Annotated in this window: 42 protein-coding genes, 1 tRNA gene and 1 pseudogene (1 of these 44 running past the window's edge); 23 read left to right on the top strand and 21 right to left on the bottom strand. The window is 43.1% G+C overall.

Features of this window, described 5'->3' with window-relative positions:
• A protein-coding gene (locus N5O98_RS21070; protein ID WP_004310215.1) for an AraC family transcriptional regulator crosses the window boundary here: on the bottom strand, positions 1-593 show its 5' portion. 289 nt of this gene lie to the left of the window's left edge; the window shows 593 of its 882 coding nt (coding positions 1-593); it begins with the start codon at positions 591-593; its stop codon lies off the left edge, out of view.
• 120 nt (positions 594-713) lie between these two features.
• Between N5O98_RS21070 and N5O98_RS21065 the strand changes: the two genes are divergently transcribed.
• From N5O98_RS21065 to N5O98_RS21055, 3 genes are all read left to right on the top strand, one after another.
• Entirely contained in the window at positions 714-1,529 is an 816-nt protein-coding gene (locus N5O98_RS21065; protein ID WP_004310214.1) for an SDR family oxidoreductase, read from the top strand.
• 29 nt (positions 1,530-1,558) lie between these two features.
• Entirely contained in the window at positions 1,559-2,746 is a 1,188-nt protein-coding gene (gene uxuA, locus N5O98_RS21060; RefSeq protein WP_085931479.1) for a mannonate dehydratase, read from the top strand.
• 77 nt (positions 2,747-2,823) lie between these two features.
• Complete coding sequence (locus tag N5O98_RS21055) at positions 2,824-3,669, top strand: pilus assembly protein N-terminal domain-containing protein (RefSeq protein WP_004310212.1); 846 nt, start codon at positions 2,824-2,826, stop codon at positions 3,667-3,669.
• Between the two features lie 84 nt (positions 3,670-3,753).
• On the opposite strand, the gene N5O98_RS21050 is transcribed toward N5O98_RS21055, so the two are convergent.
• The 17 genes and pseudogenes from N5O98_RS21050 to N5O98_RS20965 form a co-directional block, all read right to left on the bottom strand.
• Positions 3,754-5,160, bottom strand: coding sequence for a glycosyl hydrolase family 28 protein (locus N5O98_RS21050; protein ID WP_004310211.1), 1,407 nt, complete (start codon positions 5,158-5,160; stop codon positions 3,754-3,756).
• A gap of 115 nt (positions 5,161-5,275) precedes the next feature.
• Positions 5,276-6,574 carry an alginate lyase family protein gene (locus N5O98_RS21045; protein WP_118161536.1) on the bottom strand — a complete coding sequence of 433 codons (1,299 nt, stop codon included), beginning with the start codon at positions 6,572-6,574 and terminating at the stop codon, positions 5,276-5,278.
• A 58-nt stretch (positions 6,575-6,632) separates the two neighbouring features.
• Positions 6,633-8,672 (bottom strand): IPT/TIG domain-containing protein, encoded by a 2,040-nt coding sequence (locus N5O98_RS21040; protein WP_074707757.1) that lies wholly within the window; start codon positions 8,670-8,672, stop codon positions 6,633-6,635.
• Between the two features lie 49 nt (positions 8,673-8,721).
• Complete coding sequence (locus N5O98_RS21035) at positions 8,722-9,915, bottom strand: DUF5013 domain-containing protein (RefSeq protein ID WP_004302353.1); 1,194 nt, start codon at positions 9,913-9,915, stop codon at positions 8,722-8,724.
• Positions 9,916-9,951: 36 nt separating this feature from the next.
• Positions 9,952-11,748: a RagB/SusD family nutrient uptake outer membrane protein gene (locus tag N5O98_RS21030; RefSeq protein ID WP_004305870.1), complete on the bottom strand. Its 1,797-nt coding sequence runs from the start codon at positions 11,746-11,748 to the stop codon at positions 9,952-9,954.
• Positions 11,749-11,781: 33 nt separating this feature from the next.
• Positions 11,782-15,030 carry a SusC/RagA family TonB-linked outer membrane protein gene (locus N5O98_RS21025; protein WP_074707760.1) on the bottom strand — a complete coding sequence of 1,083 codons (3,249 nt, stop codon included), beginning with the start codon at positions 15,028-15,030 and terminating at the stop codon, positions 11,782-11,784.
• Positions 15,031-15,079: 49 nt separating this feature from the next.
• On the bottom strand, positions 15,080-15,610 hold the full coding sequence (locus tag N5O98_RS21020; protein ID WP_074707762.1) for a sigma-70 family RNA polymerase sigma factor: 531 nt from the start codon (positions 15,608-15,610) through the stop codon (positions 15,080-15,082).
• 237 nt (positions 15,611-15,847) lie between these two features.
• Positions 15,848-16,222, bottom strand: coding sequence for a hypothetical protein (locus N5O98_RS21015; RefSeq protein WP_008770872.1), 375 nt, complete (start codon positions 16,220-16,222; stop codon positions 15,848-15,850).
• Between the two features lie 114 nt (positions 16,223-16,336).
• A complete protein-coding gene (locus N5O98_RS21010) occupies positions 16,337-20,413 on the bottom strand; it encodes a hybrid sensor histidine kinase/response regulator transcription factor (protein WP_004310204.1) in 4,077 nt (1,358 codons plus the stop codon).
• A gap of 59 nt (positions 20,414-20,472) precedes the next feature.
• Positions 20,473-22,385: pseudogene (locus tag N5O98_RS21005) on the bottom strand (alginate lyase family protein).
• 447 nt (positions 22,386-22,832) lie between these two features.
• Positions 22,833-24,245: a glycosyl hydrolase family 28 protein gene (locus N5O98_RS20995; protein WP_004325484.1), complete on the bottom strand. Its 1,413-nt coding sequence runs from the start codon at positions 24,243-24,245 to the stop codon at positions 22,833-22,835.
• Positions 24,246-24,581: 336 nt separating this feature from the next.
• Complete coding sequence (locus tag N5O98_RS20990; RefSeq protein ID WP_004302334.1) at positions 24,582-25,727, bottom strand: OprO/OprP family phosphate-selective porin; 1,146 nt, start codon at positions 25,725-25,727, stop codon at positions 24,582-24,584.
• Between the two features lie 13 nt (positions 25,728-25,740).
• On the bottom strand, positions 25,741-27,111 hold the full coding sequence (locus tag N5O98_RS20985) for a DUF5690 family protein (RefSeq protein WP_004316051.1): 1,371 nt from the start codon (positions 27,109-27,111) through the stop codon (positions 25,741-25,743).
• Between the two features lie 219 nt (positions 27,112-27,330).
• Entirely contained in the window at positions 27,331-29,697 is a 2,367-nt protein-coding gene (locus N5O98_RS20980; RefSeq protein WP_269496016.1) for a hypothetical protein, read from the bottom strand.
• Between the two features lie 24 nt (positions 29,698-29,721).
• Positions 29,722-31,755, bottom strand: a complete 2,034-nt coding sequence (locus N5O98_RS20975) for a tetratricopeptide repeat protein (RefSeq protein WP_004310198.1) — start codon at positions 31,753-31,755, stop codon at positions 29,722-29,724.
• A gap of 26 nt (positions 31,756-31,781) precedes the next feature.
• Complete coding sequence (locus N5O98_RS20970) at positions 31,782-32,327, bottom strand: DUF3575 domain-containing protein (RefSeq protein ID WP_004305849.1); 546 nt, start codon at positions 32,325-32,327, stop codon at positions 31,782-31,784.
• Positions 32,328-32,567: 240 nt separating this feature from the next.
• Entirely contained in the window at positions 32,568-35,321 is a 2,754-nt protein-coding gene (locus N5O98_RS20965) for a heparinase II/III family protein (RefSeq protein WP_022199778.1), read from the bottom strand.
• A 163-nt stretch (positions 35,322-35,484) separates the two neighbouring features.
• Between N5O98_RS20965 and nuoF the strand changes: the two genes are divergently transcribed.
• Genes nuoF through nuoE form a run of 3 tightly spaced genes read left to right on the top strand, consistent with a single transcriptional unit; the run spans position 35,485 to position 39,668 of the window.
• Positions 35,485-37,392, top strand: coding sequence for an NADH-quinone oxidoreductase subunit NuoF (gene nuoF, locus N5O98_RS20960; protein WP_022199779.1), 1,908 nt, complete (start codon positions 35,485-35,487; stop codon positions 37,390-37,392).
• A gap of 13 nt (positions 37,393-37,405) precedes the next feature.
• Entirely contained in the window at positions 37,406-39,172 is a 1,767-nt protein-coding gene (locus N5O98_RS20955) for an NADH-dependent [FeFe] hydrogenase, group A6 (RefSeq protein WP_004305843.1), read from the top strand.
• Positions 39,173-39,191: 19 nt separating this feature from the next.
• Positions 39,192-39,668: an NADH-quinone oxidoreductase subunit NuoE gene (gene nuoE / locus N5O98_RS20950; protein WP_004305841.1), complete on the top strand. Its 477-nt coding sequence runs from the start codon at positions 39,192-39,194 to the stop codon at positions 39,666-39,668.
• A gap of 88 nt (positions 39,669-39,756) precedes the next feature.
• Here nuoE and N5O98_RS20945 read toward each other — a convergent pair.
• Positions 39,757-39,844: transfer RNA gene (locus N5O98_RS20945), tRNA-Ser, on the bottom strand.
• 397 nt (positions 39,845-40,241) lie between these two features.
• Between N5O98_RS20945 and N5O98_RS20940 the strand changes: the two genes are divergently transcribed.
• From N5O98_RS20940 to N5O98_RS20860, 17 genes are all read left to right on the top strand, one after another.
• A complete protein-coding gene (locus N5O98_RS20940) occupies positions 40,242-40,856 on the top strand; it encodes a TetR/AcrR family transcriptional regulator (protein ID WP_269496014.1) in 615 nt (204 codons plus the stop codon).
• A 95-nt stretch (positions 40,857-40,951) separates the two neighbouring features.
• A complete protein-coding gene (locus N5O98_RS20935; protein ID WP_332108458.1) occupies positions 40,952-42,058 on the top strand; it encodes a tyrosine-type recombinase/integrase in 1,107 nt (368 codons plus the stop codon).
• A 65-nt stretch (positions 42,059-42,123) separates the two neighbouring features.
• Positions 42,124-42,888: a hypothetical protein gene (locus N5O98_RS20930; RefSeq protein ID WP_260503250.1), complete on the top strand. Its 765-nt coding sequence runs from the start codon at positions 42,124-42,126 to the stop codon at positions 42,886-42,888.
• A gap of 74 nt (positions 42,889-42,962) precedes the next feature.
• On the top strand, positions 42,963-43,658 hold the full coding sequence (locus tag N5O98_RS20925) for an Imm43 family immunity protein (RefSeq protein WP_117674124.1): 696 nt from the start codon (positions 42,963-42,965) through the stop codon (positions 43,656-43,658).
• Positions 43,659-43,733: 75 nt separating this feature from the next.
• Positions 43,734-44,186 (top strand): DMP19 family protein, encoded by a 453-nt coding sequence (locus N5O98_RS20920; protein ID WP_115485216.1) that lies wholly within the window; start codon positions 43,734-43,736, stop codon positions 44,184-44,186.
• A gap of 485 nt (positions 44,187-44,671) precedes the next feature.
• The gene (locus tag N5O98_RS20915; protein WP_005643591.1) at positions 44,672-45,373 is read left to right on the top strand and encodes a PoNe immunity protein domain-containing protein; all 702 of its coding nucleotides are present in this window, start codon (positions 44,672-44,674) and stop codon (positions 45,371-45,373) included.
• A gap of 9 nt (positions 45,374-45,382) precedes the next feature.
• The gene (locus N5O98_RS20910; protein ID WP_117588480.1) at positions 45,383-45,904 is read left to right on the top strand and encodes a DUF7691 family protein; all 522 of its coding nucleotides are present in this window, start codon (positions 45,383-45,385) and stop codon (positions 45,902-45,904) included.
• A 103-nt stretch (positions 45,905-46,007) separates the two neighbouring features.
• On the top strand, positions 46,008-46,562 hold the full coding sequence (locus N5O98_RS20905; protein WP_117542726.1) for an imm11 family protein: 555 nt from the start codon (positions 46,008-46,010) through the stop codon (positions 46,560-46,562).
• Positions 46,563-46,642: 80 nt separating this feature from the next.
• Entirely contained in the window at positions 46,643-47,194 is a 552-nt protein-coding gene (locus N5O98_RS20900) for a hypothetical protein (protein ID WP_117588479.1), read from the top strand.
• Between the two features lie 77 nt (positions 47,195-47,271).
• On the top strand, positions 47,272-47,955 hold the full coding sequence (locus N5O98_RS20895; RefSeq protein ID WP_117588478.1) for a hypothetical protein: 684 nt from the start codon (positions 47,272-47,274) through the stop codon (positions 47,953-47,955).
• A gap of 51 nt (positions 47,956-48,006) precedes the next feature.
• Entirely contained in the window at positions 48,007-48,204 is a 198-nt protein-coding gene (locus N5O98_RS20890) for a hypothetical protein (protein WP_055295418.1), read from the top strand.
• A gap of 10 nt (positions 48,205-48,214) precedes the next feature.
• Entirely contained in the window at positions 48,215-48,766 is a 552-nt protein-coding gene (locus N5O98_RS20885) for a hypothetical protein (protein WP_117700620.1), read from the top strand.
• Positions 48,767-48,796: 30 nt separating this feature from the next.
• Entirely contained in the window at positions 48,797-49,639 is an 843-nt protein-coding gene (locus tag N5O98_RS20880; protein ID WP_007845708.1) for a helix-turn-helix domain-containing protein, read from the top strand.
• A gap of 31 nt (positions 49,640-49,670) precedes the next feature.
• Positions 49,671-50,573, top strand: a complete 903-nt coding sequence (locus tag N5O98_RS20875) for an RteC domain-containing protein (RefSeq protein WP_004326095.1) — start codon at positions 49,671-49,673, stop codon at positions 50,571-50,573.
• A gap of 35 nt (positions 50,574-50,608) precedes the next feature.
• On the top strand, positions 50,609-51,037 hold the full coding sequence (locus N5O98_RS20870) for a helix-turn-helix domain-containing protein (protein ID WP_008648468.1): 429 nt from the start codon (positions 50,609-50,611) through the stop codon (positions 51,035-51,037).
• Positions 51,000-53,072: a bifunctional DNA primase/helicase gene (locus N5O98_RS20865; RefSeq protein ID WP_117978430.1), complete on the top strand. Its 2,073-nt coding sequence runs from the start codon at positions 51,000-51,002 to the stop codon at positions 53,070-53,072. The genes N5O98_RS20870 and N5O98_RS20865 overlap by 38 nt, the downstream gene beginning before the upstream one ends.
• 408 nt (positions 53,073-53,480) lie before the next feature.
• Complete coding sequence (locus tag N5O98_RS20860; RefSeq protein ID WP_005924160.1) at positions 53,481-53,999, top strand: dihydrofolate reductase family protein; 519 nt, start codon at positions 53,481-53,483, stop codon at positions 53,997-53,999.
• Between the two features lie 97 nt (positions 54,000-54,096).
• On the opposite strand, the gene topB is transcribed toward N5O98_RS20860, so the two are convergent.
• Together topB and N5O98_RS20850 are read right to left on the bottom strand one after the other, a co-directional pair.
• Entirely contained in the window at positions 54,097-56,184 is a 2,088-nt protein-coding gene (topB, locus tag N5O98_RS20855) for a type IA DNA topoisomerase (protein WP_117978429.1), read from the bottom strand.
• 26 nt (positions 56,185-56,210) lie between these two features.
• Positions 56,211-57,533 carry a DUF4099 domain-containing protein gene (locus N5O98_RS20850; protein ID WP_269496005.1) on the bottom strand — a complete coding sequence of 441 codons (1,323 nt, stop codon included), beginning with the start codon at positions 57,531-57,533 and terminating at the stop codon, positions 56,211-56,213.
• Between the last annotated feature and the right edge of the window lie 138 nt (positions 57,534-57,671).

Genomic DNA, 57,671 nt, shown 5'->3' with positions numbered 1-57,671 from the left:
TAGGCAATCACTTTTTCCATTCTTTCATTACGCATAATCGAAGGAGACGGAGTATAATGAGAAGTAGTCAGATACTTCCTGTGATTACTGGTAGCCATCATTTGTAGGAGTGAAAGCAACAGGATAATTTGATCTACTCCTTTGGCAGAAGGTATTTGTTTTAATAGCTTAATGATTTTCCCCGAACGGGTAATTGTGAATTTAATTCCTCTGCAAGCATCCTCCAATAAATTCCTGATAGGAATAAACTGGGAGTATTGAGATATAGAATAATGCATGAAGTCTTTTTCAAACTGAATATTGACTCCTCTTACTTTCAGTTCGGATTTTTCTTCGTTATCAGATTCTTCCCCGCCGTCCGGTGGACTTTGCATACTATGAGGCAGTTCGGAACCGAAAAGAATCAAATCACCTTTTGAATAGGAGATAATGCTGTCACCCACCAGACAATCCCCCTCTCCCTTCTCCACATAAATAATTTCATACTCACTATGAAAATGCCACGGATACGTGAAACGTGGATATTCATAAAAGCGGGCACGGACGGGATTAGAAGTCGTAATAGTCAACTTCTCATTCATTATCTTCTTCATAAATCTCCTTTCTAAACTGCTTTTGCAAAGATAGGTAAATATCTTGCAAAAATACGCATCATAGCATGTATAAAAACCCGCTATTTTTGCATCCATTCATAAAAACATTTGATAGAAAACATGAACGAATTATTTAGTATTGCCGGTAAAGTTGCTGTTATTACCGGAGCAGGTGGTGTACTGGGCGGAAATATTGCCCAACACTTTGTACAGCAGGGAGCAAAAGTTGTAGCTATTGACATTCGTCAGGAGCAACTGGACAACCGCGTAGCTGAACTTAAGCAATATGGTAACGATGTAATCGGCATCATTGGTAATGTACTTGACATCGCCAGCCTGGAGAAAGTAGCCGAAGAAGTTGTAGCCAAATGGGGAAAGATCGATATTCTATTGAACATTGCCGGTGGCAATATGCCGGGAGCCACTCTCGAACCGGATCAGCACTTCTATGATATGGACATCTCTTGCTGGGAAAAAGTGACTAACCTGAATATGAATGGGACAGTCTATCCGTCTATGATATTCGGTAAGGTAATGGCAAAACAGAAGAAAGGATGCATCATCAATGTATCTTCTATGGCTGCTTATAGTGCTATCACCCGTGTACCGGGTTACTCGGCCGCTAAAACTGCAGTAGCCAACTTCACCCAATGGCTGGCAAGCGAAATGGCACTGAAATACGGTGATGGTATCCGTGTTAATGCTATCGCTCCGGGATTCTTTATCGGTGACCAAAACCGTCGTGTACTTATCAACCCGGATGGTTCATTGACCGACAGAAGTAAAAAGGTGTTAGCCAAAACTCCGATGAATCGTTTCGGCGACATCAAAGAATTGAATGGTGCTGTACAATTCCTGTGTAGTGAAGCCGCTAGTTTCGTAACGGGAGCTATGTTGCCTATCGATGGTGGTTTCAGTGCATTCAGCGGCGTTTAATATTTAATCTTTTAATTTATTCAAACGCTATGATGGAAAAAACATGGAGATGGTTCGGCAAGAAAGATAAAATCACCTTGCCGATGCTCCGTCAGATAGGTGTTGAAGGAATCGTCACTGCATTACACGAGGTACCGAACGGAGAGATTTGGACAGTAGAAGCCATCAACGATTTAAAATCGTATATTGAATCGTATGGGTTGCGCTGGTCGGTCGTGGAAAGCCTTCCGGTTTGTGAGGCAATCAAGTATGCGGGTACGGAACGTGAACAGTTGATTGAAAATTATAAAGTAAGTCTTGCCAACCTGGGTAAATGCGGAGTGAAAACAGTCTGTTACAACTTCATGCCGGTAATCGACTGGATACGTACGGATTTACAGTACCCTTGGCCGGACGGTACCAGTTCGCTTTACTACGACCGTATTCGTTTCGCTTACTTCGACATCAAAATACTAGAACGTGAAGGAGCTGAAAAAGACTATACAGAAGAAGAACTGCATAAAGTTGCCGAACTGGACAAAGTGATTACAGAGACCGAAAAGGATGATTTGATTGATACTATTATCGTCAAGACACAAGGATTTGTGAACGGTAATATCAAAGAAGGAGATAAAAACCCGGTTGCTATATTCAAACGTCTGTTAGGTTTATATAAAGACATAGACCGGGACGCTTTACGAGAGAATATGTGTTACTTCCTTTCTGCAATTATGCCTGTATGCGATGAATATGGTATCAACATGTGCGTACACCCGGATGATCCTCCATTCCAGGTTCTCGGCCTACCCCGTATTGTCACCAATGAAGAAGATATAGCCTGGTTCCTGAATGCCGTAGACAATCCGCATAATGGGCTGACTTTCTGTGCAGGTTCTCTTAGCGCAGGCGCACATAATGATACTCGTGAATTGGCAAAGAAGTTTGCAGGAAGAACCCATTTCGTTCATCTACGCAGTACAGAGGCCATGCCGGGTGGAAACTTCATCGAAAGTTCTCATCTATCAGGAAGAGGACATCTGATTGATCTCATCCGCATTTTCGAGAAAGAGAATCCAGGACTTCCCATGCGCGTAGATCATGGACGAATGATGCTCGGAGATGAGGATAAAGGCTACAATGCCGGTTATTCTTTCCACGGACGTATGCTGGCTTTAGCACAGGTAGAAGGAATGATGGCTGTGGTGGATGATGAGAAACAACATAAGATAGAGTTTTAATCTTATTTTTCATCAATATACTTTGAAATACAGGAAAGGAGCTTTACTTTTGTGAAGAAATAAAAAAGAAGAATATTATGAAAGCAAAAATGGCGAAGCTCTGTCTACTATTTATTCTATTATGCTCCCTTCCTGTATTTTATTCATGCAGCGACGAAGCTGATGCTTTTTACCTATATGAATATTGGGAAGTGATGTTCGACCCGGAACCTCCTATCAGTGAAACCAGTTTGTCAATCACGGGAGGAACAAAGTTGGGAATTAAAGGTGGCGTAGCTCCTTATACAGCAGAAATAGCCGATGGGCAAATTGCTACAGCTTATGTGGACGAAAACAATGATATTCAGATCAGCTCTATAAAACTGGGCAGCACGTCATTGATGGTAAAAGACGCTGATGGAAGAATCATAAAAATAGGGCTAAAGGTCGTCAACGGCAAACAATCTTTTTCAGTGAATTCCGTGGAAGCAAGAATCACAGGAATAGATGAAAGTCTGTTGGATGAACAACAAAAAGAAAAACTAGAAGCGGTCAAAAAAAAGATAAAGGATGAAGCGGGTATACAAGCTACAGGAGGAATAGCTTTCTCTTATGACCAAAAAAGTAGTGGTAAAGTGACAATTGTTACTAGTAAAGATAATGCTCCGAAAATAGAAGGAAGCTTCTCCCGCTCCACATCAGAGTCAGGCACTACATTCCAAATTACAATCAATGGTAAAGAGTATGACTGCAAATTTAAACTTCCCGAACGTTCCGATACTTCAAAGAGTATCACCACACGAGACCTTGGCCCGATTCCTTATTGGTTAGTGGAAGATGTGACTGAAGATTATAAATCAGATGTGACCGACCTATTCGGAATAAATGCCACCTCCCTGAAAATAGAACGCATTTATATAGGTTCATTCACTCCTTTACGATAAGTTTATTCCTCTTTCTATAAAATAGATGCGGCAAAAAGCACGAAAAACTGTTTTTTGTCGCATCTTTCATCTTTTAGTTATTAGCTACTTTATCCGTATCTTCTCTACAAAATCTTTTTTATCTATATTCAATTCTTCCAAAGAAGTGATCCGCCTACCGTTCAACACAATGTTTTCGAACAAAATATTCTCAATCTTCCTATTTTTATCATAACCTTCTATTAAAGAAGAATTGATATATTTCCCGGTACATGAAATATTACGGAATGTTATGTTCTTGACACCTCTGCCGGGACCTGTATTGTATTTTTGGTTATACATCACCCGAAGATGAAATAACTGTCCTTCCTGAATATGTTCCACACGAATGTCCTCAAAAGTAATGTTTTGTGCTAGGTTGTGATCCCCTACATTGATAGTCATACAGCCTTGGTAATCACGATCATCCTCATCATGCTCCAATATATCAATATTCCTGAATACTATATCTTCCAAAACTTCATCTCCCGTTTCCGTATTTCCATGTGTACCGATATTGATAGGATGCGCAATATCTGCCCATAGAGTAGAATTAAGTACATGAATATTGCGACAGTCGCCATAATAATTCCAACGATGCGTATAAAGAGCTATACAATCATCCGAATTACGAAGAAACACATCATCAATCATCACATCCGAGCAGGACATAAAATCCAGCCCATCACTCCAACCCTGATAGCTGAATGATTTCAGATTTTTGATAGTAATTCCGGTAGATTGTCCCCCAGAGACAGTATAATGCCGTGGATTTACCACCGTAACTCCATCAATCAGTACATTCCGGGAGTAGGTAACCGAAATTCCCTGTTGCGGTTCAAGCAACATGCCATGTCCCAATATTTTCACATTCTCTACACTGTCGCAAGTGAGACAACCTTTCAAAACGGCACCACCTTCTAAATAAACCGTCGTATTACTGGGAATACGGAAGCATTTTCCAGCCGTATCAGTCGGTTCATGTATTCCAGCTTCAAAATAAATCACGTTCGGATCATTCTTATCCGGCACATTTTTGATGATAGGATTGGCAAATACATGCAAATTATTCAGGCGATCTCCATTAAACTCGACCGACAACTTTTGTGGTTTATCTATCGTAAACAATAAAAAGTTACCATCAATCTCCGGTTGGATACCTTTGGATAAAGGACGCACCACTGCCGAACGGATCTCCCCATTGTTCTTTTGTACCAATACTTCCACTTTCCCTGAAAAGTCGAACTGAACCATCGTGGCATCGGACTTCGTATCCATATCCACCTTTACGTTATACTCATAAAGGTCTACCCAGTCTTTTTCTCCCACTTGCCGTACTTTTACCGTATAGTCATCATTGTGACGGGCATAATAGATGCCTTGAGGTACCGGATAGATGACTATTTCTGCTTGTATGACTCCTGTGGTCATTACAAGTAAAAATGTGAGCGCTATTCTTATTAGTTTATTCATTTCAAGTTTTTACTAATACCGTTAATGTCCTGGAATTCACCACAGATTGAAACAAATAATCCATCCACACTGGCATATCCGAATCTGTGGCGAAGTCTAACACATTTTATTCATTTTATCTTGCATACATCAGCGTACCGAGCCCAAGTACGTCATAGCCACCGGAGTTAGCGTCATAATACCCACCTCCTCCTTCTATTCCTACATATTCGGTAGCAATCTTAGTATATTTGAGATTATCATCCGAGATGTTTTTTATCCCTTTGTAATGATAGTAAGGCAACGCCCATATCGCACGTTTGATCCATTTACCGCCACCAAGTGTTGTTTGTTCTTCCGGAATCGGATATCCCCATTGACTCTGTTTTTGCCATATATAAGTAGTATATGGTACAGTCTCATTGGTATAATTACAGCAAGCGGCATATTCGCAGGCCCGTAGGAAGAGATTATCATCATAAGCAAAGAAATCGTCTCCCTGGCTCCATGCCAACTGACAAATAATTCCCATCAATCCGACACACATCAACGTGTGTCCTTGGTCACGTCCACTTTCCTGCCATTGAGCAAAGTTATAGTCCGGTGCATAATCGTGATAGATAGCACGACGTAAACGTCCGTTTGTATCACCTGTCTGCAAATGGGCGATACCTTCATTATAAATATCACGACGATCGGTTACAATGCCGATAGCCATTTTAGCCGCTATATTACAAAGACACCAGTTAGCCCAATAATGTAACGCATTCGTATCGTGATGACGTTTCAGAAAATCATCATTAGCAGGATAGAACACTTTAAGCAACCAATTCTGGAACGCTGCGAAGTCCGCACGATCCCATCCTCCATAATCCCTCAATAATTCACCGGCAATAGCAAATTCATAACCATAAAGTCCTGCAGCAAGCGATAAATTCGTATTACCTGTTACACCTACACAAGTCTGTACCCACTTATTCAGATTCTCCACCGCTTTTGCCGCATATTCATCATCTTGTTCAATTTTCCAACGAAGCGCTTGCTGATATACAATAGTGGCCCCTCTGGCTGCATTCATGTAATTTTCATCTCCTGAAATACCTCGTTTAATCCATTCTGTAGGATAAGTATCTGCCGTCTTCTGCGAAAACTGGCTTTCTACTAATAATTGATAAGCACTTACCCAAGGCTCTTCTCCGGCAGCTTTTTTATCCCGGATACGCTGGAAGTCTTCCTCTGTATGCAACCCTTCATGCAGCATAGGTTCCGTTGACGGTTTAAGTTCAACCTGTTCCAAATTTACGTTATTATCAGGAAGAGGAATTTTATTCAAATCAGTTTCCACATTGACACCCGGAAGGTCAATGCCGTCCCCACATCCTACCAAAAACAGGGTAGCAAATACTGCGGTTATATAATATATCTTTTTCATCATATTTTTGGTTTAATGGTACACCATATCTACCATTGATTACGGTGCACCCAATTATAGTTTATTGCTCTACTAACTCTAATTTGAAATTATCTATCTTAGCCCGTCCTTGTTTTACTGTAATCGTACATACAAAACCAATGACAACATCGGTAGGCTCTTCAACAAGAATATCAACTACTACATCACCCGTACCCGAAATAGAAGCGTTTGCCAGACTCTTACTTGGTATATCACTCGTATTTGCCATCTCATTACCTTTACAAACCGCAACATAACCGGTAAAACCTCTGCCGTCATATTCATAAACATGTGCCGTCAACTTATATTTTCCTTTTTGAAGATGAGAAGTCTGATATACCTTACCATCATTTTTAGGATTGTCAAATCCCCAATCTGTTTGTAAAGCCAAACCTGCATCACTTCCATCACCATATTTCGTTTTAAATGCCAAATCAACAGCAGCACCTCCTTCACCAGCAGTCAAGTTAGAGTTCTGAACTATCCAATAAGCAGCTTTTGCCCACTCTCCTTTTTTATGGAATCCTTTATCTCCACCTTCTTTTACATATTCAAAAGGCTGTTTATAGTTCATGAGTACATATTGAGAAATATCTCCATCCGTCGGCAGAGGTCGCAATATATCACTCTCTACGGGTTGTGCAATACCTTCAAACACCATTGTTACTTTTCCACCATTGAAACCTTGCGGAACCGTTACAGTAATAGAAGTCGTAGTAATCTCTTTAACCGTAACGGGTACGGATATTCCCTCAAAAGTAACTGTAACAGAATTCTTATCCGTTCCAAAACCTTTTCCTGTAAATGTTATTTCCTGTCCGGCTTTTACTAATGTGCCATTAGGATAAATATACGGTGTTTCAACAGAAGTGATTTCCGGAGTTTCCCAAACCTCAAATGTGCCCGATTCGCCCATCTCTATTTCCTTACCCTGAATTATCAGTTTAATCTTCACCGGAGCTTCAGATGAAACTCCTTTGGGAACATTCACTACGATATTACCTTTATCATTCAGTGTCACTTTATCACAAACTGTTTCTCCGAAAAAGACCTGAATATTTTCAGCTTTCGTACCAAAGTTCTGACCAATGATCGTTACTTCCGCATTAATATATCCGGCTTTCGTTGAAATGCCTGTTACTGTCGGCATCGGTAATACCGTATATTTCAACTGTGTCCCGATAGTTTCAAACGGAGTAATGACAGTAATTGTATAATCTCCGGCTTCCAACGAAGCAGGTACAGTGAGTGGAATACTCTTATCCGTCAAATTATCTGTATCTATTGCAGCTTCTACAGGTTCTCCGCCAGCTTTAGAGAAAGTTACTTTCAAAGGCTCCAACCCTTCAACAGACTTATCCAGCAATTCTTGCACAAGATTGGTTCCTGTTATTGCAAATTTACTGCCAGCAAAACCTGATGGAACCGGTTCGTCTTCCTTAGGAGTATCAAGCGTTGCATGCTTCAACACAGTGAAAGGATAAGAAGCCAAATCAATCGTTTGTTCTGCCATAATAAGTGTCATAACTCCACTGACAGCTGTCTCGGGAACTTTGGCCGTAAATTCGGTATCAGTAGGTGTACCCACAATCTCTGCCTTGTCTGTGGAAGTCCCGAAAGTCAAAGTATACAGTGTTTTAGAAGAAACAAATTCTTGTCCTTCAAAAACGATACTGGCACCCGGAAAACCATAAGAAGGTTTCACTACGCTGACACCCGGCTTACCAAGTACACGATAAACTAGATCAGTCTCCACACGTTGCCCGAAAACCTCAACGGTTATCTTTCCGTTTGTTGCCGATTCCGGCACTTTCGCAAGGATAGCATCATCGGCGCAAGAGACTACTACTGCCTCCTGGGAACCGATAAATACTTTCACATCTTCTGTTATGATACCAAAATCACTGCCACTAACGGTAAACTCATTCCCAACATATCCTTCTACGGGATCTATCTTTGTTACAGTCGCCACAGGATCAGTGTAACTCATTGGAACAATTTCTTCATTATCCTCGTCACAAGCAGCTAATGCGAAAAGCGAGAGAAAAACGGGAAACAGATAGTTATATATTTTCTTCATAATCTTAATTATATTATCACGATGAATTACTCTTTTTTCTTTTTCCACATCATTCAAGAATCAATTTCAATTCTGTCACCTTAAAGTATGAATTACCTTTAGCCAGAGAAGTCAGGAATCCAATGACAACATCCGTTGTCTCCGTCACTTCAAATGAAGGTGTAACCAACGTACCCGAATCATTCGCTGTTCCCATTTTATCATAGGCCACATAAACTCCATTTAGTTGCTCAAGATCAGCGACATTCGGTATATCACTTTCACTATCTCCTTTAGCTATCAATACGGAAATAAAGTTCCCCGCATCAGTAACTACCAATGTATATGCATAAGTGACTTCCAGTCTGTATTTACCAGGACGGAGCGTAGCAACCTGCCACATTTTCCCATTCGTATAAGCTTCTTTATCCCATCCATTCTGGAATGCTAACGTTAAGCCTTCTTCTGATTTATATTGCATTCCGGAAACAGTCGTATTGCCTTTTGCATTGAACGATGCTGCATTTTGATTCCACACTGCCGGAGTCCACCATTCACCGTTCTTCCAACTTTCATCATTTGCCTTGGCAAACGGCTGCTTATAGTTTTGAAGATAAAGCACTGTCACATCACCCTTCGAGTTAGGATTGAACATTGCACCACCTGTCATTGTATATCCGTGAATAGTCACAGTCACACTACCTGTCTGATAATCAGCAGGAGTTGTCGCAACAATAGTAGACTCATCCACCAGCTCAAATTCGGCCGGCGTTCCATTGAAACTAACAGAAATATCGGATGGATCCGTACCAAAGTTTTCACCTGTTATAGTGACCTTGTCTCCCGTATCGGCTACCCCTTCACCGTCTTCACTATCAGAAGTCACTGTAATGACACGTGGCGTAGGCAGTACTGTATAATGACCGATATTCTCCACCTTTTTATTATAAATCTGTAAAGACAGATTGCCTGTTACTGCAGTTTCCGGCACTTCCACTACCAAACGGTTATTTTTGCAATCGAGTACTTTATTGGATTGGGCTTCACCGAAGAAAACTTTCACTGCTTCAGCACGGTCACCAAAATTGGTTCCCGTAATAACTACCTGTGTAGTGACATATCCGTCCGTAGGATAAATGCTCTCCACTACTGGCACAGGATAATCATAAACTCTATACTTGGGGTCTTGCTCACAACCGGAGAAAAGTGCGGAAACACAAGCAAGTATTGCCAAGTGAAATGTATATTTGAATAAAAACTTCATATAATCTATGGTATTATACGTTAAACGATTGAATGATTAATATCCCGGATTTTGTACCAGATTTGAATTCAGGTTGATTTGATTTCTTGGAATCGCCCACAAATAATCTCCCTTAGTAAATGCGCAGTCGGATGATTTGAGGAGCACTACACAAGGTAATTTGCCTTTACCTGTTTCCACTTCTTCCGTCCCCTTCGTAAAGATAGCCGGATTGAAAGCACTGGTAGCATTCCCGTTTTCGTCTATAAATGCCGTCGGATAGCTGGCATTACCTACTACCGCACCGCAACGAGACTCATTCAGATTCTTCTCCGCAATACCCCAACGTTTCAGATCGTCACAACGGAAACCTTCCATATAGAGTTCCAAAGCACGTTCACGGCGGATCTCATCCAACATTACCTGATTGACTGTCTTACTCGCATTTGCCGGCACTCCTTCCTGAATTCGCTTTGCCAATGCATTTGTTAGGTTAGCAATTCCCGCACGGGCACGGATTTTATTTATCGACTTATTCAACTGGTCATCTGATATTTCACCATAGCGTTCCATCACAGCTTCGGCATAGTTCAAGTATACTTCTGCCAACCGAAGTACCGGATAATTGGCCGATTCATCTTTACTTTGGCGTTGAATATCGGTAATAGCAAACTTGGAAACACCATACCCACAGTTCTCAACTGTCAGGCTCGTAGCATATGAACCTATATAAGAAGTCAAACGGAAATCCCGATTCTGAAACTCGTCCCCCGGATTCTTATATCCCTGGAACTTATCAGACATGCTGACCGGAAGCCCGTCAGTGCATAAAAACATATCAATCAATTTCCGGCTGGGACGCATATCCGTATAAATCACCTGATTCAAATCTACCTGTCCTTTACGCGTTTCCTGACTATATACAGAAGCGATGATAAATTCCTTGTTCGTCGCTCTTCCGGCACCGGCAGGATTACTGGCTTCTTCTTCAATATTAAACAGGTAACGATTGCTCATATTTCTCATAGCTGCAACATTGTTATAATTCCAAAGGGAATAAGCAGCATCTCCCATCACTGTTTCGGATAATTGAACGGATTCTTCCAGAAAAGCATTTACCTGATCGGAAGCCGGACCGGCAGAACCTTCAAAATCAGTAGAAGTACCATTGTACTTACGCCAGGTAGCTTCATAAAGTAACACGCGAGCCTTAAATGCCTGTGCAGCCTGTTTGCTGATTTTACCTTTGTCGGCAGAGGTTATATTCTGTTCCAACGGCAACCCAGCAATAGCCTCATCCAAATCGGAGAGAATCAAGTTGACAACCTCATAACGGCTGTTACGTTTTCCATATAACTCCGGTGAAGTCACGTCGAGAACTTTCGTAACGACAGGCACTCCACCAAAAAACTTCAATAAGTAAAAATAGTTATAGGCACGGAAAAAATGACCTTCGGCTAATTCTTTTTTAATATCCGCTAAATTACCTGTATAGGAAGAAACTGCTCTTTCAAACATGTGATTAGTGGCACGAATATTACCATAGCAATTACCCCAACGGCTATCGTCATTAGGAACTCCCATCACACCGGTCCCCACACCATACGAATATCTGAAACAAGTAGAAAGATCGGATGCCGCATCCATGTGATCGAATATACTTCCATAGGAAGACTGCCATCCCAATAATTGCCCGTAAAGCCCGTTAGCATATTCACGGAAATGCTCCGGAGTTTTGAAATAAATCACATCTGTCTTGGCATCCAGTGGTTCCAAGTCAAGGAACGTATTCACGCATGAAGAAAATCCCAATGCGCAGGTGCAAATTAATATATAGTTCGTTATCTTTTTCATATCTTCTATTCTGTATTTAATTTTCCATAGCTACTATAAAGTGATGTTCAGACCGAACGACCAAGTACGTGCAAACGGGTATCCACTGTTGTTGGAGGCTGCTCCCATTTCCGGGTCGAAACCGTCTCGAATACTGGTAGCTTCCCATAAATCATTACCAGAGAAGTAAACACGTACTTTTTCCAGTTTCACCTTGCGAGTCCATATCTGCGGCAATGTGTAGCCGACTATTAATGTTTTCAAACGGATATAGCGGTTATTCTGCATCATAAAGTCGTTATTCTGATAATTCCAGCGTGCGAGATTCGCATTGGTAGTCAAGCGAGGGAATTCAGCATTCGGATTGCTCTCTGTCCATGTCTTTCCCAAATATGTCGGGTTCTGATTGGCAGTACGTGTTTGAAAAGGATAAGCCATCCAGTCATTACGGATAACATACTGCTTGCCGACACCTTGGAACATTGCGTTCACATCAATACCTTTCCATGATCCTCCCAGTGTGAAACCGAAAACAAAATGTGGATTGGAGTCACCGAGATATTGCAAATCGCTATTCTCATTCCCTGCACCGGAAATCTTATAATCACCATTCAAATCCAAACGTTTGGTATCACCCGGACGCAACCGGCTTGCACTTCCTGCTCCTACACCAGTCAAATCTTCTTTACCCTCTCCATAGAGTGCATAATAGCGGTCTACTTCTGCCTGATCTTTAAAGTAACCATCTGTGCGATAAAGGAAGTACGAATTCAATGGATACCCATTCACGGCTGCATTCCAACCAGCCCCATAAGAATCTGCTCCTTCCATCTCTTTCAACAGACTCTTTGTATCACCAATATTAAAGTTGGCATAGTAAGAAAAGTCTTTAATCTGATCGCGCCATCCAATAGTGAATTCCCAACCTTTTACATTCAAATGACCACTATTCGTTTTAGGAGCTTTACCTCCTAAAACACCCGGATATGTGACATTTACCAACATACCGGTATTATCTTTTATAAAATAATCGAATGTAGCTTTCAAACGATTATCGAAAAAGTTAAGATCGATACCAAAGTTTTTCTGTGAAACTTTCTCCCAAGTACGGTCATAAGAAATTAAACCGCCAAAACCTGAAGATACCTGATTGGCAGGTATAGTTCCAAAACCGGCTGTTCCAAGAGAGACAGTAGACACATAATCGTAATCACCCAGCCCGACATCATTACCCGAACTACCGTAACTTAAACGCAACTTACCAAAAGAAAGAACAGGTTTTAAAAATTCTACAAATTGTTCTTCCGAGAATGCCCATCCCAAAGAGACAGAACCAAAGCTTTTGAAACGATAACCGGGAGCAAACTTGGAATTTCCGTCACGACGCCCCATCAATTCAACCATATATTTTTCCGCATAGTTATAATTCAAACGGGCAATATATGAATAGGTACCATTATGAGTCTTTCCTCCACCGTTACCCTGTGTACCCGTAGCCAAATTCAAATCGTAAATTCCGGCATCCTCAAACTTCTCACGGGCGGTAACAACTTTCTTAGTCACCCATTTCTCGGCATTGATGCCGAACATAGCATCTATATTATGTACTTCGGCAAATGTACGCTTATATTTCAATAACCCTGAATAGTACTGATACCGGGCATTATTTGCCTGTACCAAATATCCCGGCTGATGGGAATCTTTAAAATTCAGCACATCTTGCGGAGTACTAAGGGTTTGTGTTGTTTCATATACTAACTTCGCCGTCTGCTCGCCGAACCAATTGTAACACTGTACCGGAAGCGAATAGCGTTCTCTGCGATATTCCTCATTTTGAAATGAAGCAGTACCCTCGAAAGTGATTCCTTTCCAAATATCCACCAATGCTTTAAAATCGACACGAGTAGTCAACTTCTCTCTCTCGTCACGTCCACCATCCGTTGTAGCTGCTGCCGCATTGCGATCACCTACATTACCGAAGTTAGCGTACCATTGTCCATAGGGATTTTTTGCCGGGAAAAACGGAGCATCGTTTCCGTAAAGTGTACGGTCGATACCATGTGTGGGTGTTTCGGTATTTGTTTTAATCATACTGGCTAAAGTCTCCAGTTTGAACCAATCAGTCAATTTGATGCCGTAGTTTAAGCGCAAGTTCAACTGTTTCTGTCCGTCATAGGCTGTAGCCAGATTAGCCTGGTTATCAGCATAAGCTAATGAAATGCGGTAATCGGATTTATCCGTAGAACCTGCTACACTCAAGTTATGCTGGTAAGAATAACGGCGGGCAAACAATTCATCCAGGCGATTGGCATTACCAACGAACATCGTACCCCAATCGGCTACAGTCGACTCATAAATACCTTCAATGCCTTGAGCCATCTTCTTCAGGTTTTCTTCTCCCCAGCCCCACCAGTCATGTTCCGGCATTTCTTTATTGGCTTCCAGCCACATGGAAGCATATTCCTGCATACTGGGAGAGAAAGCCATAATACCATTGGTAGTGAAACGCATATTGAAGCCATAATCAACCGTTGTCTTGCCTTTACCTTTTTTGGTAGTAACCAAGATAACGCCATTAGCTGCTTTCGCCCCATAAATGGAAGCTGAACCGTCTTTCAATACACTAATATTCTCAATATCATCCGAGTTTAGATTTTGGAATGACTCTGAATTCAATACGGGTACTCCATCCACAATAATCAACGGACTACCGCCATTGACAGATGTCAGACCACGAATCTGGAAATTTAAACCTTCATTACCCGGACGTGAGGAAGAACGAGTGACTACCAAACCCGGAGTGGCTCCTTGCAGAGCAGCACCGACATTGGTAATGGCACGACTTTCCAATACCTGGCTACCAATTTGTTCTACCGCCCCTGTCAACGTCGCTTTTTTCTGCGTGCCATAACCCACTACAACAACCTCGTCCAGTGCATTATTATCTTCCTTTAATACCACTTTAAAATCAGAGCGGCCATGAAGGTTAATAATCTGATCTACATATCCGATATAGCTAACTTTTATCTGTTTGGCATCAGCAGGAATATTCAGCGTAAACCGACCGTCAATATCGGTAATTACTCCTGCATTGCTTCCTATGACCACTACATTACAACCAATCAGTGGTTCACCATTCGCATCTGTCACAAGTCCTTTGATGATGCGGCCCGTCTGGACTACCATCAAACTCTCTTCTACAGAATCATTTGCATAGAGCAATACACCGGGCGAACCACCCAGCAGCATGGCGAAAGCCAATGCGACTCCTTTTGAACATAAGAATTTGGATTTAATTTCCATAATACTATTAAATTGTTAAAGTTAATATGTGTTTTTCCGAATCTGGTATTTAACCGACTTTGGAGAATTCATTTTTCAAATAAGTACGAACCGTTTTACGAGCCAGTAATAATTGACATTCTACTGTACGGGGAGATAAGGACAGCTTTCCTGCAATGGCAGGACAAGAGAGTTCATGATTGAAACTAAGTTCATAAATCTGACGGCGTTTAACAGGAAGAGCTTCCATAACCAGGTCATGCATCTTCTTTAGTTCACGAAAATGAATGGTATCTTCTGTGGTATTCCGACTGGTGTCTTCCATCCTATTATATATGTAGGCGACGAAATCTTCCTGTTTATAATAACGACGGATTTTATCGGTTACTATATTGCGAGCGATGGTAAAAAGCAAAGACCAGACTGTATCTTTGTTCACGAATGCCCTGTGTTCCCATAAGCGGACAAAGACATCCTGTGCCAAATCTTCCGCTTCATGCGGATGGCAAATGCGGATAGCGATATAGTTCTTGATATACTCCTTATATTTAAGATAGCATTCAGAGAAGAAGTCGTCAAATGTAGCTTGCTGTTTATTCATGGCATTAAATTTATCCGTTTAACGATGATACAAAAGTAGGAACAAGTTTCAAATTCAAATACCACAAAAGTAACAGATAACAAAACTATCGTAACAAGCGTGTATTTTTGCAAAAACTTCCCATTTCATCGGGATAAATCTAACCGTTACACCAATAAAAAAGGGGATGTCGTTACATTTGACGACTCCCCTGTTCTTATATTTGCATGGATGAAAGCTTTCATCCGGAAGGATTCATTATTTATTTTCCTGTGATGCCTGGAAATCCGGTATACGTTTTACGTTCGCACCTTTCATCACACCTCTTTTGATCGCTTCATTCGTATCGCTGATTTCTTTCTTCACACGTTTATAGTATTCTTTTGTCAGTCCTTTCTCTACTGCTTCCGATTCTGTTACTGCCCAAAGATACTGATAATCCATCAACATCAAATCCGGTGCCACTATTTTAAAGAAAACACTATCATTTGCAAATTTTTCACGTAAGTCTCCCAAATAGATGGTATCTGCAGGATTTACCTCCTTAACATTTGCATTATTTTTTGAACTGCTACCTCCGCAAGAAGATAACATCAAACCTCCTACCAATGAAATTAAAACTAATACTTTCATATCAACATATATTATAAAATAAAACTTTTTCTGCTCCAATGTGAACAAGATCTTACAATTATCTCACTTATTGAGCGCAAATGTAATAATTAAACTACAAACACAAACACAATGTCATTCTTTTCTTCCCGATTCCTCGGCATATTGCTTGGGAAGCATCCCGAACATTTCTCTAAAACACTTCGAGAAATAGCTGGGTGAACTGAATCCTACCCGGTTCGCTATTTCAACAATCGGCAACTGACTTCCTTGTAATAATTGTGCCGCCCGTTTCAAACGGATGCTGCGAATAAAGTCTGTCGGTGTGTGTCCGGTGATGGATTGCAGCTTGCGGTAAAGGCTCATACGCACCATACCCAAATCGCCACTCAATTCTTCTACGCCATATTCCGGATTGTCCATGTTCTTTTCTATGTATTCCAGACACTTCTGTATGAGCTGTTCGTCTACTGAAGTAATGGTGATAGCACTCGGATTTACTTCTATGTTTTTACGGAATTCCTGTTTTCTCTTTTCCTGCTGCTCTATCAGCTTTTCAATGCGTACCATCAGCATATCAAAGTTGAAAGGTTTCGACATATAAGAGTCTGCTCCTACTTCATAGCTGTTAATCTTGATATCATCGGCAGTACGGGCTGTCAATAATATCACAGGTATATGGGAAGTCTGCACGTTCGTCTTGATCCGACGGCAAAGTTCGATACCGTCTACTTTCGGCATCATAATATCGCTGATAATCAGGTTCGGATTTTCCTCTATCGCTTTTCGCTCTCCTTCCTCGCCGTCTGCCGCTTCAATGATTTGATAAAAATCTTCTAACTGTTCTTTCAGGAAAGTACGGAATTCCTGATTGTCCTCCACTAACAACAGTTTCTTCAGGTTATCATCGACTGTAGATGTAGTGGTTTCTTTCTCTTTAATGTCTGGTGTTTCCGTTCCGATGATTTCTTCCGGCAGTTCGTTCGGTTCCGGTTTCAGGTCCATCGGCAACCAAACGGTGAATACTGATCCACGATCTATCTGACTGTCCACTTTAATACGGCCACCATGTATATTTACATATTCCCTTACCAAATGAAGTCCGATGCCACTGCCTATTTTTTCGTCCCCTTCATTTCCTACCTGATAGAAACGGTCAAAGATATAAGGAAGGTCTGATTCGGATATTCCGATTCCAGTATCAGATACGGATATTCTCACGTAGTTTCTTTCTTCTATCTCTTCTGTCGCGAGCTGTAAGTTCACTGTGCCTCCCTGCGGTGTATATTTGAAGGCGTTGGACAAGAGATTATTCATAATCTTATGTACCTTATCCCGGTCGAAGAACATATAAAGCGCTCTATGTTCAGATTGGTTCACAAAGTTAAGGTGCTTCTCTACTGCCATTGGCATGAAGTTGTTATAGGCAGAAACAATAAATTCCTCCATATCGCCGTTCATCAGATGCAACCTCTCTCCTTTCATTTCCAGTTTGCGGAAATCGAGTAGCTGATTCACCAATGACAATAGGTTTTGAGCATTCTTATAGATGGTATTCAGTTGCTTTTTCATCGCATCGTCTGTCAATCGACGTATCACCATGTCTAATGGCGTGATAATCAATGTCAGCGGAGTGCGGAGTTCATGGCTTATATTTGTGAAGAAGCGGAATTTCATCTGATCCAGTTCTTCTTTCTGCTTCAACGCTTCCTCTTCTTGCATACGAATCATCTTCTGCCGGTTGCGGCGGTTTATTACGTAGATCAGCCCGAAGATTAAGAGAATAACTAAAATTGCATAGAAAATACGAGCGGCCAGTGTATCCCAGAATGGGGGATGAATTACAATTTTGAATGCAGACTCCGGTCCCCATATCCGGTCGTTTCCGGCAGCGGACACACGGAAGATGTATTCGCCCGAAGGGAGATTATTATAGACCACACGTCCTTGTCCATTCTCAAAAAGGGTTTCCGTCCATTCTTTGTCAAATCCTTCCAGTTGGTAACGGAAAGAGGTTTGAGAAGGATTAGGGAAGTTCAGACCAGAAAACTCAAGTGTGATATAGTTCTCATCATATTTTAATTGTACTTCGTCCGAATAACTTAATGCTTTATCAAATAAGACACGTCCGTTATATATTTCGCCCGAAACAACCGGAACATTAAACAAGCGGAATGAGGTAAACAGAGGACGATTGAGGCACTGATTATCTATCATGTTTTCTGGTGAGAAAGCAATAAAGCCGTTCATCAGCCCCAGGAAAAGCTGATTGTCCCTGGTCATTAACGAAGGGAAACTATATAAATCATCCTGACGGATTTCATCTTCCGACAGACAGCTGATTACATGAAAGCTGTATTTATCTGCTCTTCTGTCTACTTTTATCTTATAAATAGAAGTGACTGTCGAAATCCATATATCATGGTTCTTATCTTCCACTACGTTCAGGATAGCTTTAGACAGACCTTCTTCTTTCCCTAATGTGTAGCTTTGCCCATTGTAAGTCAAAACGCTCAAGCCATATTGTGTAGCAAACCATAAAGTTCCCTCATGGTCTTTGAGTATCTGATTATACTTGATACTTCCCTGATTGAAAATAGAATTAGCCTGGCCGTCTTCCTCCGGTATCCATATTTTATTCGTTGCAGGATCGTAAATGTAGAGTCCGTTATCACTGCCTACGACCAACCGGGATTGATTATCTATGGCCAATGCATTCGCTACTTTATATTTTTTGAGTTCGGGAAACTGTTCGGACAATAAGTTTATTTGCCCGTTTTCAGGATTGAATAATCCTACACCACCATATATACTTACCCACAATCGACCGGAAGAATCTTCGACCATGACACGGATATTACTGAAATCCAATTCATTCTGATAATCCGTATCGGGATAATCGTAAGATTGTACCTTTCCATGATCTATGCAGTAGAGCCCATCGTGGTATGTTCCGACCCAAACACGCTTCTTGCTGTCCTCATAAAGTACACGGCAATTCTTCTGACTGAATTCATGATAGAATCTGTTCATGCTTTTAGTCTCCGGTTCATAGCGATAGACACCCTGCGTAGTACCCATCAGAATTTCTCCTTTAGATGTTTCGAGCATACAGCGGATTTCCTCTCCTTTCCAGTCGCCATTTATCATCTTCTTATTGTACAGCACTATTTTATTCATGCTGGGATGATAATAACACATTCCCTGATTATAAAGTCCTATCCAAACGGAATTATTTTCCCGGTCGCAATAGATGCTTTGAATACCGTTTCGTACTGTATTACCTGATAATAAAGGAATATCCAGTGTCCGGGTTACAGAGAAATTGTGCATATCAATGACATAGAATCCATCGATAACGGTTCCTACCCATGCATTTCCACCTTTATCCACATCCATAGAAGTAAACCATGAATAGTGTCCGAGTTGGATACCTGAAATTTGGTTCCATTTTTTATTATAGACATCATAATAGCCTACTCCACGATCCCACATCAACCAAAAGTCACCATTATCGAGTATCTTCAAAACCACACGGTCATCCGGTTTCAGTTGGTCTTTCAGGAAATCAAGTTGATGCACGAAACGTTTCTTTTCTAAATCGTAGCAACGGATAGCCCCTTTCTGATGAACCATCCAACTGTATTTTCCATGACTTTCTACTCCGAGTAATCCTCCATAGTATTCCATAAACTCATCATTCCTACAAACCTGTTCGATTGATTTTGTCTCTGCATCGTACATATAGACAGAGGAACCCGGCGTCAGAAACCAACAATGTTTCTCTGAATCAATAATCAGGTCCGCCACTTTATCCTTTAAGCCGAATTGTTGAAATAAAGAATCTACGTTATAGATGTACTGTTCGGTAGTCAAATCGAAGACGCGTAGGCTCTTGCGTTCTTTCATCCACAAACGTTTGTCGGCATCAATATATTGTTCGGGAATAATATGGTTATATGCTATCGAATATTCGCCATGAATATTGAAAGGGAAATTTGAATAGTTCGCACCATCATACAGGCTTAATAACACAGTACTTCGCACACCGATACGTCCGTCGGGAATGGGGAAAACGCTTTTTACATAGTTATCCGGTAATCCTTCGACAACTCCAATCTGGCGGAATACATAAGGGGATTCTTGCGAGCTAATATAACCCGGATACAATAATCCCATTAGTATGATTAACAAACATATTCGAATTTTCATGGCCATCTTTTTTTGTAGTACTATTATTAAGTACGAACGAAGAATCAAATCCCCTTATCCTACTTTACTATTATTTTCTGAATTTCGAGTTTATCTCCGGCTTGCTCTATCTGTAAACGAAGTACACAAGCTCCTGCGGGAAGAGTGAGTTTTCCTATTTCTCTTTCCGTCCATTGTATAGAACTGGGTAATTGCATGGGTTCTGTCTTTACTTCTGAATCAGAAGCTACGGACAATAAAGAATTTCCTTTTGATTGATAAACAAGATAAACGGTATAATCTCCATCGGTAGGAATACTTACAGTATAATTCATCCATTCTCCATCTTCTATTTGGGTAACGACGTAATTATCTTCTTCTTTTCGTAGCTCTACTGCTCCGTCAGGTCTGTATTCGTTGCCACGTTTCTTTCCTACATTGTGATAGGTATGCCCTTCGGGATCTTCCGCAAGACAATAATAATCGTAATCGGCAGCCGATATTTCACTAGGTAGCAAATGAATTCCTGATACACGCTTTCCCGTAGAGAAAGAAACGGGATCGCCTGCCATCCAGGGAGTCAATCGCTTGGTCAATGTTCCCCAGCCAGTCCATTCATAAAACCAGTTGGGTGCTATCCCCCAGTTTTCGCAACCGTGATGTTCTATCATATAATCACGGTAACGTTTCAACCAGGTATAGTTGTTCTCCGGCAATCCAGCACGTACTGCATAATGCGCCAATGCCATTTCACGAGTTCCGCCACTACCTGCTACGTCTCCACGTCCGTGAGGAGATACGGCTACGGATTCCCAACGTCCACTACGGCTTTTTATCTGGAGAAATTTTCCGTTCTCAAAGGTAACTTCATTTGAATTCTTACTATAACTTGTCGGTTCCCAAGGCTCTTTTTGCTCTTCATAGGTCTGGACTTTAGAGAGGTTATAACGATAGTTCCATTCCAAACCAAGAAGCAAACGGTTATTGAGACAATTATACAAAGAATCTCCCTGATTCCATGCCATTTCTGCGATAGCTACATAATTGTGGATACCTGCCAATACATATCCCTGGTCGCGACTCGACTCCTGACATTGACCGTTTGGATAGATATAATACTGTAGCTGTTCATCGTATCCATAATCTGAAATCTTGTTTTCTCTTCCTTCCAATTTATAATCAAGCATGGTTGGTGATTTCTTAATCGGTTCTTTGCTAGTGACCGTCGGTCCTGAAGGATAAGGTAAATCATCCGGTCGATGCTTCATTCCCAATAAATAACGGTAAGCACGGTCATACATTACTTCGTTATCTAAGTAAATCCCCATTGCCATCATTCCACGAGCAGCGAAAAGTCCTTGATTACCAAACCTTGCGGCATCGAAATTAAAAATATTCCAATAGAATGTAACTCCGTTCTTTGAATCATCCCAGTAATTTGCATATTTGGAAGAGAAATCTTCCGTATTGCTATATCCAGGATAGACCAACATATTTTTAAAACGTTGCTGGTCTTCTACTTTCCAACCGGAATAATCACGCATTAATTCGGCGGCATCAATTAAAAGGTAAATCTTTCCGTTATCTAATGGTCCTGTTCCACGACTACTTGTATTGGTATAATAAGAATTAGCATTCAGATATTCGACCGCTTTACGGGCATAAGCCTCATCGCCCGTCAGATGCCAAAGCAATGCTAAGTCATGTGCCCGCCTGCCATCTACTCCGATAGTAGCATTAAAACGTCCTTCTCTGATTTGTTTTCCCGATTGATAACTTGCGTATTGAGTGAAGAATAGGGAGATTCCTTTAATTTCAGAAAAGTAGAATAATAAGGCTCATGTTTCGCCTTGACCATAGCTTTCATCCGGTCTAAATCACCTTGGGTATAGGTGATTCCGGGATGGATAAAGTTACGTCGTTGCGCTTGCACTCCATTTTGAATATTCCCAATCCATACAATCCCAATAATCCATATAATTTTGTTAATCATAGTGCGATTCGTTTTTTATACAAGTGATAAGCAAAGATAGTATTTAGTAATAAAAAGGAGTTCAAAGTGAATGAAACATTTACTTTGATTAGCATAAACCCGGGAATAAAACTCTTGTATTTATACTCATGGTTCTCTTCCAGACTCCTTAATTCTGATTCCAGTGCAGCTTTGCTCTCATCTATTAATAGATAAGTTATTATCTTCCTATTGCAAAGTTCTTTCCTTCTAATACTAAAGTTACTCTTATCTAATAGAAATCTATAATTGCAAGCTTTGATTATAAAAACGAAAGTTTCATTTATATAATTGCAAGTTCTAATTATATAAATGAAACTTGCATTTATAGTTTATGTTTAACCTAAAGAAAGTTTGATATTAGAAGAAAAGAAGTTTGCACCTAATACAAAGAGATTTTTCCATTCATACTTCATATACCAGATTATGCTATTTGACTGTGATATTCTTTATGTATTCATTCGTGATAAAATCATCTATATTTTTCATCTTCATGCCGTTGATAATCACATTATCGAAGATGATATTCTTGACGGAACGTTCTTTATCAAACCCTTTCAATAGAGATGGATTCTCCCCTACTCCATTATAAATGATATTCCGAAAAATAATATCTTCAATTCCCCGGCCGGGTTGCTTATCATACTTTGAATTGAAACGAACATTAATATGAAACAATCTTCCCTCCTGGATATTCTCTACACGGATATCCTCAAATAATGCCTTGCGTACCAAGTTTTTATCACCGCAATCCACTGCCATACAGCCCTGATAAAGAAGATCATCTTCATCATGTTCCAGAATATCGACATTACGGACAGTTATATTCTCAAGAATCTCTCCAGCCTTATCGTCCGGGTTACCGTGTCCTCCAATGTTGATCGGATGAGCAATATCCGCCCAAAGGATTGAATTCTGTAAAGTCACGTTACGACTTCCTCCGTAATAGTTCCAGCGATGGGCATAGATGGCAATACAATCATCACTGTTCCGCATAAAAACATTGTCTATTAATACGTCACTGCAACACATCAGATCTATGCCATCACTCCATCCTTTACAACTAAAAGACTTTAAATTATTGATGGTCAACCCTGTAGACTCACCACCAAATACTGTATAGTGATCTGGATTTATAACTGTAATACCGTCAATCCATATATTTTTAGAATGAGTAACTTCTATTCCACGGATCGGATGGTCGAGAATACCACGCCCGACAATGCGTACATTTTCAGCTTTGTCAATCAATAATTTAGCTTTTACAACAGCTCCGGGAGCTAAATAAACAGTAGTATTGGAAGGAATCTGTATCTGTGTGTTCGGCAAATCTTTCGGACGATGGACACCCGGTCCGAAATACATTACTTTGTCACTGCTTTCAGTATAAGTTTCTGTTTCCAAAGGATTAGCAAACAAATGAAGATTATGCAAACGATCACCGTTAAACTCAATCGACAGGCATTGAGGTCTAGTGAGTGTAAAAAAGATAGCATTGTGGTTTACCGTATGTTGTATACCTATTGCTAACGGACGGATTTTCACATCCTGAATGGTGCCATTGTTCTTTTTCACCATCACTTCTACGGGACTGCCTATATCAAACTGTACCATTGAAGCAGATTGTACCCGATCCATATCTACTTGGACTTCATATTCGAATACATCTTTCCATTCACCGCCTGCTTCACGTACTTTGACTGTATAATCATCATTATGTGGCATACCAGTGTTCAATCCTTCCGGATAGGTTACTAATTGGGCATTCCCGAATGTCGAAAATGCAATAGCTATTGCTAACAAACATTTTCTTTTACCTGATAAAACTCCTACTATATTCATATCACTAAACTATGTTATATTTTAATTATTCTGTTTATTGAAGTTCTTTCTAAAACTATACTTTCTATTCCACCCAGGTTGGCAAACTGGTAACAGAAACTATAGAAAAAATAACCAATGCAAAAAATCTCCTTTATTGTCTATTACGAACAATAAAGGAGATTTACCTAGAACATTCCAGTTTTTTCTGTCTTCTTATTTTTTACTTTTTACATACGGTTCTGCATATTGAGTCGGCAGTGCTCTCGATATGTCTTTGAAACATTTAGTAAAACTAGTATACAATACACCTTCCTATTCTTTATTATAGCTTTATTCGAACGGAACTGCCAAGTACTAGAATATGAATTGAAAACGTCCCTGTACTACACTAAAGTTTGTGCTTTCGATCTCTTTGATATGCGAGCCGGGGATGAAGTAGCTATAATTCAATTTGACAGCAATGTGTTTATTGATATAGTAATTCAATCCGAAGGAGAGGTCTTTCTGTGTTCCGCCTTTTATTCCGGCATCATTCAGAGAGAGATAATTGAAACGGGCACATAGTTCAAGTGCTTTTCCTTCCGGTCTTCCGGGACAGGCTACTTCTTCGTCATACAGATAATTCTGTCCCAACAATAGCCAGGAACATTGCAGATAAGCTCCTTGTGCCGTATAGTTCTCAAAACCCTTTTCCCGTTTTACATGGGCGCGGATGTATTCACCCTGAAGAAAGAATTTATGATAGTAAATTAGCAGTTCGGTTCCTATTTTAAATTGGGATGCTGCATGATCTACATCTGCTTGTATTAATGTACGATTATCAATCGTGCTCACGCCCGGAGATTTATAAGTAAACGTATTCCTGTTCTCATCTTCGGGAAGCGTGCCGTCCGGTGTACGATGGATAGCTGCTAATCCTATATGTATCAGTTTCGCTTGCTCATAAAGTGGACGGTAAACCAAACGTCCGTCAATGGCATATCCTTGCGATGCGTTTTTCAGGTTGCTCAAATCATTATCGGTAAAGAATCCGCCACACAGATAGTAATATTGGGTACGATAGGAATAGGCTACTCCCATACGTCGGCTATTTGTCAATGCCAGCACAGCTCCCGGAGATTGGTTGAAGCGAAGATCAAATGTACTACAAATCATATCGAGACTGAATGGCTCATAGAATTGTCCTATCTGAATGGAACTATTCTTATAGGAATAGGTGGCAAAAGCATCTTTGATGGCTACTTTGTTTCCGGCATATCCCATTTCCAGTTTCATTCCCCAGTTCTGATAGGTAGCTTTTACACCGATGCGAAGGTCATTAAATTCCGTGCCGTTGCCAAAGTTATTCGGATTCTTCAGATACACTCCTCCATCCATTAATAGACGCCCGGTGATTTTATATTGTATGCCATCGGGCAGATTCTGTGCCGTTATCCGGGAAGTCGTTAGTATTAGAGATAGAAGGAAGGAGAATTTCAAATATAGTCCTATTATTTTCATCGTCCACCTTTTATCAAATTTGTGAAAAAGTAGTTGGCTCCATACCTTCTCCCGTAAATTTTATCCCGTTGCTCATTTCGGCTTCTTTCGCTTTCTTCAGCTGTTTCTCTTTTTTATAGCGCTGTATCAGGTAAATCATGGAGCAGGTGAAAGCAACCGTACAGATCAGTCCTACGTAACCGGATAATATATTATAAAATTCCAACCAGTTTATGTCTACATGGGCAAATTCTTTGAACATCAAGACAAGTACAGTTCCCGTATATCCGATAAAATCAATGGTCACAATGAAGAAACCGACATTTCCTTTTATCTTGAAACAAGCGATGAAGCGGTCGAAAAAAATGCTTTGAAAACAGAGGTAGGCAATATACAGACAGAGACTTTGGACAAACAGCCAGGTGATTGCATCCAATTGCAGAGAATCATAATTGAAAGATATAAAACTCATGGTGGCTGTCCCAAGTACGACCAATCCCAGCAGGGCAACCAAAACTTTTATGTTACTTTTCACAAAGACCATCGCTCCGAATAACGCCAGAATTATTAATGTAACGACTGTATCTACCTGCGCAAACATCCATGAGGACTGTCCGTTCATATCAATAATCTTCACCAGGAAATCTTCCTTAATATCTCTAAGCACTACCAACATTAGGTTAGCTACAAACAATAATACAAGAAATGGCATAAAGTCGATGAACAGTTCTTTCCGTTGCTTGCCATTCAGAGTTACACGACTACTCTTTTGTTCTATATCTTGTGCCGTAGGTTGTGGCAAACGGGTTAAGCTATATCCCAAAAGAGCCAATAAAGGAAGTGCAAAAGCACCGATAAGTGCCGGCATCCAAAATTCGCTGACGTTCAATGTATTCATAACGAACAATCCGATGGATTTTGCCGTTCCCGAACTGATAACAATACTGATTCCTAAAAGACTGGCCAAAATATCCGTAGTGCGGCGACCTTCGATAAAACTGAAAATAACTCCCCACATACAGCCCAATGACAATCCATTGAAGAACATGGCAAACATATTATAAGGAGTGGGAAGTGCTCCGAACGCAACCAATGACAATTCCGCTACGGCAATGGAAACGAGTATAAACTTCAGGCGATTCTCTCTCTTCAATTCGGAAATCAACTTGATACCTATAAACTTGGCTATCAGATAACCTGCTATCTGAATGATAGTAACCAGTACTTTATAATCAAAGCCGAATGCTTCTATCCCGTCAAAAGTAGCAGCTGTGAAAGGTTTGCGCAATGTATAAACCAGTGAGTAAGAAAGAAGGGCTGCTCCACCTGCCCATAGAATAAAGAGGAAATCGGCTAATCTTCTGTTTGAACTTTGTTTCGATATTGCTTCAGTAATCGTTTTCATACGTTTTCGTTTTAATTTCTGGAGCAAAAGTAGAGGAGAATAGCAAGGGAGAAAATGAATTCTAAAGATTCATTTTATTCATTATCAGGTAGAAATGGAAGTAATATTAATGTAACGTTTATGTAACCGTAATTTCTTGGAAATGGAATACAAAAAGGGTTGCACAATCACTAATCCGGTATTGCGCAACCCTTTTTATTCGATTTCTTATTTTTCTTCTTATTGGAAAGTAGGCATCTTGAATCTGTACAATAATCCACCTACCATGGAAGCTACGCGGTCAGGTCTTCCCTGTTCGGAGCCATCGTATGTATCGGTACGGATACCGACTTTAGGTTCGGCATACAGATACAAAGAAGAAGCCACTTTCAGCTTTACCTGCACACCGGCATCCAGTCCCGGCACTGCTCGGAACTTACCGTAACGGCGTACCAGTCCGGCCGTAACTCCCACAAAAGGAACAACATCTATCACATGGTCGGGGCTGTATCCTTTTGCCAATGTGGCCAGACTCATCATATAATCCATACCCAAACCGGCATAATGAAGATTCATCTTCGACGACGTTTTGACCTTGTACATAATTGTTCCATTTACCCGCCATGCAGATAACGGAGTGTACCATTTACCTATGCTTCCTTTTGCTTCTACACCTGCATTCTTCACCAAATCTTTGTTGGCTACGAGCAAGCTACCCAATCCAAGTGCACCGGAGATGAAGTAACGCTTGTCATCCTGACCAAACACGCTGCGATTGGCTGCTTTTGAATAAGGAACAAAGCGATAGTGGAAACCTGCATTGACTCCTACCATTACGTCTTTCTGCATAAAGCCCAGATTACCTTCAATGAATTTATCTCCATACAAGCGAATCTGCGGTTCAATGTACAAACCGAGAAAATCATTCACATGCCATAATCCCTGTATGCCTGCATTAATACCCGGTTGGAACTTATGGTCTGATTTGGAAGTATAAGCAAGGTTGACACCTACCGAACCTATTAAATCAAAGATACGATCGGGATTATATCCACTCATGGTAGACGTTATGTTCCACAAGTAATCAAGACCACCACTGACGCTGGCATGTCTAAGTTTGCCCGCTTTAACACTTCCCGGAACTACATAGTTCGTAAAGAATCCACCCGTACCCACCAGGCGCAAACCGGAATAAGGGCTCAACCACTTACCGATAGAGACAGAAGCCTGCGGACCTAAAGAACCAAGGTTTTCAAGATTCGTCTTATTCAGGAACATTTGCACACCGATTCCCGAAGTCATAAACAGATTGTCTGCGATGTGATTGCTTGAGAATCTGTTCTTCGGACGTGCCGCACGGTCAATCGTATGATAAGTCAAACCAAAATTCAACTCTCCGAGCTGATCCGTATTGCCACCTACTCCGCGACCTCCTGCATATCTCTTATTATACACATTGAGGCGAGGTTCTATAAATAAATCCACAGAACGGTTGATACGGAAACTTCCTTGCACACCGACTCCTATTCCCGGAGCATACTTGGCGGTTTTATCCACTCCTTTCGTACCTGCCAGGTTAACTCCGGCAATACCGATCAGACTAAATATTCTGTCTTCATCATATCCCCAAAGAACATTATTGATATTCAACAGATAGTCCGCATGCAGATCGACATGTTTAAAGTAGCCGCTTGCACTGCCCGAAGGGGTGTCTGAAAGTCCAACCGTCCCGGACAAACGCAGACCGGAAGAAGGACTGAACCATTTACCGATTCCGGCAGAGAACTGGGGACCTAATCCTTTAATCGTATTCTTGATTCCCGGAACTTTCAGTGTACTGATACCACCGGATAAAGAGATAAACATATGATTCAGGAAGGAACTTTTATCGAAATCATCGAAATGAATCTTAGTTCCCATCGGAGCAGCAGGCATATAGGTCAGACCTACCAGAACCGAACCAGCCATTTTATAGTTTCTCCAACTTTCCGTATACGCAAAACCGTCATTATACCATCCGATCCGCGGTTCTACAAACAAATCCAATGTAGAAGAAAGACGTACATTTCCCTGTAAACCGAGATGAGCGCCGTAATAAAGCTGACCGCCGCCTTTCAAATCCGGATACTTTTCGGAACGATCGCTATTGTCGCCCACCTTAGAATAACCGGCTTCTATACCTGCAATCCCTACTAACTCAAAACAACGGTTTGCATTGTATCCGTATGCCAGGGAGGACATATTCAACAGATAGTCCAGGCTGCCGCCACCCATTTTTATTTTAGAATCGTAGATACTCGACGGCAGATAACCTAAATTCACCCCTATCCGAAGTCCATGAACCGGAGTAATCCACTTTCCCATAAAGAGATGGGCGGTCATTCCCATTCCATCCTGACTATCTCCACTTGTTAACAAGCTGTATGGCCCTATTCCGGCAGAGAAAAAGAGATGTTCATTGAATTTATTGCTCTCGAACTTTTCATTTGCAGGCCGTTTCTGTAACATATATTGCAATGCACCATAATCCTGTGCCTGTAAGGTAACAGCAAGCATCAGGAAGATTGCCACTGCTACATATTTATTGTTGATTCTGAAGATATTCATCGTTTACTCTTGTTGTATATATCATTATTTAATTTTCTGCTCTTCCGGCAGCAAGTCAATAATATCACCGTCCACCTTCGCTACTTCCAATAAGGAAGGATCAAGTTCAAGGGCCTTCTCAATGCTCATAATCGCATCACCTATTTTCTCCAGGCGGTTGGCGGCAATCGCTTTTATATAATATTCGCGGGCGGTCTCTACATCCATGGTAGAAATCTTATCCCATGCTTCCTGATTCTTCTTCATTGCCAGCAGCATCACCACCTCATTGAAAGGGCTGGTAGCCGCCACCTTTTCGAAAGCATCATTATAATAACCGGCCAATGCCTGAACAATGGCCTGCAAATCTTCAGAAACCGCTTCTTCGGGAACCAAGGTCAAGACTGAATCTGCTTTTGTATATTTCCCTTCATGCAGCAAGGCAATAGCCTGATTGGACAATAACTCCGCCGGTGCCGATTTACTGACAAACGGTTCGAGAATACGTGAATCCGGAGTATCTTTCTGTATCGTTGCCACTGCCAGTTCATTGGCTGCATACGTAAAGTTATCATAAAGTTCAAGAGCTTCCCTGCAATACTTTTCCCTTTCGTCGGGAGTTTTTGCTGTCGTAATCATACGGTAATATTCGAAACGGGTCAGTTGCTTCGGATTCTTTCTGTAAAGTTCTCTAATCTCGTCGTCCGTCAAAGAACGGAAGATTGAATAACCATAGGTATATTGCACCTTTCTCAATTTAGGCAGATAAGTAGCCGCAAGTTCCTTGTAGAAAGGTTTCGATTTCAAGACCCCATTCAACCGGTAAGGAGTAGCTGCATATTGTTTGATTAAGTCCTCTACTTCTTTAGCCAGTTCCGGCTTGGAGTTTTTTTTCAGCAATTCAGCTACCTCCTTCCAGGAGGCAACCGATGCATCCGATTTCACCTCCAACAGTTTACGTGTTTCCGGGTCCAGTTGTGCCAGTATACGTTCCAGGGCCTTATCCGTACGCAATTTTGCCAGACGAAGATTCGTCGCGTAAGAACCGTCCGGCGAAGCCACCCCCGTAATATGAAAACTCTTCAAAGAGGCATCCGGGTTCGTCTCAATAGCACGTAATTCCTGATTCAATCGGTTCAGTTCCACCTGATTTTGTGGATTCTTATCATCCAGGTCGGCTTTACCTACCAGGAAGGTTAAGTTTACCTCACCTTTCGTATCCCGCAACTGCATCACGGGTTTCGGAAGATATTTCTCGTCCGTCAGGCTGAAAGCGGAGAATTTATACTCCAAGAAACGAAGCGGGTTGACCGTTCCGCGTGCAATGGAGAAAGAGTCACGATAAATGATATTCCGGTAATTTTCCATCGCCAGATGCACATCTGCACGGTAGTCATGTTGCAGATATTCTATATAGATAGAATCATGGTAAGCAATAATATCCCCCTTGCGTGAAGAAGTAGTTTTCACACGGATGTAATCGTGCAAAGGATCTTTATCCATATCATAATCGTACATTCGATTTTGCGTTGTATTATAAGTATCCCCGTCGAATACAACAGGACGCATCAACAGACGCTTTTTCAGTGTCACATCATAAATGGAAGGCTGCAATACCAAGCGACGATGTGAGTTAAACATCTCCTTAGGCACCGGGACACGGGTTTTCAGATGAAAATAATTACCTTTGATTTCGATGTCCGTAGGTTCCGGAATCACTTTGTCCTTCACTTTGGAAGTAATCGTAACTTCGTCCAGTTCGATGACGGCATCTTTCAATACTACATTCAGAATCTGCTTTCCTGCCACCTTCACTGTTTTGTCTTCATAACCGACACATGTAAACTTCAACGAGCCGTTTTTCTCAACCAAGACACTGTAACGACCATCCTCGTCGGACATTTCTATACGTTCGTCATTGACCGGATTCAACACATTTACATTCGGAACACTTTTTCCCTGCGGGTTTGTGATATGCCCCTGCACGCGGATCCGTTGGGCGGATACATTCATACCGACGAACATCATCGCCACGAGAAGTATACCTGTTAATCTATCACGTTTCAAATTGATTTTCATTCTCTTTTCTGACTAGCTAATGTTCGTTATCGAATAATATAAACAAAGGATACCCCCAGTTTGACAGGTGCAATGGTGGTCTTACTATCGTTGACCGCACCCGGTTTCGGAGTACCCTTATCATACTTAAACTGACGGTAGCGCAACACACCCACTCCGGCAGTTGCTTCGATGTTCCAATGATCGCCCAGCACCCATGCGTATCCATAGGTCAAACCGGCGGCGTATGCATCGCCTTTGTGATGCACATCTTTTACCATCATATCAAAATTATTCACGAAAGCGGTGATTCCAAGAAAATGACTCACCATCGGACGATTTAGCCAGTAACGAACTTCAGGCTGAAAATGCGTGAAAGTCGTTTTAAAGTTGTCTGTACTGATTGGGTTCGCAGCAATCCCCATGTTCAAGGAGACATGACTACCCAATACAAATTCTGCTTCTACATTCGGACTGGCGGTCAGCCAACCCAATGCATTTGTCTTTACAGCCACCCGTTGTGCGTGCACATGTACACCACAACATAATAACAGAAATGATAACGCAGCTATTACCCTGCGACCATTTCTCATCACATATACCATCATTTATTTCCCACTAAATATTTCCCACTAAATATTTACCCACAAAAAAGGGCTTACTGTCCATTTTATATACTACTTGGACAGAAAGCCACAAAATTAGAAAAAATATAGTATTAAAAACGTTTAAACACGCTTTTTTTGTTTTTTATTGCAACAATTTCCATCTTAGGCCATAATATACCATACTACGGATAAGATATACAATTTTTCTTTATTACCAATGAAACATCAGATACGCAACAACATAGGCTCCGACGCAGCATCGGATTTTATCTTCTTATCGCCGATAACAACCGTACAGGGAGCAGAAGAAATAATATACCATTTCCCTTCTTTCTTTTCGAGCAATACATTAGCGGCATTGTCGGTCTGAATCATTACCCCGGGTGCAACCAATTGGGTTCCATTCCCTAAAAACAACGTCCGGTTTCCTGCATATTCATTGCTGATAACAGCATAATCCGCTTTCACTTTCATTCCTTGATAAGTAGCGGTTTGTGCAGCATCAGATAGAGAGAAGATATGATCTATACGTCCGTTTTTGCTTTTCACACAGATACCGGCAAAGTCTTCCAAACCTGCTCCTTCTGCATCAAAATAAGAAACAGACTGAATAGCAGACGGTTCCTTTTTCGTACTCGGTTCATATATCGAGACAAAAGGACGATTCCAAGCTTCTCCATGCTGACGGGCAACAAATGTCAGCGTCGGCTGCTCCTTTATATTATAGGGCATATTCGGTGTACGGCTTAGCCCTTCGGTCATTGGCGCCAAAGCCGTAAAGACTTCACGATCCGGTTCGCCTTTCATCCAAAGATTCATGTATATATCATCGCCGTCCTTATCTTTCATATCTATGGTGAAAGTTGCCTTGACATCCTTATTGGTCGCAGCCACTTTCTTATCATATAAATAGGAATAAGCGTAAAGATGTGCGCCTGCAAAGGCGAGTTCTTCCGTAGGCTGGAGATTCAGGTCGCTGCCATCTGCTGTCGTCAATGTCAAAGTCTGCCCAAGGTTGTGATAAAAATAATCGTGCATCTTATCGCCTCCTTTCTCTTTCCGGCTGCGGAATACATCGACATAATACCCCGTCTCCGCCCCAGTAGTGACAATACTCATCATACGGGTCTGATCCGCCCTGCTTTCCGGTTCACGAAAATAAAGGTTACTGTAAGTAACGGACGTAAATGCTTTGCCCGGTTCCGCTGATGCCGGGAAACAGGAAAGCAAATCAAAAGAATGGTTACTTTTCATCACCGGATAGCTCGATATTCCATCCACACAAACTGTATTATGACTGGGGAATTGAGAATAATATTCCGCATAATCCAGTCCGCTATACAGGAAAAGCCCGATACCTGCATCCGGACCCAATACGTATCCTTTTCCGTAAAGTTCCATCGAAATGCCGTTAGCGTGCATGTGATTCCCTTCACTGCCATTCAACGAAATCATCAAACTGTTGCGCGGATGCATACCGTTACGCTGTACCAGCCATGACACATTGGGAGCATAAAACAAAGGAGAAACATAATCTTCTATCTTTCCCGGCTGCACTTTGGGATTTAGCGTCAGCGGTTTATCTTCAAAGAAAGAATTGACAGATACACGCACATTCTTCTTTTCTGTTTTATCATTTCCCAAATCCGGGTTCAGGCATTTCAATAAAGCCGTGAAATAGTTTTCCTGTTCTTTCTTCCCGTTCGCCTGTGCATTCTGTATCATACGGATAAAGAAGTTCGTACTCAAATATCCCGGATGCGTATCTCCAAAGCCACAAATCATACGGTTGGGAAACAGATATTGGGGAGTGGTTGCTACCGCTTTCGACAATACAGGCACTGCTTTCACCAAATCATATTGCAGATTCGTATCAAACTGATTCACGAAATTGGCATAATCATTGATTACCACACTGCTATATCCCGGACATTCTGCCCAAATTCCCGTATTTATATCGAAACCATAATCCGCCAATCGCGTCAGACTCCACTGGCGGATGCTGGAACGGTTCATCACATAGTCGATATAATATTCACGTCCTTTTCCGTCGGCATATTCTTTATTGTCTTCCAATACCAATCCGACATTCATAACAAACCGTGCCTGTAGCAAATTCCAGTTGTTATGAGGTACACCGTTCGCAATGATATTATCCGCCCATTTCTTAAAAGCCCCGGCGTAGATTTCCATTTTATCCGGGTAATTGGCCTTTAGATAATTATATAGAAAATCGTATAAAGGTACAGCGATATGGAGTGCGTCTTCATGGATGACTTCGAAAGAAGTCAATCCTACCAATGTTTGCTGATGGCCGTGATTCAGGTCGATGGGCACGTTTCTATAATAAATACCCGTCATATATGTATCAAAGACCCCTGCGGCAAGTTTAGCGAATTTCTCTTCATCCGTCATCCAATAAAGGAAAGCGGCATCACGGGCAATTCCCAGGATTTCGCAGTTCAGGCTTTCAATATTCCGGCCTGTTTTGGATGGGTGTACACTCTCCATAGGACGGTCGGGAAGTGCATTATTGCAGAAAGTGACATTCCCATCCTCATCATCATAAGGAACGACATCCGCCAATTTGGGACGGCCGTGGGTAGCAGCTGTGCCACGGGTTCCCGTGTAGCGCACAGTGGGATAAGGAGCTCTTTCACCACCTGCATGGTCGAACGTTTCACCTTTCACATATACTTCCGTGGCATGAGACTTCCAGTACATTGCCAAACGAGACAGCAACCACGCCGGTTGAGCATCCGTCAGGTTCGTATATACTTCCGTCCGTTCCTTCAATTTATTGAAAACATCTTTCGCCCATTCTTCTTTTTTAATCAGCTTCCATGTTTCCTGCTTTCCCGCCGGAGTAGTCAGTACCCGCGGATGTGTCTGCGGCATCTTTTCCGGCAAAGGAATCTCTTGTCCGGATGCGCTGTTCAGAAAGGATAGAAAACATAGTCCAAGTAAAATTCGTCTCATACTTCAATTTTCTTTTTTTAGGTTTGATACCTATTAAATACGAAGATAGAGATTTATTTACCTAAATCCTCCGTCAAAGAACAATTTTATTTGTACGAGACTACGCTGTTATTTCAAACAAAGAATTATATTTGCAAAAAACCGACTAACAATTCTGATACTTATGAAAATTTTATCTATCCATGATTTGGCAACAATCAGGAAGAGAGCAAAGCACAATCTTTCATTGCGCGAAGAAAGCAATGAAAAGGTGACTGAAAAGTGTTACGGACTGGCATCCGGTGCGCAACATCTTCAGATTCTGATCTGCGGTGGTACAGGCTGTAAGGCATCTTCCAGCCAGGGTATTACAGACAATCTTCTAAAAGCCATCAAAAAGAACGAAATCACCGATAAAGTAGAAGTCATCACCGTAGGCTGTTTCGGCTTCTGTGAAAAAGGTCCTATCGTGAAAATCATCCCCGATAATACCTTTTACACCCAAGTCACTCCCGAAGATGCGGAAGAAATCATCAACGAGCATATCATCGGAGGACGAAGAATCGAACGGTTGCTGTATGTAGATCCTAAAACGGAACATACCGTCAGCGACTCCAAGCACATGGATTTCTACCGGAAACAACTTCGCATCGCATTGCGTAACTGTGGTTTTATCGATCCCGAAAATATTGAAGAGTATATCGCCCGTGAAGGATACTTTGCATTGGCCGATTGCCTGCTTAACAAACAGCCGACGGACGTTATTGATATTATCAAACGTTCGGGACTTCGCGGACGTGGTGGTGGCGGTTTCCCGACGGGACTGAAATGGGAATTTGCCAACAAGCAACAGTCAGATGTCAAATACGTGGTTTGTAACGCCGACGAAGGAGATCCCGGTGCATTCATGGACCGTTCCATTATGGAGGGCGACCCACATTCGATTGTAGAAGCGATGTGTGTCTGCGGTTATTCCATTGGTTCCACCAAAGGATTAGTATATATCCGTGCCGAATATCCGTTAGCTATCAACCGACTGAAAACAGCTATCAATCAGGCACGCGAATACGGATTACTAGGAGATCATATCTTAGGAACAGATTTCAGTTTCGACATAGAAATACGATACGGAGCCGGAGCTTTTGTCTGCGGAGAAGAAACTGCCCTTATTCATTCGATGGAAGGAAAACGGGGAGAGCCGACTCTGAAACCTCCCTTCCCTGCCGAATCCGGTTATCTGGGAAAACCAACCAATGTAAATAATGTGGAAACGCTTGCCAATATTCCCATTATTCTAACCAAAGGAGCCGACTGGTTTGCAACGATTGGCACAGAACGTTCCAAAGGAACCAAAGTGTTTGCTCTTGCCGGAAAGATTAATAATGTCGGACTGATCGAAGTGCCGATGGGAACTACTCTTCGGGAAGTAATCTACGAAATCGGAGGAGGCATCAAAGGCGGAAAGAAGTTCAAAGCTGTACAAACAGGAGGACCGTCAGGCGGCTGTCTGACAGAAAAACATCTGGACACTCCCATTGACTTTGACAACCTTCTCTCGGCCGGTTCCATGATGGGTTCAGGAGGGATGATTGTCATGGATGAGGACGACTGCATGGTATCCGTAGCCCGCTTTTATCTGGATTTTACAGTGGAAGAGTCCTGCGGGAAATGCACACCTTGCCGCATTGGAAACAAACGTCTGCTGGAACTACTGAACAAGATTACGGAAGGAAAAGGCACAGAAAAAGACCTGGACACACTTGCCACTTTGGGACAAGTCATCAAAGATACTGCCCTCTGCGGATTGGGACAAACCTCTCCAAATCCCGTTTTATCCACATTGGATAACTTCTACGATGAATATATGGAACACGTGCGGGATAAGACTTGTCGCGCCAAGCAATGTAAATCACTATTAACATATACCATCAGTCCGGAACGCTGCATTGGTTGTCATCTATGCGCTAAAAACTGTCCGGCGGATGCTATCAGCGGACTGGTGCGCAAGCCACATGTCATTGCTCCCGATAAATGTATCAAATGCGGCATGTGCATGGCACGCTGCAAATTCAACGCTATTCTTGTCTGCTAAAATCTTATTTACTATGGAAGAAAAACAAATTACTCTCCAGATAGACGGTCATTTCATCACTGTGCCCGAGGGAAGCACTATTCTTGAAGCCGCTATCAAAATCGGTATCAATATACCTACGCTGTGTCATATCGACCTGAAAGGAACCTGTATAAAAAATAATCCGGCTTCCTGCCGTATTTGTGTGGTTGAAGTGATGGGACGGCGCAACCTGGCTCCTGCCTGCGCTACCCGTTGCACGGAGGGCATGGTAGTAAAAACCAGTACCCTGCGCGTAATGAACGCTCGCAAAGTGGTGGCTGAACTGATCCTTTCGGATCACCCCAATGACTGCCTCACTTGCCCTAAATGCGGCAACTGCGAGCTCCAAACGTTAGCACTGCGTTTCAACATTCGCGAAATGCCTTTCAATGGCGGTGAGCTGTCCCCCCGCAAACGGGAAATTACCGCTTCTATCGTCCGTAATATGGATAAATGCATTTTCTGTCGCCGTTGTGAAAGTGTTTGCAATGATGTACAGACGGTCGGAGCATTGGGTGCCATCCGTCGCGGATTCAATACAACCATCGCTCCTGCCTTTGACCGAATGATGACGGAAAGTGAATGTACTTACTGCGGTCAGTGCGTGGCTGTCTGTCCCGTAGGCGCATTAACAGAACGTGACTACACCAACCGTCTGCTCGACGATCTGGCTAATCCGGACAAAGTAGTGATTGTGCAGACCGCACCTGCCGTACGGGCGGCCCTAGGTGAAGAATTCGGATTTCCTCCCGGCACTCTGGTAACCGGAAAAATGGTGTATGCACTTCGCGAACTGGGATTCGACTATGTATTCGATACTGATTTTGCAGCCGACCTTACCATTATGGAAGAGGGTTCTGAAATTCTGAACCGCCTGACACGTTATCTCAACGGAGATAAATCCGTACGATTACCTATCCTGACTTCCTGCTGTCCGGCATGGGTCAACTTCTTCGAACATCATTTCCCGGACATGCTGGACATTCCGTCCACCGCCCGCTCCCCACAACAGATGTTCGGTTCCATTGCCAAATCCTATTGGGCGGAGAAAATGGGCATACCCAGAGAAAAACTGGTTGTCGTATCTATCATGCCTTGTCTGGCTAAAAAGTACGAATGTGCACGTGATGAATTCAAAGTGAACGGTATCCCCGATGTGGATTATTCTATCTCTACCCGTGAACTGGCACGACTAATTAAACGTGCCAATATCGGGTTCCCTCTCGTACTGGACAGCCCATTCGACAACCCGATGGGTGAATCGACAGGTGCCGGTGTCATTTTCGGAACAACAGGTGGTGTAATGGAAGCCGCCCTCCGTTCTGTCTATGAAATCTATACCGGAGAACCTTTGAAAAATGTAAATTTCGAACAGGTACGCGGACTAAATGGCGTCCGTCGTGCTACCATTAACCTAAACGGATTTGAATTAAAAGTAGGCATTGCACACGGACTAGGCAACGCTCGTCATCTACTGGAAGATATACGGAACGGGCACAACGAATATCATGTAATCGAAATTATGGCTTGCCCCGGAGGCTGTATCGGTGGCGGCGGGCAGCCTTTGCATCACGGCAACTCGGAAATACTCTATGCACGCGCCAACGCACTTTACCGTGAAGACGCCAACAAACCTTTGCGCAAATCGCACGAGAATCCGTATATCAAGACATTATACGAGGATTATCTCGGCAAACCGCTAGGTGAGAAATCGGAAACTCTCCTGCATACGCATTATTTCAACAAAGCGATTGATTAACTTTTAAATGAAGAGTATTATGTCAGATATCAAACTAGCCTGTGACATGGCAGAGCAAATCAAAACGATCTGCGACAAGCATGGAAACAAACCGGGCGAACTTATCAATATTTTGCATGAGGCACAGCATTTGCAAGGGTATCTACCCGAGGAAACGCAACGGATTATCGCTTCCAAACTTGGAATTCCCGTATCGAAAGTGTATGGTGTCGTCACTTTCTATACTTTCTTTACCATGACTCCCAAAGGAAAACATCCCATCTCTGTTTGCATGGGTACAGCTTGTTATGTACGTGGTTCAGAAAAACTACTGGAAGAGTTCAAACGTGTATTAGGTATCGAAGTCGGTGACACTACCCCGGACGGAAAGTTCTCATTAGACTGTCTGCGTTGTGTAGGCGCCTGCGGACTGGCTCCGGTAGTGATGATCGGCGAGAAGGTATATGGTCGATTACAACCGGTAGATGTAAAGAAGATTATTGAAGAATTGGAATAACCGAATTCCCGAAAACAATATAAAACAAACGGCTGCCTTGATAAGTCAAAACAGCCGTTCATTAATATTAAAATGTAAAAAAATGATGCGGAGAGAACGAGATTCGAACTCGTGATACCCTTTAGGGGTATACACGCTTTCCAGGCGTGCCTCTTCAACCACTCGAGCACCTCTCCTTACAATTACCAACTAGAGAAAAAACTCTCCATAAAAACAGAAAGCAGCAAAAAGCTGCTTTCTAGCGGAGAGACAGGGTTTTGAACCTATAACTCTAACCGCTTATATTTCAGCTACTTTGCTTTCAAAATTTCAAATAGGTAACGAAACAGTAACGATTTTCAGACGTTGGGCTTGTCCAACTTTGACCGCTGTTTGTCTGCCTAACTTTCGGATTCAAAGATACGGCTTTCTTTTGAAACTCGCAAATATCTGATAATAAATATTTTTGGGTTAGTGCAAGGTGCAAGCTATATATATAAATATATACTTGCACCTTGCACTAAAAAAAAGCACTGGGGTACAAATGCTTAAAACAAAATCCGTATCTTCGTAACCGATTAAAAACAAACGTGTATGATAATAACTAACCGTGAAGAAGTAATAGATAAAGCGTTCGGCGTATTTGTCAGGATGAACTACGAGAAAGCAAGCATCATCACGCTTGCCAAAGCCTGCGGGGTGACAAAAACGGGTATCGTTTATTATTTTCCGCACAAGCTGGATTTATTCATGGCTGTGGCGGACAAATACGTGTTGCAAATGCACGAACCGGAAAACAAGTTTGCCGCTCCTGCCGATACGTTGGCGGAGTTCATCGGGCAATACGTGGCGGGGGTAGCCGCTTCCATGAAAAGGATTGTTGAACTGATTGGTGATAATAGTAGCCCGCATGATTGTAGTCCTAACTTCTACTACTTTCACTTTCTGTCACAAGTGCGTATGTACTATCCGGGCATCAGGCAGAAAATTGAGAAAATCTACCGACAAGACTATGACCTATGGGAGAAAGTCATACAGAAGGCAAAAGAAAGCGGGGAAATCAGGAGCAGCACGGACGTGAAGAAAACGGCTATCATGTTCCGGCAAATGTTTTTAGGACTGTCATACGAACAAGCATTTCTAAACGGTCTGAACGTGGACGAACTGGCAGAAAATTTTCGCCATATCTATTCGCTGCTTAAAGCCTGATACTCTTTTGTTTTTTTAACCTCGATTATTTTTGAACAGATGTTCAAATAATGGTATTTTTATCTTATCTTTGGAGCGAAGCAAAATTCAGCGACATGGATAAGGTTCAGAAACAAAGAGGAAGCATCGTGCTACACAAAGAAACAAGGGACGGTGCGGATTACATACGGATAGAATATGCGAACAGTCAGGCTGTCGCCCTGCTGCTCGCCCAAGACACGGGCATGGAAATGGCTGGTAACGGCTCTGCATACATAACGTCAGCCGCTTTCAGCCTGCCGGATTTCTACGACCGCTATTCGCCCCACGCCTATATTGATTACAGCCGGGTTTACGTGCGGCATCCAAAACCCAAAAGGGAATACACACTGCCGAAAGGCTACCTCGAACTGCTGGAACAGAAGCGGTACAGCCTTTCCACCATAAAAGCCTATAAAATCTATTTCAGCGACTTCATGGAATACCACAAGGGGCAAGACCTTGACCTGCTGACGGTCGAGGACATAAACAGCTATATGCTCCACATGGTTAAGGAAAAGCACATATCCGCCACCCAGCAGAATATGCGTATCAACGCTATCAAGTTCTATTACGAAAAAGTCCGGAAAGGCAAGCGGCAATATTATGGCGGGATAGCCCGTGCAAAAGAGTACAAGGCATTGCCCGAAGTATTAAGCCGGGAAGAAATGAAAAGCATCTTCGCACAGTTATCCAATCGGAAACACAGGTGCATGATTTCTCTCATTTACTCTGCCGGGCTACGTCGAAGCGAACTTCTGAACCTGACACCCCAAGACATCATCAGCGAACGGATGCTAATCAGGATTGCCGGGAAAGGCAAGAAGTGCAGGTATTCCCTACTGTCGGAAAAGCTGCTCAACGAACTGAGGGATTACTACCGGGAATACAGACCGCAAAAATGGCTTTTTGAGGGCGAACAGGCAGGCGAACAATACTCACCCAGCGCATTGGTTAAGATATTGAAAGAAGCGGCAAGGAAAGCCGGAATAAAGCATCGGGTACACCTGCACATGCTCCGGCACACGTTCGCCACCCACCTGCTGGAACAAGGGACAGACCTAAGAACCATACAGGAACTTATGGGACATACCGATATAAAAACAACGGCAATTTATCTGCACGTTTCGAACGCCTATAAAGCAAAAATCCCCAATCCGCTGGATTGTTTGGATGATGATTAGACAATGATTTAATAGTGAATAGGAACTGCACCATAAGGTGCGTTTATCGAAAAATTAGTTGCAATATGAAAAGAGTAATTATACTTTATGTTTTATTCTTGCTTTCACCTTATATTTTTGCACAAAACTATAAGGAAACTATTCAAACAGAGATTGATGCAATAAACAAAATGCCTTTGAGAATTGCATACCTTGTTCCTTTAGATAGTTTAGGAAAAGTAATAGAGGATGAATATATGGAATTTGATCAAATCCATTCATACAAAATCTTAGATGATGGTCAAATTAAGAATGCCAATATATTGTTCACTATGTATTTCGATAGCGATAACAATATTAGGAAAGTATTTAAGCGATGGGCTGACGGGGGTGCATTGCATAGTATCGCATATTATGATTCTAATGGGCGATTGATATATGGGGTATATAATAGAGGAGATGAAACTCACGGAAAGTTGTATGCTGACGCTCCGGGTTTTCATATAGAGCATTTTCCTGAAGAGAATGAATGTAATGACTGTTTTGAAGCATACCTATTCTTATCTACGAAATGCATGGAAGTTCAGTATAATATAATATTACAGAGCCCTCCAAATGCTAAAAGGACGATTTTTACGCCACAAATTGGAAATAGTGCCATACTATGCAGTTCTTACATTTATTCTTTGCCTAATGGAGAAAAAACTACCAAAGGCGAAGATGGTATAGCAGTCAATTTTGGAATGCCTGTTGTCATAAGTAATTTAACAAATGACTGGTGCAAAATAAATTCCATTTTTAATGCTCCTATAGGTTATATACCTATTCAAGACATTGAAATCATTAAGTAAATATAGTCAGCAACTAACAAGGTCGAGATAACAGCTTAACGCTGTTCCTCACCAAACCATTAACGATAATAATTATGAATACAGAAGAACTTTATATTTGGCGATATGGGATAGGTAAACTTCCTAAAGGATTATTGGAGTATGGTAGATCTGATATCTGTGATACTTACGATGAGAGTAAAAGGCAGAAGTTTCAGAATCTCGGGCAATGGATGTGGCAAAATAATGACGGATGGCGCGAGAATTTACCTCCCGTCTTATTCCTTGTATGCAACAAGAAACCGGGAATCCTGCAATTTGATTTTCTTGATAAAAGCAGTATAGAACTCAAAATCGTATCGGAAGATTTTTTGTCTTTACTTCAAGAAAATGGGTTTATCGATAAATATGATATTGCAACTGTCAAGGTAGTAGACAAGAAAAACGAATCTCTAACGGATAAGAAATACTATGCTCTACGTATAAATCATTTTGATAACGATTATTTTCATTTCGGGAAAGGCATAACATATCAGAGTGACTTTCAAAAAAAACTAGGTACTTGTTTTACAGTATATCCTGATATGAAACTGAAAGACAGTTCAATCAAACAGAATTTCTTTGTTTTGAATAGTATAGAATATAAAGATGGTATAATATTCCGAGAAAGAGTTTTGGATAAGGTATTGAATCTGTATAAACCTGAAATTTACAAATTATCAGACTACTCCAAACTATGGATAGATAATGACTTTTATCCATATGGAAATGAATTTATGATTGTGAAATAAAATCGTTAACAAGGTCGAGATAACAGCTAAACGCTGTTGCTCACCAAACCATTATCTATAACAAAAGCAATAAGAATGGAAAATTTAGAACAATATTGGGAGCAATCCTTTTCTCCTATTGGACGTAAGTTTACAGAAATTCGTCCCGATTATCAAGATATGGGGGAAACAGACAGTATGGTCGCCGCATTATATTGGCTGGAACTTGAAATGTATAATGGTGGATTTCTTCAATTCTTCTGTAATTGGGGCTATGATGCTTATTTGCTTGCAATCAAAGGACTGGGAGCAATTAACGCAACATATACAGAACAACTTCTTATACAGGCATACAGCATCATCCAAAGATTGGAAAATGACAGCCAATTACAAGAGCTACGGGATATTCCCAAGCATTTGACAGAGAACGAAATCACCAAGTTGAATAAAATAGACGAGGAATATTGGGAAGATAAGGAAAATATTATGCGGCTTATGCTTCTAAAATTCCATTCTGATTCAGTTGAAAATATAGATAACGAAGCGTGATAACGCTTACAGCGTTCCCCGCTTAGCCATTAATGGTAATTAAGTATGATAGATTATTTATTTTTCAAATTTTATAGGCTATGGAAATACAGTTCTTATTCCGAAATAGCGGTTTATGCAGCTTTGTTAATTCTCGCTGTATTTCTGAATTGTAATATTCACACAATATGGGGAGTATTGGAACAATATAAAATATTGCCTTATCCAACGCGAACAATGTATAATGTGTCTTTAGGGCTGATATTCATTCTTTTATGTATTCGTTTCTACTGGAAAAGAAGGTATAAAGCTGTCATAGAGAAGTTTAATGAAAAGCCTAATAAGAATAATCTATTGATACTTATATTATACATTTTCCTTTCGTTGTTTCTCTTTGTTTTAGAGGCTTTTTATAGTAAAGGGAAAATATAAATATACCATTAACAACGCAGGATAACGGCAAGCCGTTCCCTGCTGAACCATTAACATCAAAACAGTGTACCATAATGGAAACAAGAGATAAACTTTTTACAGAAGAACAGTATTTAAAGCAACTGAAATTGTATAATGAAGAAATTCTTTATTATGAACAAAAGCATCTTTCAGGTAAACATATAGGTTACGATTCTTTGTTCAATTATAGGCTTCGTTCTTTATTGGTACAGTATTCTATGGGACAGGATATTGATAATCTGAAAAATAATTATGTGGAAACCCTCAAAACGATGCCGAGATTTTGGACGGATAACGGATTTTATATTGAAATGTTATGGCTTCTGTCAATAGGCATTATGTTGGATTACGAAGACAACCTTATACAAAGTTTGGTTCAACTGATAAAAGACAGGGAAGCAAAAGACTATATTTATGACACCTTGATTAGATACAGATTTCTTGATTGGGAAAGGACAACAAACAAAGTATTATATCCGTCACCCTATCAAGCAGCTATCACTGTTACAGAGTTGGCTGAACAAGACAAGGCAGAAGCGATGAAACGATTAGAAAAATACCTCAAAAAAGAATGGTATCGAGGACATTCTGATTTATCTTGGCATGACGACCATAAATATGGTATCAACCATGACGGTTATTGGTGTTTTGAAAGCGGTGCATTGGTCAAGGTCTTGGGGCTGAATGATAGCAGCCTGAAAGGGTTGCCCTACTATCCATACGACATGGTACATTGGAATGACAACATTAAATAAAGAAAAGGTATGAGTTACTCTGTTTGTGCATATTTGATAGAAGCCGATAAGGTAAGGTCTGTTTACGGGGCTTGTGATAATCAGCTTATAAACCAATTAAAGGTTGCGTTGAAGCAGGAACTTGACTGTTTGAACGATTCTTTCAGCAATAGCCTAAACACGGATAAAGATGCTTATGCGGTATTAGCAGACATTGTGAACGGAAAAATCCGTTATCCCGAAATTGCTTTCATGTACGGGTATGTATATGAAAAGATTTGCAACCATTATGGAACGCAAATCTACTGTGCGGAAAACCTTTGGCAACTGGATAGTCAAAGTACATTCATCCCTATTCCATTGAGCAGTGATTTTCCCTATATTATCAGCATACCCGTTTCTGAATTGGAGAGTAAGCGTACGGAATACACCTCGCTGAAAGAGGGTAACGGTATCGGAGATTATGACTATGAGCAGGAAATGGACGACCTGAATTTCATTTTCGATGAAGCCTTTGAAGCGCAAAAAGACCTCGTGATTATGGTTTATTGATATGGTACACTGGTGTGAGAATAAATATGATGTTAACGAAGCGTGATAACGCCTTACAGCGTTCCCCGCTGAACCATTATCAGTAATTAAATAGTGTAACATTATGAATATATATGAAATTGGACAAGACTTTGATAATTACAAGTTCTTTGTATTCAAGGAAGATGATGAGTCAAATAAAGGCGTTTGGGATTATAATGGTCAATCACTTATTAATGAGTGGAAAGGGCTTAGTCTGGAACTGTTTAGAGATAAAAGGAAAAAGAAAGACAAACGAAGTGAGGAGTTTGATGCATCTTGTTATTTTTCCGGTTGTCTGATAGTAAATAAAAGAACTTCCTTATTACTCTCTGAAAAGCTGAAAGGGCAAATAGAAGTTTTACCTGTCAATGTGGACGGGAACGCTTCAGGTTATTATTTTATAAATGTATTGAATACAGTCGATGCCTTAAATATAGAGTCCAAGAGCAATGAAGAAATCTTGAAGATGATGAGGGATAATAATGGTATTTTCAATAAAGGAAATATCGGTTCATATATCATATTTCGGGATAGTCTGTTTAATAACAATTATTATTGCACAGATGAATTTGTAGATTTTGTGAAGCAAAATTCAATCACAGGATTAAAATTTACATGTGCAGGTATCGCAAAATAAATCACTGATAACAAGCCAAGTTAGCTGCTAAACGCAGCTCCTTGTCAAACCATTACCGATAATAATAAAACAAAGAAAATATGAATGAACGATATGCCAAATGTATTCCATTTGATAAGAATGTAAAAGGCAGGATTGGTGGCAATCCACCTAAATGTATAGAAGGACAAATCCCCAGCGATTATAAATTCTATGCAATATTGGTACATCCTGAAAAGGAAAACGTCATGCTTTCTATCATCATTCACCAAGATTATGATACTCTTATTGACAATAACATATATCCTTCAATAGCAGTAAAAGTAATAGAACATGAATTTTCTGAAATTGGTAATTGCACAGAAAAACGAAATACCAACTTAGGGATGTGTTCTATTAGTGAATATTCAGAAGATAAGGATAGTGAAAATATACTTGTAAAAATAGGTGGAACTCCTATCCTTATTCAAGATGAAGAAAGCTATTATAAAGAATTAGAGGAATATGGTTTTTCTTTTTTCTTGTCAATAGACGAAGACGGATATAGTGAAGATGTTACTATCGGCAGTTATCCTTTCGGATATGGTGCTTTGTATTTGTATAAGCACTGTACAACCAATGAAATAATCGCAGGATTTTGGCAATGTTCATAAAAATATATCGGTAACATGCACCTGTTCCGCCTAACGGCGGCAAGCTGCATCCCATTAAATGTAATAGCAACAATGATATGAGCATGAGAAAATTATTTCAAACAATAAATAAAGGTGAATTTGAAACTGTAAAACAGATTATCCTTCGGCAACCGGAAGTAGTGAATAACAAGTCTGTCGGATTACTTAAACGTGACGAAGGACAGACACCTTTAAGGATTGCAGTAAAGAATAGTTTTCCTAAAATGACTATGTTGTTTGTTGAAAATGATGCTGACCTCAATGCTTATACTTCCGAAGATGATATGTATATTATACATCAAGCGATATATACAGTGATACAGTATGCTTGTAGTGGAAAAATACATCTCCGAGATAGAGAGTTTAAGGAAAAAGGGATAGTAAGTGATTATACCCAAAATCTTTATGATGAAGACAAACAGTTGTTTGATATTTCATATTCTATATTGGAATATTTAATTAAACAAGGTATAGATTTAAGCGTAAAGACAAAAATGGGAAATTGTTTCAGTTACGGAATTATACTTTCGTCAGCCTCCTTTTTTCCTCGTACCAGCATTGATGATGTACCACAGGAAATATGCAGAAGAGTTGAAAAAGTGTTTTCTTTGCTTTTATCAACTAAAGTAGATACTGTGTTGTCAGATTATGTGCGGAAAAACTATACTTTGGAAAAGCAAGATGCTTTGGAAAAATGGAGAAAGAAGGTTTTATCATTGTGCGAGAAACAATACATTTAACAAGGTCGAGCCAACAGCTAAACGCTGTTTCTCACCAAACCATTAATCAATATGAGTAACCTTATCACAGTAAATAGATTTGGAAAAGTTCTGATATGGGTATGGAACAGATGTATAAAGAAAACTGCCATTCCTTATGAAGAACTTGATTTCCATTACCCCGATTGGGCTTTCATTATTACAGGTTGTATCTTTTTCGGGGTTGTGGTAGGTGTTACCCTGTTTTATTTTGCTTTTATAAAACAATAGACTATTTACAATGAAAGCCCGACTTAAATACCCGATATTCAGCTTTGCCCCCAAAGGCAACATGATATACGTGTTTCGCAAGGAAGAACTGTACACAACGACCAATACCGAGTTGTTGAAGAAGCGGAAGAACTACATTGTAGTGGATGCAACCGGGACGAAATATGTTGAAAAGGGGGCGCACAAAGTGAAGTGGCAAGGGATATTCGGATATTGTATCAGGATGCAGGGACGTGTGATTTCCATTGAATACGAGTACGGGGACAATCCCGAACCGTTCCCACTACGAAAACTGCAAGAACTGGTAGCGGAACGATACCCCAAGACACGGTGGTTCAAGGAAGAATGCTGGAACAGCGCAGACGAGTTCCGGCAAGCGATTTTCGCCTGCAAGACCTTTGAGGAAGTGGCGGACATACTGATGCCCGAACAAAAAACGAGCGTTTGGCAGCGCATTGAAGAATATTTCCTGCGGGCAGGTTTTCTTATGCTTGCCGCCATGTTCCTTTATCACGTGGTTTGGCGGCTAATCCAAAAGTTTTGGCTATGGGCTACCGGGTAACGTACAGAAAACAAATCAATTTATTCAGATATGGAACAACGGATTACATCATTATTGCTGCCCGCTCCCGAAGCGGAGCTGGAAGCGTCCTGCAAGGAACTGGACGAAAAGGTAACATGGCTGTTGCACAACAGCCGGAAAATGGACAACTATTTGGAACTTGAACCGTTCAGCAAGGACGGGCGGCTGTGCGCCCACGTGTGCGACACGCTCAAGAGCCTGCCGGAAACGCCGACACTGGCGGCATACAAGGACTACAAGGCAATCATTATCCTGCTGGGTATGTCCACCACCCGTTACGCCATACTGGACGAACTGGCGGAACAGCACCGCAAGCGGGACGAGATACCCGAACTGACCGCCTACTGCGATGCGCTCCACTGGATGCGACCGGGACGGCAGTACCTCTGCAACGTGTACAACACGGTATGCCACGCTTTCCACCTGCTACGGAGAAACCCGGTAAGGGACAACCGCCTGCTGGTGACGGAAAAGGAACTGCGCCACGCCGAACGGATGCTGCCGGAGCTGGGCAGGCAGACATTCACCGAAATGGTGCGTCTGAAAGGCTACATGGTCTATGATGCCGAGCAACTGGCGGACAAATGCGGCATGGAATACGGCTCGTTCCGACGGAAGGTAAAGAAAATGACCGGGTACACGGCTAAGGAATGGGTGATAAAGGAGCGTGCAAAGGACGTGGAACACTACCTGAAGAACACCAACCTCACACTTACGGAAGTGGCGTTCACCACCGGGTTCGCATCGACATCGAACCTGAACGACTTCTGCAAGGCTTACTTGCTGGACACACCGGGCGAGATACGCAGAAAAGCGCAGGAAACAAGAAAATGCACAGTTACAAGAACGTAATGTGAAAAATCAAGAATAAAACAGATTTTTTATGCCCGTAACTTTGTGCTTCATAAAAGATAAGCACAAGGTTATGGAACATAAGATACCGTTGGAAACATACTTCGCCGGACTGCTTCAAAAAGTGGAATGGCAGATACAGGAATACGAGGACACCGCAGCGGACACGCTGACGCTCTGCCGCCTGTGCGTGGACTACCTGCAAGAGATACTGGGCGAACTCAAAAACTTTATAATCTCCTACCCGTTCGCCAGCACGGAAGAGGAAATACACTTCTTCAAGGAACTGAAACCGCTTTTAGCGAGCAAAATCATCTATTACAACACTGTTTACAAGATAGAGGTGCGCTTCCCCAGCGGCAGCGAGGAAGTGCAAAGGGACTACCTGCTGTCGGAAACCGACCGGATTTCAAAGTCGTTCCAGCGGAACTTGGCGTTCTACCAGTACCACCGAACGAAAGCCACCTACTTGGACAGGCAGTATTTCATGCGTGGGAAGCCTGACATACAAATCATCGTGGACAGTTTCTATTACGAAACAGACCCACAGTTCAGCACCAGTCACGATTTCAAGGTAGCCAAGATTTTAGCCAACGAACTGCTGGAAATATACCTCACCAACCGTCTGCACGAGCTGGAACGCCGGGAACAACGCAAGCGGGTGAAGAACGGCTTCATGGGAAAGGTGTTGCGCTGGACGGGGACGAAAAGGGCGTTGGTGGAACTTATCTACGCACTGGACGCCTGCGGCTGTCTGAACAAGGGGACGGTTGATATTAAGGAGATTGTAGCCTACTTTGAATACGTGTTCGACATCGACCTCGGCGACTTCTACCACACCTACATGGAACTAAAAGCCAAGACCAAAGACCGAACGGGCTTCCTCTCCACCCTGAAAGACAGGTTGCTGATGCGCATGAGGGAGCAGGATTAGGCAACCGTGCTTTAACAAAATTTATTTCGCCACAGGTGGGTACATCTGTGGCGTTTTATTTTTCAGGACACCCGAACTTTGCGGCAAATCAATTAGTTACCGTTATGGAAATAATAACATTCGAGTCCAAAGCCTACAAGGAACTGGACAACAAGATTACCGCCATTGCCGACTACATCTTCAACCACATGGAAACGGCAAGGCAAAGCGAGGAAGACATGTGGGTGGACAGCTACGAGGTCTGCACGTTCCTGAAAATAAGCGAAAAGACCCTGCAACGCCTGCGGGTGTCGGGGACTATCGCCTATTCCAACATCAGGGGACGTTACTTCTACAAGGTCAGCGAGATACGCCGGATGCTGGAAGAACGCCTGATAAGGAGCAACAAGGAGAACATCGACAACCTGATAACCAACCACCAATTATATGCTAAGGAAAGAGGAAATCTTAGAAAGAACAAGTAACGGGCTGGCGGTGTTCAAACACTACCTGCCCGGAAACTGGCGCATAGGTCGCAACTTCCTTAACCCGCTGTACGAGGACAGCAAGGCTTCCTGCAACATCTATTTCGACCGCCGGGGCGGTATCTACAAGATGAAAGACTTCGGCAACGACAGTTACAGTGGCGACTGTTTCTTCCTCGTGGGGCAGTTAAAGGGGCTGGACTGTAACCGGGCGGCTGACTTCGTGGAGATACTGGAAATCATCGACCGGGATTTGGGCTTGGGGCTGGCTTCCGGCACTCCGGTTTCCGTTCCCCCGGCAACCGTCCGCCGGGCAGTGCCGGACAAACCCGAAGAAACGCCCGAAAAGCCCGTCAAGCCCTACCAGTTCCGGGAACAGAAGTTCCCGCTTGCCGAACTGGTGTACTGGCAACAGTACGGCATCACGCCCGAACTGCTGGAACGTTACAAGGTCTGCTCGCTCCGGGAATACAACAGCGAAACGGCAGAGGGCAAACCGTACACCTACACTTCATCGGTGGCAGAACCCATGTACGGCTACAAGGGCAAACAGCACATCAAGCTGTACCGCCCGTTCTCCACGCCCCGCTTCCTCTACGGCGGCAGCTTCGGTGAGAACTACTGTTTCGGGCTGGAACAACTGCCAGCCAAAGGCGACACGCTATTCATCACGGGCGGCGAGAAAGACGTGCTTTCGCTGGCGGCGCACGGTTTTCACGCTATCTGCTTCAACAGCGAAACGGTGACGATACCGCCCACGCTGGTCTATCGGTTGACATTCCGCTTCAAGCACATCGTCCTGCTCTTTGACATGGACAAGACGGGCAGGGAAAGTTCATGCAAGCAGGAAAAACTGTTGGAAGAATTTGGCGTGAAACGCCTGCTGCTACCGCTTCCGGGAACGAAAGAGGAAAAGGACATATCCGACTACTTCAAAGCCGGGAACACCCGTGAAGATTTCCTGAAACTGTTTATCGAATTTTTAGACAACCTGTATAGCGACACATTGATTATGCTTAAATCGTGCGAGATAGATTTCAACAACCCGCCCGCCAAAGCGCAAGAGATTATTTCGGCGGGTGACGTTCCGCTGGGGACACAAGGCAACCTGTTCGGCATCACCGGGGGCGAGGGAACGGGAAAGAGCAATTACGTAGCCGCAATCGTGGCGGGCTGCATCTGTCCGGCTGGTGCGGACATAGATACACTGGGCATACAGATAACCGCCAACGGCAGGCACAAGGCGGTATTGCTCTATGACACCGAACAGTCGGAAGTGCAACTGTTCAAGAACGTAAGCAACCTGCTGGCACGTGCCAAACAGCCGGACAAGCCCGATGAACTGAAAGCGTTTTGTCTTACCGGTATGTCACGCAAAGAACGCCTGAACGCCATTGTACAAAGCATGGACAAGTTCTACTACCAGTACGGCGGCATCCAGTTGGTCGTCATTGACGGCATCGCAGACCTTGTTAAGAGTGCCAACGATGAAGCGGAAAGCGTGGCGGTGATAGATGAACTTTATCGGCTGGCGGGCATCTATAACACGTGTATTCTGTGCGTGCTGCACTTCGTCCCCAACGGATTGAAACTGCGGGGGCATTTGGGCAGCGAGTTGCAGCGCAAGGCGGCTACTATCCTGTCCATTGAGAAAGACGAAGAACCTACCCAGTCGGTGGTAAAAGCCCTGAAAGTAAGGGACGGAAGCCCGCTGGACGTGCCGCTGATGCTCTTTGCTTGGGACAAGGAAGCCGGGATGCACGTGTACAAGGGCGAGAAACCACGTGAGGAAAAGGAGAAGCGCAAGGAAAGGGAACTGGTAAATGTCGCACGTGACATCTTCGGGCGGCAGACACGCATCACCTACATAGACCTTTGCGAGCAGTTGCAGCAGGTATTGGACATCAAGGAGCGCACCGCAAAGAGCTATATCCGCTTCATGCGGGAAAGGGACATCATCACCAAAGACACGGCGAACCAAAGCTGTTTTGTCATCGGTTCATATCATCTTCAAAGGAACGCAAGCTGCCCGTAGGCGTATGGGCTGAACTTGTGTATTTTTAGGTGCTTGTGTCCTGCCCTGTTGTGATAACACGGCAGGATTTTTTCTGTTTGCACGTGATTTTTCAGGGTATTTGCTTAACTTTGCAGAAGTTACACGAAAAAAGTAACGGCAGTTGGACGGCGGTTGCCGGAATATTGCCTTTATATATAACATATACGTTCGCCGAACGTCCCGATGCGAAAACTGGCACTTTTCAAAATGTGGGGATATTCAGCGCAGGATATGCTATGCGTTTGTCATAGCGTGGCTGCACTGTTTCCACATTTGGGTATGCCAGTACCTCGCATCGAAACAGCGTCATGCCACGCTTTCTTTTTTTGGGGTGGCGGCTAACGTGCCAAGACAGTAGGGATTTATATCACTTTAATACCTGATAATATGGAACAAATCAAAGCGCACATCGCCGTATCGCTGGACGGGCATACCGCCACGCCGGACTATGAACTGGACTGGATGCCCCGTGAGGTCAAGGAACTGGTGGCAAGGGAACACGCCGCCGCAAGCTGCCTGCTTATGGGGGCGAACACCTACAACTACATCTTTGAACACTGGGGCGGGTGGCCGCACAAAAGCAAACGGTCTTTTGTGGTGTCACACTACGACACCAACGTTACACCGGACTGCGGGGTGGAGTTCCTGACCGAAGAACCGCTGCAAAGGGTCTATGAACTGAAACAGGAAACCGACATGCTGGTGGTGGGTGGCGGCAAGCTGCTTACTTCATTGATTAAAGCCGGACTGCTGGACAGCCTGACAATCTACACCGTCCCGGTCATGGCGGGCAAAGGCATCGGTTTTGTCGGGGAAACATCCGGCTCGCTGTGGAAGCTCTCGGAAAGCAGGGTGCTGGATAACGGGGTGGTCTGTTCGACCTACCTGTTTGGCGGGAACATATAAAAAATGCGCCTGGTTTCCCTCCGGGCGCAACCACTAAAATTTCAATTATTATAAGCTGTAAAACCTATCACAATGAAATTTCAGCGGCAAAGATAGGCTATTTCTTCGGTTTCGCTTTCTTTTCGGGGAATGAAAAACCGACATTGAACTGCTCGTCCAGTACCAGCGAAGCATCGAAAGCCTTGCCGTTCTTGCCCTTGAAGCCCTTGATTAGCCCGGTCTTGCGTTTCGTCACCAGCTCGACAATCTGCTTGTCGGAAAGCTGCTTGTCGCACTTGTTGCGGAATATGGTAAGCGTGCAGTCCACGTTGGAACACTTCGCCACTTTCGGGTAGAACAGGATGCGCCCGCTGCCGCATTTCGGGCAGGGGCAGGTTTCACCAGTAGCGACAGATAGCTGCACCGATAGCAGTTCTGCGGTGATTTGCGTTGCGTACACCTCGATGCCCTTCCGGAACGTGTCGGCATCCATGCTGCCCGCTTCTATCTTGGCAAGGGCGGTTTCCCACATGCCCGTCATTTCGACATCGGCAATCTTCTTGTCCTTGACAATCCCATAAACGGCAAGCCCCTTGTCGGTAGGCACAAGGTTCTTCTTCTCACGCACGATGTACTGGCGGGCGAACAGCGTTTCGATAATCGCCGCACGGGTGGCGGGCGTGCCTATCCCGGCATCTTTCAGGCTGGCTTTCAGTTCGGCATCTTCCAGTTCCCTGCCTGCGTTCTCCATTGCCGACAACAGGCTGCTTTCCGTGTGCAGCGGTTTCGGCTTGGTCTGCTTTTCGAGCAGATCCACGCCGGAGAGTGGCAAATATTCTCCCTCTTGGAGTGGCGGCAGGCTGGCGGCTTCTTCATCCCCGCCCGTTTCCTGCTCGCCGAACACGGCACGCCACCCGGCTTCTTTCATCACAGACCCTTTCACCGTGAAGTCGGTATCTCCCCCTGACAGCAAGGCGGTGGTAACGTCTTTCACGCACTTGCCCGAAAAGGCTTCCAGCATACGCCCGGCTACCAGCTCGTAAACCGCCCGCTCGTCTTTGGAAAGTTCGCCGGGCAGGTTCTCGGTTATGATTAAGGCGTGGTGGTCGGTCACTTTGCCGTCATTCACGCTGCGGCGGTTCAGGGGTGTGCCGTCCAGCCCGGCGGCATACCCGGCAAAGCGGGAGTATTGCCCCAGCAGGGCGACACGTTCCGGCATTTCATCGAAAACGTCCTCCGGAATATAGCGGCTTCCGGTTCGGGGATAGGACATCACTTTCTTTTCATACAGGCTTTGCGCTATGGAAAGTGTCTTGTCAGCCGAGAAGTTCAGCTTCGTGTTCGCTTCCTTTTGCAGCGTGGTAAGGTCGTACAAAAGCGGCGGTTCTTGGCAGGCTTCTTTCCTCTCAACGGATTTAACCACAAGTTGCCCGGCATCCTTTACCCGTTGCAGGGCGGCTATGGCTTCGGGCTGCTGTTCCCACTTGGCGGTCGATTGGGCGGTGAAACCCATTCCCCCGCTGGCGGTCGCCGCTTTGAGTTGCCAAAACTTGGCGGGTACGAAATTCTTGTTCTCCAAATAGCGGCTGCATATCATCACGAGCGTGGGTGTCTGCACCCTGCCCAGCGAGAACACCCCCTGCCCGGCGGCAACGCTCAACGCTTGGGTGGCGTTTATCCCTATCAGCCAGTCCGCTTCGCTGCGGGACTTGGCAGAGAGGTAAAGGTTATCGTAATGCTCTCCCGGCTGCAAGTTATCCAGCCCCTCACGGATTGCCTTGTCGGTAAGGCTGCTTATCCACAGGCGCACAAATGGTTTCCGGCAGTTCAGGTAATGGAATATATAGCGGAAGATTAACTCACCCTCACGCCCGGCATCGGTGGCGACAATAATCCGGTCGCACTGGTCGAACACTTCCTTTATCACTTTCAACTGTTTCAGCACGCCGGGGTCTGCCTTGTACCCTTTCTCCGCTTTTACCTGACGGGGGATTAGCCGGAAATCGGGCGGCAGTATGGGCAGGCTCTCCCTGCGGAAGTTCGCCACGCCGTAGGCTTCCGGCATGGCAAGCTGGATTAAGTGGCCGAACGCCCATGTCACCATATACCCGTTGCCGGAAAGATAACCGTCATTACGCCCGGTCGCACCGATGATGCGGGCGATGTCCTTTGCCACGCTGGGCTTCTCTGCTATCAATGCAATCATAATTCTTTACTTTTTAATGGTGGATATTACATTTTCATTCCTCTGGACTTCTTGGGCTTGTCAGCTTTCAGGCTCTTGTCCTGCGCTTTCTCCTGCTTCTCTTTCTGCTTGGCGGTGGGCTTGTCCTGACCCTGTTTCAACGGCTCTTTGCCCTGCTTGGTGGCTTCGTTGGTCTTGCCCCCCGAATTGACCGCTACCTGCGTCCGGCTCTCGGCGGTGGGGGTAACGTCTTTCGGCTGCACCTTGTCGGGGGATTTGCCCTGTGCGCCGGGCTGTACATGACCGTTGAACTCAACTCCCTTGCCGTCCTTTAGCCCGGCGACCTGCCGCTCTGCGGGCTGCTGCCCCTGCTGCAAGAACTGGACGGCGGCACGGGGCAGGAACTCCAAGCCACGCTCCACCGCACTAACCTGCAAATAGGCACTGCGCTTCGTGCCGTCCCTGAATTGCAGGTTTTCCATTTTCACCGCTTGCCCGGCTTCAAAGGCGGCTTTCTGTTCCGGGCTGACTTGCACGTTACAGATTGTATCGGGGCATTTCCACTTGTCAGCCCGCATATACTCCAGTTCGTGCGTGTACCTGTCCCGGCTGACGAACACGGGGATTTGCTCGCCGCTTTTCGGGTCTTTGATTTCAGCGATGCCGCCCAAGTTGCCAGTGCCTTGCAAGTTGCCCTGTTCCTGCTTGGTGAACTCGTGTTCATGGAACGGGCGTTGCAACAGTTTTTCGTCCTGCTGCACGCCGTGCAGCTTGGGTACTACCGTGCCGTCCTTTGCCTGATAGAAAGAGAGCTTGACATCGGTAGGTTTGAGGTAGAAGCCGCCCACCGTCCCCGAAACGGTGTAGGTGTTGCGGGACTTGTAGCCACGCATCACCCGGTCGAAGTCCCTCGTGTTTTTCAGGGTGTCGGCGGTGATGCCGACTTTTTTCAGGTTCTCCCAGTCGATTTTTGACGGGTCGAAGCGGTAGCCCTGCTTGAACTCGTGGAAGTCGGGCTTCGGAACTCGAAGCATTTCAGCCCGCTTGTCACCCTCCGGTGTAGGGTTGCGGTGGTTGTCCTCGATTGCCTTTGCGTCCCGCTCCGCTTCGGAAGCCTTGACGCTGAACAGTTCCAGCCCGGAAGTGTCCTGATACTTGCGGTAGAAGTTGGAAATGAAGTTGCTGAACACATCGCTGTTCTTGTCCACCTGCATGAACTCGCCGCCGTGTCCGGTAGTGTGTGGCACGGTCTGCAAATTGCCCTCCTTGTCGATACCCTTAACGGCACTCACCTTTCCCTGCTGTTTATCCAAGACCAGCAGCACGTCTTTTTCCTGCCCCTCTGCGGGCGGGGTCATTCTGTTTGCCATAAATAATTGAAATTTTAGCGGTTACGGGAATAGTCCCGCCCAAAGGTAGCGACTAAATATGCTATATTTGGACGGGCGGCAAGGGCTGTCCGAATTTGTCCTGCGGTGTCCCGATTTGTCCGGGTGGGATGAAATTCC

Origin of the sequence: Bacteroides sp. LFL-34 (assembly GCF_027257075.1) — a bacterium.
Lineage (GTDB): Bacteria > Bacteroidota > Bacteroidia > Bacteroidales > Bacteroidaceae > Bacteroides > Bacteroides ovatus.
Note: the sequence above shows the minus strand (reverse complement) of the source record. Positions and strands in the feature narration are given on the sequence as shown.

Bases quoted from the DNA above. Each gene is read 5' to 3' on its own strand.
- N5O98_RS21055 (WP_004310212.1), top strand. From the start codon at position 2,824: ATGAAAGCAAAAATGGCGAAGCTCTGTCTACTATTTATTCTATTATGC.
- N5O98_RS20885 (WP_117700620.1), top strand. From the start codon at position 48,215: ATGAAAGCCCGACTTAAATACCCGATATTCAGCTTTGCCCCCAAAGGC.
- N5O98_RS21035 (WP_004302353.1), bottom strand. From the start codon at position 9,915: ATGAAGTTTTTATTCAAATATACATTTCACTTGGCAATACTTGCTTGT.
- N5O98_RS20910 (WP_117588480.1), top strand. From the start codon at position 45,383: ATGAGTTACTCTGTTTGTGCATATTTGATAGAAGCCGATAAGGTAAGG.
- N5O98_RS21045 (WP_118161536.1), bottom strand. From the start codon at position 6,574: ATGATGAAAAAGATATATTATATAACCGCAGTATTTGCTACCCTGTTT.
- N5O98_RS20925 (WP_117674124.1), top strand. From the start codon at position 42,963: ATGAATACAGAAGAACTTTATATTTGGCGATATGGGATAGGTAAACTT.
- N5O98_RS20935 (WP_332108458.1), top strand. From the start codon at position 40,952: ATGGATAAGGTTCAGAAACAAAGAGGAAGCATCGTGCTACACAAAGAA.
- N5O98_RS20995 (WP_004325484.1), bottom strand. From the start codon at position 24,245: ATGAATATAGTAGGAGTTTTATCAGGTAAAAGAAAATGTTTGTTAGCA.
- N5O98_RS20905 (WP_117542726.1), top strand. From the start codon at position 46,008: ATGAATATATATGAAATTGGACAAGACTTTGATAATTACAAGTTCTTT.
- N5O98_RS21025 (WP_074707760.1), bottom strand. From the start codon at position 15,030: ATGGAAATTAAATCCAAATTCTTATGTTCAAAAGGAGTCGCATTGGCT.
- N5O98_RS20900 (WP_117588479.1), top strand. From the start codon at position 46,643: ATGAATGAACGATATGCCAAATGTATTCCATTTGATAAGAATGTAAAA.
- N5O98_RS20865 (WP_117978430.1), top strand. From the start codon at position 51,000: ATGCTAAGGAAAGAGGAAATCTTAGAAAGAACAAGTAACGGGCTGGCG.
- N5O98_RS21030 (WP_004305870.1), bottom strand. From the start codon at position 11,748: ATGAAAAAGATAACGAACTATATATTAATTTGCACCTGCGCATTGGGA.
- topB (WP_117978429.1), bottom strand. From the start codon at position 56,184: ATGATTGCATTGATAGCAGAGAAGCCCAGCGTGGCAAAGGACATCGCC.
- N5O98_RS20955 (WP_004305843.1), top strand. From the start codon at position 37,406: ATGGAAGAAAAACAAATTACTCTCCAGATAGACGGTCATTTCATCACT.
- uxuA (WP_085931479.1), top strand. From the start codon at position 1,559: ATGATGGAAAAAACATGGAGATGGTTCGGCAAGAAAGATAAAATCACC.
- N5O98_RS21065 (WP_004310214.1), top strand. From the start codon at position 714: ATGAACGAATTATTTAGTATTGCCGGTAAAGTTGCTGTTATTACCGGA.
- N5O98_RS20895 (WP_117588478.1), top strand. From the start codon at position 47,272: ATGAGCATGAGAAAATTATTTCAAACAATAAATAAAGGTGAATTTGAA.
- N5O98_RS20970 (WP_004305849.1), bottom strand. From the start codon at position 32,327: ATGAGAAATGGTCGCAGGGTAATAGCTGCGTTATCATTTCTGTTATTA.
- N5O98_RS20915 (WP_005643591.1), top strand. From the start codon at position 44,672: ATGGAAACAAGAGATAAACTTTTTACAGAAGAACAGTATTTAAAGCAA.
- N5O98_RS20975 (WP_004310198.1), bottom strand. From the start codon at position 31,755: ATGAAAATCAATTTGAAACGTGATAGATTAACAGGTATACTTCTCGTG.
- N5O98_RS21010 (WP_004310204.1), bottom strand. From the start codon at position 20,413: ATGAAAATTCGAATATGTTTGTTAATCATACTAATGGGATTATTGTAT.
- N5O98_RS20850 (WP_269496005.1), bottom strand. From the start codon at position 57,533: ATGGCAAACAGAATGACCCCGCCCGCAGAGGGGCAGGAAAAAGACGTG.
- N5O98_RS21020 (WP_074707762.1), bottom strand. From the start codon at position 15,610: ATGAATAAACAGCAAGCTACATTTGACGACTTCTTCTCTGAATGCTAT.
- N5O98_RS20980 (WP_269496016.1), bottom strand. From the start codon at position 29,697: ATGAATATCTTCAGAATCAACAATAAATATGTAGCAGTGGCAATCTTC.
- N5O98_RS21015 (WP_008770872.1), bottom strand. From the start codon at position 16,222: ATGAAAGTATTAGTTTTAATTTCATTGGTAGGAGGTTTGATGTTATCT.
- N5O98_RS20990 (WP_004302334.1), bottom strand. From the start codon at position 25,727: ATGAAAATAATAGGACTATATTTGAAATTCTCCTTCCTTCTATCTCTA.
- N5O98_RS21050 (WP_004310211.1), bottom strand. From the start codon at position 5,160: ATGAATAAACTAATAAGAATAGCGCTCACATTTTTACTTGTAATGACC.
- N5O98_RS20860 (WP_005924160.1), top strand. From the start codon at position 53,481: ATGGAACAAATCAAAGCGCACATCGCCGTATCGCTGGACGGGCATACC.
- N5O98_RS20965 (WP_022199778.1), bottom strand. From the start codon at position 35,321: ATGAGACGAATTTTACTTGGACTATGTTTTCTATCCTTTCTGAACAGC.
- N5O98_RS20985 (WP_004316051.1), bottom strand. From the start codon at position 27,111: ATGAAAACGATTACTGAAGCAATATCGAAACAAAGTTCAAACAGAAGA.
- N5O98_RS20940 (WP_269496014.1), top strand. From the start codon at position 40,242: ATGATAATAACTAACCGTGAAGAAGTAATAGATAAAGCGTTCGGCGTA.
- N5O98_RS20920 (WP_115485216.1), top strand. From the start codon at position 43,734: ATGGAAAATTTAGAACAATATTGGGAGCAATCCTTTTCTCCTATTGGA.
- N5O98_RS20880 (WP_007845708.1), top strand. From the start codon at position 48,797: ATGGAACAACGGATTACATCATTATTGCTGCCCGCTCCCGAAGCGGAG.
- nuoF (WP_022199779.1), top strand. From the start codon at position 35,485: ATGAAAATTTTATCTATCCATGATTTGGCAACAATCAGGAAGAGAGCA.
- N5O98_RS20890 (WP_055295418.1), top strand. From the start codon at position 48,007: ATGAGTAACCTTATCACAGTAAATAGATTTGGAAAAGTTCTGATATGG.
- N5O98_RS20875 (WP_004326095.1), top strand. From the start codon at position 49,671: ATGCCCGTAACTTTGTGCTTCATAAAAGATAAGCACAAGGTTATGGAA.
- N5O98_RS21040 (WP_074707757.1), bottom strand. From the start codon at position 8,672: ATGAAGAAAATATATAACTATCTGTTTCCCGTTTTTCTCTCGCTTTTC.
- nuoE (WP_004305841.1), top strand. From the start codon at position 39,192: ATGTCAGATATCAAACTAGCCTGTGACATGGCAGAGCAAATCAAAACG.
- N5O98_RS20930 (WP_260503250.1), top strand. From the start codon at position 42,124: ATGAAAAGAGTAATTATACTTTATGTTTTATTCTTGCTTTCACCTTAT.